Annotated in this window: 42 protein-coding genes and 1 tRNA gene (2 of these 43 running past the window's edge); 23 read left to right on the top strand and 20 right to left on the bottom strand. The window is 49.1% G+C overall.

The annotated features are described in order from the left end of the window. Both LKI20_RS09680 and LKI20_RS09675 read left to right on the top strand, forming a co-directional pair. Positions 1–89: the final stretch of a CE1758 family FMN-dependent luciferase-like monooxygenase gene (locus LKI20_RS09680; protein ID WP_291773218.1), read on the top strand. It extends 1,171 nt beyond the left edge of the window; 89 of the gene's 1,260 nt are visible here — the last part of the coding sequence; its start codon lies off the left edge, out of view; it ends in the stop codon at positions 87–89. 25 nt (positions 90–114) lie between these two features. Further along, positions 115–834 (top strand): CE1759 family FMN reductase, encoded by a 720-nt coding sequence (locus LKI20_RS09675; protein ID WP_291773216.1) that lies wholly within the window; start codon positions 115–117, stop codon positions 832–834. Between the two features lie 93 nt (positions 835–927). Here the strand turns inward: LKI20_RS09675 and LKI20_RS09670 are convergent, their stop codons facing one another. From LKI20_RS09670 to LKI20_RS09660, 3 genes are all read right to left on the bottom strand, one after another. Beyond that, positions 928–2,352 (bottom strand): MFS transporter, encoded by a 1,425-nt coding sequence (locus tag LKI20_RS09670; protein WP_291773213.1) that lies wholly within the window; start codon positions 2,350–2,352, stop codon positions 928–930. A gap of 136 nt (positions 2,353–2,488) precedes the next feature. After that, the gene (locus tag LKI20_RS09665) at positions 2,489–2,962 is read right to left on the bottom strand and encodes a DUF1801 domain-containing protein (protein WP_291773212.1); all 474 of its coding nucleotides are present in this window, start codon (positions 2,960–2,962) and stop codon (positions 2,489–2,491) included. A 51-nt stretch (positions 2,963–3,013) separates the two neighbouring features. Further along, positions 3,014–4,426, bottom strand: a complete 1,413-nt coding sequence (locus LKI20_RS09660) for an Nramp family divalent metal transporter (protein WP_291773210.1) — start codon at positions 4,424–4,426, stop codon at positions 3,014–3,016. Between the two features lie 82 nt (positions 4,427–4,508). On the opposite strand from LKI20_RS09660, the gene LKI20_RS09655 reads away from it, so the two are divergent. Then, complete coding sequence (locus LKI20_RS09655; RefSeq protein WP_291773208.1) at positions 4,509–5,309, top strand: metal-dependent transcriptional regulator; 801 nt, start codon at positions 4,509–4,511, stop codon at positions 5,307–5,309. 67 nt (positions 5,310–5,376) lie between these two features. On the opposite strand, the gene LKI20_RS09650 is transcribed toward LKI20_RS09655, so the two are convergent. The 7 genes from LKI20_RS09650 to ptsP all read right to left on the bottom strand — a co-directional run bounded on the left by LKI20_RS09650 (position 5,377) and on the right by ptsP (position 13,356). Then, positions 5,377–6,288 carry a putative RNA methyltransferase gene (locus LKI20_RS09650; protein ID WP_291773206.1) on the bottom strand — a complete coding sequence of 304 codons (912 nt, stop codon included), beginning with the start codon at positions 6,286–6,288 and terminating at the stop codon, positions 5,377–5,379. Positions 6,289–6,372: 84 nt separating this feature from the next. After that, a complete protein-coding gene (locus LKI20_RS09645; RefSeq protein ID WP_291773180.1) occupies positions 6,373–7,578 on the bottom strand; it encodes an ATP-binding cassette domain-containing protein in 1,206 nt (401 codons plus the stop codon). Continuing rightward, a complete protein-coding gene (locus LKI20_RS09640; protein ID WP_291773178.1) occupies positions 7,575–8,897 on the bottom strand; it encodes an ABC transporter permease in 1,323 nt (440 codons plus the stop codon). The genes LKI20_RS09645 and LKI20_RS09640 overlap by 4 nt, the downstream gene beginning before the upstream one ends. A gap of 374 nt (positions 8,898–9,271) precedes the next feature. Further along, positions 9,272–10,792 (bottom strand): PTS ascorbate transporter subunit IIC, encoded by a 1,521-nt coding sequence (locus LKI20_RS09635; protein WP_291773176.1) that lies wholly within the window; start codon positions 10,790–10,792, stop codon positions 9,272–9,274. A gap of 74 nt (positions 10,793–10,866) precedes the next feature. Beyond that, on the bottom strand, positions 10,867–11,139 hold the full coding sequence (locus LKI20_RS09630) for a PTS sugar transporter subunit IIB (RefSeq protein ID WP_291773174.1): 273 nt from the start codon (positions 11,137–11,139) through the stop codon (positions 10,867–10,869). A gap of 49 nt (positions 11,140–11,188) precedes the next feature. Next, positions 11,189–11,638, bottom strand: coding sequence for a PTS sugar transporter subunit IIA (locus LKI20_RS09625; RefSeq protein WP_291773172.1), 450 nt, complete (start codon positions 11,636–11,638; stop codon positions 11,189–11,191). A gap of 68 nt (positions 11,639–11,706) precedes the next feature. Next, a complete protein-coding gene (ptsP, locus tag LKI20_RS09620; protein WP_291773536.1) occupies positions 11,707–13,356 on the bottom strand; it encodes a phosphoenolpyruvate--protein phosphotransferase in 1,650 nt (549 codons plus the stop codon). 239 nt (positions 13,357–13,595) lie between these two features. Here ptsP and LKI20_RS09615 point away from each other — a divergent pair, with 239 nt between their 5' ends. From LKI20_RS09615 to LKI20_RS09605, 3 genes are all read left to right on the top strand, one after another. Beyond that, positions 13,596–13,865 carry an HPr family phosphocarrier protein gene (locus tag LKI20_RS09615; RefSeq protein WP_291773170.1) on the top strand — a complete coding sequence of 90 codons (270 nt, stop codon included), beginning with the start codon at positions 13,596–13,598 and terminating at the stop codon, positions 13,863–13,865. A gap of 71 nt (positions 13,866–13,936) precedes the next feature. Further along, on the top strand, positions 13,937–14,974 hold the full coding sequence (locus tag LKI20_RS09610) for a LacI family DNA-binding transcriptional regulator (protein WP_291773168.1): 1,038 nt from the start codon (positions 13,937–13,939) through the stop codon (positions 14,972–14,974). A 60-nt stretch (positions 14,975–15,034) separates the two neighbouring features. Beyond that, positions 15,035–15,553 (top strand): DUF523 domain-containing protein, encoded by a 519-nt coding sequence (locus LKI20_RS09605; RefSeq protein ID WP_291773165.1) that lies wholly within the window; start codon positions 15,035–15,037, stop codon positions 15,551–15,553. 64 nt (positions 15,554–15,617) lie between these two features. Here LKI20_RS09605 and LKI20_RS09600 read toward each other — a convergent pair whose 3' ends face one another. The 3 genes from LKI20_RS09600 to LKI20_RS09590 form a co-directional block, all read right to left on the bottom strand. Then, positions 15,618–16,649: a zinc-binding alcohol dehydrogenase family protein gene (locus LKI20_RS09600; RefSeq protein WP_291773163.1), complete on the bottom strand. Its 1,032-nt coding sequence runs from the start codon at positions 16,647–16,649 to the stop codon at positions 15,618–15,620. A gap of 108 nt (positions 16,650–16,757) precedes the next feature. Next, positions 16,758–17,144 carry a winged helix-turn-helix transcriptional regulator gene (locus tag LKI20_RS09595; protein ID WP_291773161.1) on the bottom strand — a complete coding sequence of 129 codons (387 nt, stop codon included), beginning with the start codon at positions 17,142–17,144 and terminating at the stop codon, positions 16,758–16,760. A 103-nt stretch (positions 17,145–17,247) separates the two neighbouring features. Beyond that, the gene (locus LKI20_RS09590) at positions 17,248–18,891 is read right to left on the bottom strand and encodes a flavodoxin domain-containing protein (RefSeq protein WP_291773159.1); all 1,644 of its coding nucleotides are present in this window, start codon (positions 18,889–18,891) and stop codon (positions 17,248–17,250) included. Between the two features lie 808 nt (positions 18,892–19,699). Here LKI20_RS09590 and LKI20_RS09585 point away from each other — a divergent pair. Next, on the top strand, positions 19,700–20,950 hold the full coding sequence (locus LKI20_RS09585; protein WP_291773158.1) for an MFS transporter: 1,251 nt from the start codon (positions 19,700–19,702) through the stop codon (positions 20,948–20,950). Positions 20,951–20,976: 26 nt separating this feature from the next. Then, positions 20,977–23,292, top strand: coding sequence for a TIM-barrel domain-containing protein (locus LKI20_RS09580; RefSeq protein ID WP_291773156.1), 2,316 nt, complete (start codon positions 20,977–20,979; stop codon positions 23,290–23,292). Between the two features lie 575 nt (positions 23,293–23,867). On the opposite strand, the gene LKI20_RS09575 is transcribed toward LKI20_RS09580, so the two are convergent. Together LKI20_RS09575 and LKI20_RS09570 are read right to left on the bottom strand one after the other, a co-directional pair. Beyond that, positions 23,868–23,952, bottom strand: a tRNA-Ser gene (locus tag LKI20_RS09575). A 136-nt stretch (positions 23,953–24,088) separates the two neighbouring features. Continuing rightward, positions 24,089–24,907: a glutamate ABC transporter substrate-binding protein gene (locus LKI20_RS09570; RefSeq protein ID WP_291773533.1), complete on the bottom strand. Its 819-nt coding sequence runs from the start codon at positions 24,905–24,907 to the stop codon at positions 24,089–24,091. Between the two features lie 364 nt (positions 24,908–25,271). Between LKI20_RS09570 and LKI20_RS09565 the strand changes: the two genes are divergently transcribed. Next, a complete protein-coding gene (locus LKI20_RS09565) occupies positions 25,272–26,522 on the top strand; it encodes a pyridoxal phosphate-dependent aminotransferase (protein WP_291773154.1) in 1,251 nt (416 codons plus the stop codon). A 136-nt stretch (positions 26,523–26,658) separates the two neighbouring features. Next, positions 26,659–27,543, top strand: coding sequence for a MurR/RpiR family transcriptional regulator (locus tag LKI20_RS09560; protein ID WP_291773152.1), 885 nt, complete (start codon positions 26,659–26,661; stop codon positions 27,541–27,543). A 150-nt stretch (positions 27,544–27,693) separates the two neighbouring features. Here LKI20_RS09560 and LKI20_RS09555 read toward each other — a convergent pair whose 3' ends face one another. Next, a complete protein-coding gene (locus LKI20_RS09555; RefSeq protein WP_291773150.1) occupies positions 27,694–28,779 on the bottom strand; it encodes a glycerol dehydrogenase in 1,086 nt (361 codons plus the stop codon). A 412-nt stretch (positions 28,780–29,191) separates the two neighbouring features. On the opposite strand from LKI20_RS09555, the gene LKI20_RS09550 reads away from it, so the two are divergent. The 9 genes from LKI20_RS09550 (at position 29,192) to LKI20_RS09510 (ending at position 46,035) form a co-directional block, all read left to right on the top strand. Next, entirely contained in the window at positions 29,192–34,483 is a 5,292-nt protein-coding gene (locus LKI20_RS09550) for a metallophosphoesterase (RefSeq protein WP_291773148.1), read from the top strand. Positions 34,484–34,720: 237 nt separating this feature from the next. Then, entirely contained in the window at positions 34,721–35,965 is a 1,245-nt protein-coding gene (locus LKI20_RS09545; protein WP_291773146.1) for a UDP binding domain-containing protein, read from the top strand. 114 nt (positions 35,966–36,079) lie between these two features. Beyond that, entirely contained in the window at positions 36,080–37,057 is a 978-nt protein-coding gene (locus LKI20_RS09540) for a glycosyltransferase family 2 protein (protein ID WP_291773144.1), read from the top strand. 109 nt (positions 37,058–37,166) lie between these two features. Next, the gene (locus LKI20_RS09535; protein WP_291773142.1) at positions 37,167–39,365 is read left to right on the top strand and encodes a DUF7657 domain-containing protein; all 2,199 of its coding nucleotides are present in this window, start codon (positions 37,167–37,169) and stop codon (positions 39,363–39,365) included. 73 nt (positions 39,366–39,438) lie between these two features. Then, positions 39,439–40,065, top strand: coding sequence for a hypothetical protein (locus LKI20_RS09530; protein ID WP_291773140.1), 627 nt, complete (start codon positions 39,439–39,441; stop codon positions 40,063–40,065). Positions 40,066–40,166: 101 nt separating this feature from the next. Then, positions 40,167–42,392, top strand: a complete 2,226-nt coding sequence (locus LKI20_RS09525; RefSeq protein ID WP_291773138.1) for an RICIN domain-containing protein — start codon at positions 40,167–40,169, stop codon at positions 42,390–42,392. 61 nt (positions 42,393–42,453) lie between these two features. After that, on the top strand, positions 42,454–43,497 hold the full coding sequence (locus LKI20_RS09520) for a glycosyltransferase (protein WP_291773136.1): 1,044 nt from the start codon (positions 42,454–42,456) through the stop codon (positions 43,495–43,497). A 16-nt stretch (positions 43,498–43,513) separates the two neighbouring features. Next, positions 43,514–44,965, top strand: coding sequence for an oligosaccharide flippase family protein (locus LKI20_RS09515; protein WP_291773134.1), 1,452 nt, complete (start codon positions 43,514–43,516; stop codon positions 44,963–44,965). Beyond that, positions 44,962–46,035, top strand: coding sequence for a glycosyltransferase family 2 protein (locus LKI20_RS09510; RefSeq protein WP_291773132.1), 1,074 nt, complete (start codon positions 44,962–44,964; stop codon positions 46,033–46,035). Before LKI20_RS09515 ends, LKI20_RS09510 begins: the two co-directional genes overlap by 4 nt. A gap of 35 nt (positions 46,036–46,070) precedes the next feature. Here the strand turns inward: LKI20_RS09510 and LKI20_RS09505 are convergent, their stop codons facing one another. Then, positions 46,071–48,662, bottom strand: coding sequence for an ArnT family glycosyltransferase (locus LKI20_RS09505; protein WP_291773130.1), 2,592 nt, complete (start codon positions 48,660–48,662; stop codon positions 46,071–46,073). A gap of 241 nt (positions 48,663–48,903) precedes the next feature. On the opposite strand from LKI20_RS09505, the gene LKI20_RS09500 reads away from it, so the two are divergent. The 4 genes from LKI20_RS09500 to LKI20_RS09485 all read left to right on the top strand — a co-directional run bounded on the left by LKI20_RS09500 (position 48,904) and on the right by LKI20_RS09485 (position 54,846). Further along, entirely contained in the window at positions 48,904–50,802 is a 1,899-nt protein-coding gene (locus tag LKI20_RS09500; RefSeq protein ID WP_291773129.1) for a hypothetical protein, read from the top strand. A 34-nt stretch (positions 50,803–50,836) separates the two neighbouring features. Beyond that, positions 50,837–51,856 carry a dTDP-glucose 4,6-dehydratase gene (gene rfbB / locus LKI20_RS09495; RefSeq protein ID WP_291773127.1) on the top strand — a complete coding sequence of 340 codons (1,020 nt, stop codon included), beginning with the start codon at positions 50,837–50,839 and terminating at the stop codon, positions 51,854–51,856. Positions 51,857–51,983: 127 nt separating this feature from the next. Then, complete coding sequence (locus tag LKI20_RS09490; protein ID WP_291773125.1) at positions 51,984–53,426, top strand: sugar nucleotide-binding protein; 1,443 nt, start codon at positions 51,984–51,986, stop codon at positions 53,424–53,426. A 46-nt stretch (positions 53,427–53,472) separates the two neighbouring features. Next, a complete protein-coding gene (locus LKI20_RS09485; RefSeq protein ID WP_291773123.1) occupies positions 53,473–54,846 on the top strand; it encodes a DUF2142 domain-containing protein in 1,374 nt (457 codons plus the stop codon). A 1-nt stretch (position 54,847) separates the two neighbouring features. On the opposite strand, the gene LKI20_RS09480 is transcribed toward LKI20_RS09485, so the two are convergent. The 3 genes from LKI20_RS09480 to LKI20_RS09470 form a co-directional block, all read right to left on the bottom strand. Then, positions 54,848–56,032, bottom strand: a complete 1,185-nt coding sequence (locus LKI20_RS09480) for a glycosyltransferase (protein ID WP_291773121.1) — start codon at positions 56,030–56,032, stop codon at positions 54,848–54,850. Then, positions 56,029–56,949: an NAD-dependent epimerase/dehydratase family protein gene (locus tag LKI20_RS09475; protein ID WP_291773119.1), complete on the bottom strand. Its 921-nt coding sequence runs from the start codon at positions 56,947–56,949 to the stop codon at positions 56,029–56,031. The genes LKI20_RS09480 and LKI20_RS09475 overlap by 4 nt, the downstream gene beginning before the upstream one ends. A 92-nt stretch (positions 56,950–57,041) precedes the next feature. Further along, positions 57,042–57,671: the 3' portion of a glycosyltransferase family 2 protein gene (locus tag LKI20_RS09470; protein ID WP_291773117.1), read on the bottom strand. Its footprint extends 399 nt past the window's final position; the window shows 630 of its 1,029 coding nt (coding positions 400–1,029); its start codon lies off the right edge, out of view; it ends in the stop codon at positions 57,042–57,044.

The following is a 57,671-nucleotide window of genomic DNA, read 5'->3' as shown; positions in this document are numbered from 1 at the left end:
AAGAAAATCGGGGGGACAATGTGACTGGAACTAGCCCCTACACAGATTCTGATCCAGCTCAACGTGTTGAGCTACCTAAGATGTATTAATAATATCGAGAAAGACCCCATGAATATGGCAGAAAACAGGAGACGTCAGATCACCGTAGTGAGTGCTGGTGTTGGAGAACCTTCAACTACCACTAAACTCGCCGAAGGTATTGCTGAGAAAACGGCCAATGTGCTTCACAATAGTGCTCTTATCGCGCAGGTTAATATTATTGAGCTGAAGAATTTAGCCAAAGATATAGCCGTGGCCTCAGTAAGTTGGCAGATATCACAGGAGCTGCAGACTGCTCTAGATATTGTTACTCATAGCGATGCTGTAGTTGCTGCCAGTCCGGTTTTCAAAGCCTCGTACTCAGGCTTGTTCAAAAGTTTTTGGGATGTCGCTGCACAAGATGCTGTGCTCGGAATGCCTATCGCGCTAGTCGCTACGGGTGGTAGCGAGCGACATGCTCTGGTTCCAGATACCTCTATGCGTTCCTTATTCGCCTTTATGCGGGCGGTAATCGTACCCACAGGGCTTATGGCAGCGACTGTTGATTGGGGTTCTGAAGGTCTGATGCAACGACAAACTCGCGTTGCTGCGGAGTTAGCAAGTTTGGTACGAACAGACGTCAGAAATACGTTATTAGGAGCAGTTGGCAACCGTTACACTCGTAGCGCAGTCGACTTGAGTGTTGACCCGCAGCAGAGCGTTGCCGATGATGATCACACTGATACCAACGCTATAGCTTCACCTATGTTGAATTTTGATAGTGAGCTCATGAAGTTGGCCGCAGGCGGACGCTGAAGTCCAAGCTTGCCGAATGATCTCTAAGAGCCTTGGTGAGCTCTTGCTATGGTGCCTCAGAACATTACTGAAGTGGCACCATAGCTGTGATTCCTAAGCAGAGACTTCAATATTTTCAATTCCAGAATTTGGTGTTTGTTTTGATATCCGCGCTGCCACAATGGTGCATAACAAGCCACAAGCAGCAAGAACGGATAACAGCAGAAAGTCACTCTGCCCACCGCTTCGAACGGCTTCAGCAGTATTCGGATTATGTAATTGTGCATGTGTGATTACTGCTGATAGAGCAGCTGTGCCAAATGAGCCTGCGAATTGTTGAAGCGTGTTGAATAAAGCGTTCACGTCACCTTTTTCATGAGGTGCCACATGCTTTGCTGCGTCTGACATGGTGTTGCCGAAACTAAAGTTAAAGCCAAAGCGCACAAACACGTAAAGACACATGAGACTAACAGCAGTTAGGGAGTGCGTAAACCACCACAGCAGCAATGAACCGACAAGCATTGAGGCATTGCCAAGTACAAGTGGAAGGGTGGCCCCTCGGCGGTCATAAATACGTCCTGCTATAGGAGAGACGAAGGAGCCAATTAATGATCCTGGCAGCACAATCAGGCCTGCGCTAAGTGCATCCATATGCATGGCATTTTGCACAAAGATTGGGATCAAGAAGGACATGCCAATATTAGTAAATTGCAGGAGGAAGAAGTTACCAGCTCGTAGGCCTAGGAAGGGTTTCGCCAAAAGTCGAAAATCGAGGATTCTCCTATTGCTGTGACAGATATGCCAGATGAACAGCGCAAGACTGCAGATAGAAACTGATACAGCAATCCATAGGCCATAGTCACTGAACGTTGCTGATCCAAGCTTGTTACATACTTCAATCAAGCTGTACATCACCACAGCCAATGTGATGAAGCCATATAGATCAAAACGTTTACCTAAAGATTTGACTGGCAAAGTGATGGTTAGCATCCCCAATACTAAAGAAGCCAGAATGATGGGAAGTATGAACCAGAAAATCATTCTCCAAGAAAGTATATGGGTCAGTACGCCGCCATAAGAGGGTCCAAGAGCAGGAGCGAATGAGGTAACCATACTGGCGATACCGACATATGCTCCTAACTGGTGAAAAGGTATAGTCTCAAACACGATGTGGAACATCAAAGGAGTTGAAATACCTGTCGCTATAGCCTGCAACAGGCGTCCGGCCATCAGCGGCATGAAGGAAGGTGCTAATGCGCAGACCAAAGTACCGATGGCACAGGCGCTCGCCGCAATAATAAATAGTGTACGAGGCTTAAAGCGTTGTATCAGGTATGAGGCAGTGCTCATCATAAAAGTCACCGTTAGCAAATATCCGGATGTTAACCATTGGATGGTGCTTAAAGGTTGACCCATTTCAGCTATGAGAGTTGGGAATGCAACAGTAAGCGAAGTCTCGGTCAAAATTCCGATAAAAGTCAATGCGCCTACCGCTGTGATAGCCAACTTAGTATTGCCTGAAACTGCTTTAGTGCTCATAAACAGTCTTTTCCCCCTGTGTTTTGGTGGTCTGGTGTTTGTCGTTTCCAGTACGGCAACACGAGAAGAGGGAAGAAGGGGAGGAGCGACGTAATCGCATTATGCCCGTCTAACATCGCTGACGGGCACCAGTAATCTAACCTTCATTCTCAAGTTTGCGTACCGCGTTGGCGATTGTACGCCTGATGAGCGATTCAGTCTGAGAATTGATGGAGGTGATGGCATATGCAACGGGCCAAATATCTCCGTCATCGAGGTTGGCAGTATCTTCAAAGCCAAGAGTCGCATAACGCATATGAAATTTTCCTGCTGGAAGCAGATGTATGACTACTTTGCCATTTTTGGTGAATGCCGGCATCCCATACCAAAGTTTGGTTTTTAGCTCAGGGTCAACCTCTGCGGCTATACGAACAATGCTCTGTGCAATACTTCTATCACTGTCATCGAGTTTGGCAATGGCATTAGACACGTCTTGAGCTTCTAAAGCTTCACGTTCCTGCTTAGAAATTCGTTTTTTGCTTTGTCGTATTTCGCGTGCGCGGTCTTTGACTGCTTGCTGTTCTTCTGCACTGAGCGTTGATTCGGTATGTTCTTGCTCTGGAGTTGTCATGATATCCCCCGATGGTCGTTTTGCAGACCGTGCGGAGCGCCGTCTGCGGTATTACTTCAAGTATTGCAGTAATTGTCCGACGTCCTGGATTACTAGCTGCAGATTCAGCCCTGTAAGAATAATCACCACAAGCCACGCTATGGTTGCCATCCACCATGAATTCGCGTATTCCTTACCCATAATTTTCTTTGAGGAGGTAAACCACACCAGAGGGACCATCGAAATAGGTAAGGCAATGCAGAGAAATACTTGCGAGTAGACTAACAGGCTGTCCAAAGACGACTCTTTGCCGCCAAAGAGAATGGTGCAAATCAGCACAGGAATAATTGAGATTACACGGGTGACCAAGCGGCGAAGCCACATTGGTATGCGCATGCGAATAAAGCCTTCCATCACGATCTGGCCGGTGAGTGTACCAGTGATAGTCGAATTCTGTCCGGAGGCGAGAAGTGCAACCGCGAACAGTGTGCTCAGTGCACCGCTGGCTACTGGGCCTGCAATAGATTCGTTGCCTAATGCGTTATAAAGAGCGGTAAAAGTGTCGAGCCCATCGCCATGTCCGAAGAAGAGCGCGGCGCCGAGTATCAGCAGCAGGCAGTTTACTAAGAATGCTGCTGTTAACTGAATATTTGAGTCCCACGTTGCAAAGCGCAATGCATGCTTCACCTGAGAGTCATCGTTACGGTCAAATTTTCTGGTCTGCACGATTGAGGAGTGCAAGTAGAGGTTATGAGGCATAACGGTGGCACCCACAATGCCTAAAGCCATGGTGAGTTGGCCATTGCCGAATATTTCAGGACTGGGAATGAATCCCTTCATCACGCCTGCCATATCGGGTTGCGCAAGGGTAACTTCATAAATGAATACTGCCATGATGACCAGGATGAGGGATACCACAATTGCTTCAATGCGGCGGAAGCCAATTTGCATCAATAGCAGCAGAATGAGTACATCGAAAACCGTTAGAGCGACACCGAGAACGAGGGGTATACCAAATAGCAGGTTGAGCGCAATGGCACCGCCAATAACTTCAGCCACATCAGTTGCCATAACTGCAAGCTCAGTGCAAATCCAAAGTGTAACGCCGAGTTTTCGACCGGTATGCTTTCTTGTGGCTTGAGCTAAATCAAGACCGGTTACAATTCCTAATTTTGCCGACATATACTGCAACATCATTGCTATTAAGCTTGATAGCAAAATCACCGACATGAGCAGATAGCCATATTGTGCGCCGCCGCCAATAGAGGTGATCCAATTGCCTGGATCCATATACCCCACCGCAACTAAGGCGCCAGGACCTGAGAAGGCTAGTAAATTCTTCCAGAAACTTGAGGATTGCTTGGGGATACTGATAGTGCTGTTGATTTCCTCAAGTGACAACCCATTAGCTGTTTCGACGAGTCCGTGATGTCGGGTTGTCACCCCCTCGCTGATATCTGACACTGCCTCTGCCTTCACTCTCATGAATCCCCGATTCAAGTGCTCTTACTAAAAGTATTGAGCCCTCGAACAATTATCTTGTACGCCTAGAAGTATAGAGCGTGAAATGTTTCGTGTCATCACTTTTGTGGTGAATTTCAGTAATCAGATTGGTGAACGCTTCCCCTACAGCAATAGATACGCTGCTTTGAATACACTGGAGCTTATGACTTTTCAAAGCCTCTCGTCTAATACACAGGATTACCTCAAAGTAATTTGGGATCTTCAGGAATGGACGCATGAGCCGATTCAGCCTGCAGCGATTGCCAAAAAGACCGGCATGAAACCATCGACTGTTTCTGGGGCTTTGGGCCGGTTGGTAACCAACGGTCTGGTGCAGCACGCGCCATATGGTGCGGTTACGCTAACTGAACGCGGTGAACGATATGCACTTAAAATGGTTCGTCGGCATCGCTTATTGGAATTATTTCTTGTGGATGCTTTGGGTTATCACTGGGATGAAGTGCATGATGAAGCAGACTCATTGGAACATGCTGTATCAGATATGATGATTGACCGGATCGACGCTACCCTTGGTCACCCGAGCAAAGATCCACATGGAGATCCCATTCCTAGCGAAGTTGGTGACATACGTGAGGTCAACAGCGAACCGCTTTCTGATGTTAAGCAAGGCTCTGTAGTGCGTATTGAGCGTGTGAATGATGAAGATCCTGAGCTACTGCGGTATTTGGAGAATGAAGGTTTCGGCATTGGTAAAGCAGTGCGAATCAAAGCAATGGCCAGATACGCTGATTCAGTGAGTTTTAGTTTGGTTGGCGAGGTTGAAGAAGCTGCACCAATTGCCCTCGGTTTGCAGGCTGCGAGGCAAATCCGAGTGGTGCCTATTACACAGGGTAGTACTGAGTAACACTCACCGGTAGTTCGTTGTGGTAGACAATTACTAAGACTGAAAGTGCTATTCCTGCTGTTTGGTTTTATCTGGTGGCGACTATTACATCAGCTTCGACTGTAATAGCGTCAATCGTGCTGAGATCAAGGTCATCATGGTTAATGTGGAACATGACTGGTGTCATCGCCATGAAATCTTTGAGTAGGGCACTATCAACGGCTGTCGTAGCACTCACTCTGGTGGTGCTGACGATATGCATATGTTCATTGATGCCTGATAACACTTGTTGATTGGAATACTGCGAGTCTCCGCGCAAGCCAGCTTTGACGATGGCATTACGTAACTCCATCACATGATGCGGCCCTGGAATGATTTTGATAAGCCTGCCGCTAGGGCGTAAAATCCGATCGAATTCAGCATAGTTGGCAGGTGAAAATACGTTGGTAATGCAATCTACGGTGTGATCTAGAAGGGGAATACGCGCGAGATCTGATACCACCCATTCAATATCGCCCCCGCCAATGGCAGCTAATGAGATTGCATCTTTAGAGAGGTCAATGGCAATGAGATTCGTTGAGAGGGTTTGTGACGTATGCTGTTGCTCTTCGCTGCTTAGCAAACGCCGGATGTAATAGCCCTCTCCACAGCCCGCATCCACAACTCTTGAGCTCTGCTCTTGCGGTTCATGAGAAGTTTGCGCTGAGAACTTATGCGAGGAAGACAACGCTGTGCGCACAGCATCACAATAAGCTTCTGCTACATGCTCGTACATACCTGCCGAGAAAACAGCAGAGCGGTGTTCAAAGAAGTTCCGGTCATATAAATTGCTATTCCCATTTTCGCCGCGGAGTAGTGAAACTAAACCTTTAGCGGAAATATTAAAGGTGTGGCGATTAACACACTGCAAGCTGGCCTGAACGAGTTCTAGAGCCTCATGACAAATTGGGCAACGGTAGAGTAGGGTGCGATGATCGAATTTGGTGATGCTTCGTCTCACCGGTACCTCACTCTCAGTTTCGTTTCGTATTACATAGTTTGGCTGATTACGGTCATTAATCGCAAACCGTAATCAGCCAATTCATCAGACTTCGTATATCATCTCACCGTATTGCGCAATATCATCATCTGAGGTCACCACGATAACGCAGCGTTTATTCTCTTGAGTAAGGCCTTCCAACAGTTTCATAATGGTAATTGCCTCTTGATGTTCCAAACCGGCAGTGGGCTCGTCAAGAATGATTACTGTTGCATCGCAACATAACGTTCTAGCTATTTCAGCTCTACGTCTATCAATAAGCTGTATCTTTGCCACAGGAATGTCAATTTGGTCCTCAGGGAAGTTAACTCGACGTAGCTGCTCGTTGGCAATAACAGGCATAGGCTTGAGAAAATTACGTCCAGAGGCCTGCATGGTGAGTATAAGGTTATCCAAGGCACTGAGCTCGTCGCGTGTGGAGCACTGCTGGAACATGATGCCTACAAGATGCCCACGGTACTCTGACGCTTCCAACTCGAGTAGATTCTTGCCGTGGAATTCAACAGTTCCTGCTGTAGGTAGTAATAAACCACTGAGCAGACCCATAGTGGCCATTCGAGCATCTTCAGAGTCGACCAACACGGTTTGGATGCTACTGGCGTAGAAGGGCCAATTGACATTATCTAAGACGGCGTATCGGTTTTTCTTCGGGAAATAGCTGGCATTTTGCAGCGACAGAATAGGGTACTGATCAATTTTCAATTTGCTCTTGCGATGTATCTCAGCGTTAATACGCGAAGATACATGCATCAATGGGTCTTTCGTATCACTGAGATGTTCAGATTCTGCTGGTTGCTGGGTCTTTGCCGGCTGATTAGCTTTCGTCGAGGTGGCATCTGAGCTAGTGTCGCTCGCAGCTGGCAAGGGCTCCTTGTCTAACGCTGCATCAGCGACGTGGTTATCTTCGCTCTCAGTCGGGGAGTGCTCATCAGAGAGCTTTGCTTCATTGTTCTCGACGATGGTTGCGGACGTTGAATCCGATGAGTGATCAGCACTGGTATCGTCGTCTTGCGCAGCTTCTTCTTCGTCATCATCGTCGAATACGATGGTAAAACTTACTGAAGGGGCACTCTCTTCTTGTTGAATGTCGTCGACATCTGCATCATTCTTTGCTGAGTCGATATTTGCTGATGTCTCGTGCTCATCTTTCGACTGATCGCTCATATCTAGGTCCTTCTGTGACAGAGAGCTGTTTGGTGTGGAAGACGCTATTTCCTCAGATTCTGGTACGGATTTCGCTTTCCTGCTCATGCCTGTGCCTCCTGTCGTGGCAGCAATAAGTTGCGCTTTCTAAATATCGTGATGCGTGTTATTGCAGCGATGATGCACAGGGCACAAAGACCTGCGGCCACCGATATGAGTATTTTCCACACGCCAAGGTCTGGGGTTGATTCGGCAATACTATGGGCGGGAATCCAACGTGCTACCAGTAGGTTGAGTGCGTAGCCTCCGCCCAGCCCAACGAGCAAGCTTGGAATCACTACTATGAACATTTCTATGATAAAACGCCAAGAAATTCTCACTTTGCCTACGCCTAAGGTCATAAGCATGCCAATTTCTTGTTTCCGGTGGCTCAAAGTAAAGAACCCACATGCTAGAAGTATCACTGCCCCTAGAATCGCTAAGGTGAGCATGGTGTAGCGTGCCCACTTTGCGGTCTGTGTGAGAGGCTCAACTGTCTCGTTATACTGTTGCAAGCTTTCAGAAACCAGATCGTAATTCTTGCTCAGTCCGGCCTTGCGCACATTCTTCGTGAAGGTCTTGAAATCCTTTGGCGTGCTGAAACCGAAAACCATATTGAGACTGTGACCTGCTGTACCAGGGGTTGTTTCGGAATCCAAACCCATGCTCATGAAGGTGTAGTAACTCGTGTATATAGCGTTATCGGGGTTATCTGCATCGGCTGAAGAAGACTTGGCGGTAGTGGCATTCTTATAGATACCTGAAATCGTCAACTTATGCGTTTTGCTCGAAGTTTTCATATCGGCAACAGTGATGCTATCGCCCACTTTGAGATTGTTCTTCTTGGCGAGAGCCTGCGAGATTAATACAGTGTTGCTCGCTGTGCTTTCCGAGTAGCTGACAGCTTTCCCTGATGTCAAAGTGAAGGAGCCGTTTGCTGCTTTCTTTGCAGATGCTGCTGATGAGAAACCAACTACCGAGAGAGCCCCACGTCCTTTACCGACAGCGGTATCAGAGGATGTACCTGAGTTACCAGACACTGCTTTAAGGTTCCCGCTGGCCGAGATATCTGCGGATTCATTGTAATCGGCGCTGAACTGGACAACGGCTGCCTGCGCATAGGTAATGTAATCTTCCCAGCCCAAAGTGTATTTGGACCAGTCAATGGTTTTACCCTCATTTGCTTTGATAACTTTTGCTCGGTTGAGCTTGAATATGGCTGTGACGTCTTGAGAATCGTAACTTGTTGTCGTCGCAATATTCTCTGCTTTGAGTATGGAGAGGCCTGTTAACGACACCACCGAAACGATGACAATCGTCAATGCCGCCAGAGTGGAACGCCCTTTATGGCGGCTTATCGTTGCCCATGCTTCTTTCAGAACGAACATACCGTGTCTTCTCCATCATTCATGCGCTTTGTATCGCACGCGTCTGTACGTGTTTACAAGAGCAGCTGTTGGTTGGTAGTCATCCCGAATCACTTTGGGGCAACACCGACCACTATCGTCTCACCTTTGACTATGAGGGTGTCAAGTGTGAGTTATCTTGTCTGATTCTTCAATAATGATGCTAGCAAGCTGAATATTTCCTGATTGTGCGGTTTGCAAAGCCATAATTAGTGCTCTCAAAGCTATTTGTGGTGTGCAAATGAGCTCGTTTTATGAGACGCAACTTCTTCTTGTCTTACTGAGGGTATGAAGCAACAACAGGGGCCACGTATATAACGTGGCCCCTGTGTAGTCAGCATTCTCGTAAGGAGAACTTATGCTTTAGTAGTAGCTGATTTCTGAGCATTTTTGCGAGCAGCTTTTTCTGCCTTCTCTGCTGCTTTGATCTCATCGATAAAAGCAGTGTGCTCCTTAGCTGGCATCCAGCCTTTGTCAACAACTTTAACTTGCCAAACCCAAGCACCAGCAAGCAACACGGCTGCAAAGATTATTAAGCCAATTGCACCGCCAACTGTACCGAGGTGAGCGATATTGCCAACAATGGTACCGAACCAGCCAAAGTCTGCATCGCCGAATGTTGAATTAGCGATACCGAAGCTGCCCATAACGGTCATCAGAGCTGCTGGAAGGAAGGTAATCAGCATGCCGTTGATGAAACCACCAACCACAGAACCGATACGACCACCAGTTGCATTACCGAATACACCAGCACCACCACCATCGAAGAAGTGAGGAACCATGCCTGGCAGGATTAGGGCGATTCCCCAAACCGGTCCAAGCCAGACGGCGATGATGACGAGTGCCACCAGACCGCCCGCGAAGGAAGATAGGAAGCCGATAAGCGATGCATTTGCTCCGAATGGGAACACAATCGGGACATCTAGAGCTGGCTTAGCGCCAGGAACTACCTTATTAGCAATACCCTGGAAGGCAGGAACCAATTCACCAAGGATGATGCGCACGCCGTAGAGGATAATGCTTACACCGATGCCGAACTGCAATGCCTGAGCGAATGCAGCCATGAAGAAGGCTCCGTAATTAGCAGGGTGTGATGGGAAGATTGCAAAAGCTGTTTTGGCAGGCAAGACTATGGCACCCCAGATTGAGAACACCAAGTACAGCACAATCATTAACACAGTGGTTGAGACCATTGAGTCACGAAGGAAGTTCAGTCCCTTCGGGAAATTGATGTCTTCAGTGGAACGTGATTTTTTGCCAACCTTAGCGCCGACAGCGCCAGAGACAATATAACCAAGTGTATTGAAATGTCCTATTGCCAGCTTGTCATTTCCTGTAACTCTGTTCATGAAAGGCTGCGCGAAAGCAGGCAGTACAACCATGACAACACCCATCAGGGCTGCTCCGACCAAGATGACGAGAAGTTGATTGTCGGATCCTAAACCTACAGATAGCACTACTGCCAGCAGAGTTGACATGAAGACCATATGGTGGCCGGTTAGGAACACGTACTTCAGTGGTGTGAAGCGTGCAAAGAGCAGCATGATGAGGAAGCTGAGCACGATGATGTAGGCGGAAGTTGCACCATACTGGCTAGAAGCTTGTGCCGTGATGACTTCGTTAGTGGGTACCACGCCCTGAGCGCCGGTAGATTTCAGAACCAGCTCTCCAAATGGTGACAGTGCTGCAGTAACAACTGTCGCTCCTGCACCGAGGATGAGATAGCCCATTGCCGCTTTGAGTCCACCTGAGATAACCTGCCCTGCGCTACGTTTGAGCGCGATGAGGCCAATAACGGCTACAATGCCGATCAGGTAGGCAGGGACATTAAGAATTTCTTGGCTGATAAAGTCCAGCACCTGTATGATTACATTCATTTCTTTCTCTTTTCAGATGTGGTCTGGTTAAAGATTTGAGTTGTGACGAGCAGTGTCAGTACCTGTGCTGAGTACTAATCGACATACTTCTCAAGGACGTCTTTGACTTCTTGCTGATCCATGAAGTTCTCAATGGTTTCAACAGGAACATCAACGCCTTCAAGTTCTGCTGCGAGTTGAGGTGAGGTAAGTACCAGATCGCTCTGGTTTGCAGTGCCCTTAGCGCTCCCTGCATCTGATGTGGTGACATTGACATCGAGATCCATGTCAGCAGCTACTTGTTCAACATTGATTTTGAGTAGCACAGAGGTGCCGATACCATTGCCGCATACGCATAGGATGTTCATTCTTTTCTCTTTTCTCTGGTGGTGATTTACAAGGCTGGGACAGGGTGTCTCAGCTGTTGAGGATTGTTCTGATCGCCTCGGGGGATTGAGCGTTGTTGAGCTCATCCTTCGTGGCGGGATTAGATAATGACTTGGCTATTGCAGACATCACTTGGAGATGTTCTTCCTCGTTTTTTCCGGCAAGGCCGATCACTAGGGATACGGGGTCGTTCGCTTTATTGCCAAATGGAACGGGAGTGCTCAGTCTCACCCAACTCAGACCGGTATGGAGCACGGCTGCAGATGGGCGTGAATGAGCCAATGCTAGGCCTGGCGCGATAACGATGTAGGGGCCCATTTTCTCTACAGTGTCAATCATCTCTTGTGTATAAGCCGAAGTAGTAAATCCTGAGTCTTCAAGTCCTTTTCCTGCCAAACGTATGGCATCTTTCCAATCTTGAGCGCTCTGGTCGAGTACAAATGAAGTATCGGGTAAAAACTCTTGGATAGTTGCGGTCATTGAGATACCTCCCAAGGTATGAGTAGTTATTGCTGAGTGATGTCCGCTGATATAGGTACTGCCGTTAATCAGCCGCGCTTCGGCGGGTAGAAATCTCCTGCCAAAGCACGTTGAGCGAGAGATTGAGCTTCTTCGCTAGTGTGCGCTGCGAGATTTGCCCTAACATCGTCTAGGGCAAATGGAGTCATCGATAGTGATGTGACACCCAATCCAAAGAGTACGAGTGCCAAATCTGGGTCCGCAGCCGCTTCGCCACAAACGCCAACAGGCATATGGTGTTTCTTACCGGCATCTGCAATCAACTTGATGGCTCGCAAAACCGCCGGATGCCAAGCAGTTTGATACGCGCTAACGGATGCAAGCGTTCTGTCTGCTGCAAGAGTGTACTGGGTAAGATCGTTGGTACCGATACTTACGAAATCACTCACTTGCGCTACTTCGTCAGCCATAAGTGCAATGGACGGTACTTCGGCCATAGCTCCAACATGAGAGAGGCCTTTCTCTTTGCCGAGTTTAACAAAATACTCTGCCTCATGTTCATCAGCAACCATTGGTGCCATAACCCAAAGGTCTGCGTCAGTTTCTTTATCTGCTTGTGCTAGAGCTTCTAGTTGGTCCTCGAGAATTTGCTTATGAGTTCGTAGGGTGCGCAAGCCTCTGAGGCCAAGAGCTGGATTGGGCTCATTTTCTGGGGTGAGGAATTCCAAGGGTTTATCGGCACCAGCATCGAGCATGCGGATGACGACTTTCTTTCCAGAGAAATGGCTGAGTAATTCCACGTATGCTTTGCTTTGCTCCTCAACAGAAGGTGAGGTAGCTGAAGACATGAACATGAATTCTGTGCGGAACAGGCCTACTCCCTCAGCTCCATATTCCAATGCTGCTGTGGCATCTTGTGGTTTGGCAACATTTGCCAACAGTGCTATAGGGACGCCATCTTTGGTGGCACCGGCTTTGCCTCGTAGGAGTTTCGCACGTTGTGCATGCTGCTTGAGGTGTTCAGCTTCTTGCAAATCCTCATCGCTGGGGTCAACATTCACTACACCCCGCGCTGCATTCACGATTACATTTGAGCCGTTTGACAGGGTGGCTGCTTCCTGAGCGCCTACAACGGCTACGATGCCTCGCGATCTTGCCAAAATCGCTGTATGGCTTGTTGGGCTCCCTTGGACAGTAATAATTCCTAGGGTTTTGCTCATATCAAGAGCTGCTGTGTCAGCAGGTGATAGGTCTTCAGCCAGCAGCACGAATGGCTCGTCGCTCTGAGGAATGCCAGGCATTGGCGCACCTAGGAGTAAAGCAATTGCCCGCTGCCCAACGTCATGCAAATCGCTTGCTCGTTCTGCCATGTAGCCACCGAGAGCACTCAACTTGTCTTCGAATTCATTGAATCCTTCATACACTGCGCGTTCAGTAGTTTTACCTTGTTTCAAGACTGCGCTGATGGACTGTTTAAGTGCAGGGTCCACCGCCATTTGTGAGAGCGCAATAAGAATCGGTGCTGCGTCGCGTGTCTGCGCGTCCTGTTGTGCATCTTCAGCACGTTTGCTCAGATCGTCACTGACTTGATTCAATACCTGCTGTACGTCATGTTCGGCTTGGTCATATTCAATGTCGGAAGATCTGTTGCTATCAGCAGGAGCCTGCAATGCTGGCTCCATGCGAAGGATGTGTCCCACAGCGATTCCACGTCCAATTCCCGTACCAATGATGTTCATGCGAATCCCCTCTTTGTCAGCAAATGTCTCTCTCGCAGCTGCTGCGCTGCGCTCAGCCCAATGCCCCATGCTTCATGTAGCTGTGTTGATGATGTGCCGCTCCAAAGGTCACTTCAATGTATCTTTGAAACGCTGTAATTACTATGGTAAACGATTTCTGAAAAACGTCAATCCGGAGTATCGTATATGGCGTGTGCATACAAGATGCGCACTTTAATTTCCGGTACAAGGGAGTATTTATGGCAACTGCAACACGAACAGTGCAAATTGAAGATCCAGTGGGAATTCATGCGCGTCCTGCTTCTGCTTTTGCTCAAGCTGTAGCGGCAAGTGGCTGCACGGTGACCATCTCCAAGAAGCCTGGCACCCCTGGGGTGGATGCTGCGAGTGTGTTGATGGTGATGAGCTTGGGTATCCAGCAACACGACAACGTCGAGATTGTTGTTGAGGGCGATGACGCTGAGACTGTCGCTGATGGTTTGGTAAAAACCCTTTTGGCTGCTGAATAGGTATTAAGCTGTATATGCCGTCATCAATCGATGCGGTTGATACATCGGCTAGGTGAAATTCGGGGTGTGCTATGTCGCAAAAAACGCTGACTAGCGAGGCTTCAATCTCGAATGTTGCCGCTTTGGCGGGTGTCTCAACCGCAACGGTGTCAAGGGTGCTATCGGGAAGACGAAAGAAAGACGACGATCTTAGCCGAAGAGTTAAGCGTGCTGCTGAGAAGCTCAATTATTCAGTGAATTATGCAGCCAGTGCATTGCGTAGTGATGTTACCAATACAATTGCGGTGATTGTCCCTGAATTGTGCGCTTCAATGTACTCGGGACTGGTTCAGGCAATTGAGCCGGTGATCAATGGGCAAGGTAAACAACTGCTCCTCGGCCTTGGGAAAGATACTCAAGAGCAGCAGCAACGATTGCGTGCAGTGGTATCTCGTCGCGTTGACGGCATACTTGTGGTGCCGGTTCAAACAGAAGCAGTGGCAGATCTTCTCGATGAGATTGCCGAACATACGCCTGTGGTGCAGTTGTTCTCACAGTCGTATTCAAATCAGTTGGATTGGGTTGGGACGAGTAGTAGCCTCGTCATGCAGACGATTGCTGAGCATTTGAACGCAGTTGGTGCACATTCTGTGGCATATTTTGGTAGTCCCACCGATTCAGTTGATGGTATGGATTTGTTCACTGCCTTTCATATGCAAATGACTGTTTCCGGTTTATCAACTCGGACCGAGTGGATCCGTTTTGGTACTGGCGGTATGGACTATGGTTTTCAAGAAGCCAAGAAGATATTTACTGAAGGTGCGCAGTATCCGGAATCCATTATTTGCGCTGACGATATGACAGCGCTTGGCATTCTTGCTGCTTGTCGCACCTGCGAGATCAGCATACCGGAGCAAATTAAGTTGGTGGTGTTGAAAGATTCAGAGTTGTGCGGAGAAAGTGGTTTAGGCAAACCTTCTTTTACTGCTGTGAATATGCCTTGGACACCTATTGCTGAACAGGCTATGAATCTCATAGCAAAGGAGCATGAGAGTAAAGCTTGGTTGCCTACTCATACTGAGATTGAATCCCAGCTCATTCTTAGGGAGTCGTCAATTGCCTCTTCATAGTGGTTTTGAGTCTTCATTGCATGGCACGATAGTTCTGTAAATCACATCAATGTTGGGGGAATGCAAGTGATACTAGTGAGTTCCTGCCTTGCGGGTTTTGCAGTGCGTTATGATGGCGCGGATGCGCGAAATGATATTGCACAGTGGCTCGTTGAGCGTGGACAGGCTATATCCGCATGTCCAGAGATTCTCGGAGGTTTTGCAATCCCGCGTCCGCCAGCAGAAATTGCTCATAACAATAGCTTCACTAAGACTCACCGAAGAGTTCTTGAAATCGGCGGTAACGATGTTACCGACGCATACGAAGCAGGAGCTCAGAGAGCTTTACGTATTGTTAAACGTCATCACATCTCGGTCGCCTTTCTCAAAGATCGGAGCCCATCGTGCGGGGTAGAGGTGATATATGATGGCAGTTTCTCTGGGGTGAAGATACCTGGCATGGGTGTGACAGCGCAATTGTTCGCTGCGAATGGGGTAACGGTATATCCTGACACTGCCTTGAGTGTTGAAGCGGTATTGCCATACGTGGACGAAGATCTACATACTGAGTTACGCAAATCTTTCCGCACTTCGCGGTAGGGCAAGTGACCGTCATTGCAGTGCAGAAATACCGGTCACTCATTCTCGTGTCACGACGTGTGCGTTATCTGGTAATGGTCACTTTGCCATTCATGTGTCCTGATTCAACCATGCGATGTGCCTGCCGTAGTGTGTTTGCATTAATTGGTGACAAATGCTGAGTCATAGTGCTCAATAGCAGTCCTTCATCTGCAAGCTTGGCTAAATTTTCGAGAATGTTATGTTGACGAGCGAGATCGTGGGCATGGTGTTTTGCTCGGGCGAACATAAATTCCCAATGCCACGAGAGTGCTTTATCTTTGAGCGCGTACCAATCCAGGTGGTGCTCATCGTCGATTGCCACAATCTCACCGAATGGCCGCATAACTTCAACTAGTAACGGTATGTAAGCTTTGCTATAAGCACTGAAGGCATAATCCACGCCATCGGGCGCGAGAGTATGGATGTGCTGCGCTAAATCGGGACTGTGATAATCGACAACTGAATCAGCGCCTAGATTAGCTGCCCACTCTTTTGATTGAGGTCTCGAAGCCAAAGCGATAACGGTCAGATTGGTCAGATGCTTTGCTAGTTGAATAATCATTGATCCGACTCCGCCGGCAGCTCCGATTACCAGTAGCGTTCCTGAGCTATCGTGTTGGAGCTTCAGTTTGTCAAATAGAGCTTCCCAAGCGGTAAGTCCTGTTAGAGGGAGAGCAGCTGCTGAGGCATCATCCCAATGAGTAGGAGCATGCGCGACGAGCCGCTCATCTACCAGCTCATACTGAGCATACGAGCCAGGTCGCGTGATATCGCCCGCGTACCAGACTCTTTCGCCGCGGTGGAAGGTGCTGACCTTAGGCCCGACTTCTGCAATATCGCCAATGGCATCCCAACCCAAGATAACTTCATCGCCACTGCTCAAGCCAGCACGAACTTTTGTATCAACCGGATTGACTGAAATTGCATTCACTCGTACCAGTAGATCGGTACCAGAAGGATGACTAGGTGCGGTAATAGTGGCATCTACTAAAGATTCTGCTTGCTCTATGCTTCCGCCTGTGCGAGCGACAACCGCAGCCATGCTGCTTGGTAATGGGTCGGTGTGATTGGTCATATCGGTTCCTTTCATGTGATTGCACAGTATGTGATACCTCCACGGTCACTGGCATCATATGACTGGATGGGTGCTTACCCACAAGGGAGTCAAGGAACCTTGAAGTAACTATGCTGCGGTCTCAGAACGTTGCTCAATAGTGGCAGATTTCAAAGCAAGAGCTTGAGCATAATGCGATTCAGCCCAAAGTCGTACTTCTCGTAATGGTGCGACTGCGCTGATACCTTCTTCGGTAAGTGAATATTCTACGCGCGCAGGAACCTCGGCATATACCCGTCTGCTAATCAGCCCAGCATCTTCTAATCGTCGTAAGTTTGCTGAAAGAACTTTCGCTGATACTCCGTTGATGTGCCGTTGTAATTCTCCAAATCGCATGGCACCAGTTTGCAATGATTCGATGAGTAGCACCGACCATTTGCCGGATACCACATCCAGTAGTGCGCGGCATGGGCACTCTTTGGCATACACGTTTCCCCGAGAAATTTCATTGTTCATCGCAACCTCTGATGTTATAGTGCTTACCTTTAGAAAGTAACTATCACTACGATATCTCGACTCTTGTATGATGCTGTTCGAGAAATGTTTGCAGGGATTATTTTTAGTACTGCAGGCGTTTTGAAGCTTTCAAATTGTTGATGAACGAAGAAAGCTCTACTTCGTCAAGGCCTGAATGTGTTGCTATGACTTGTCTCAGTGCCATCTCGATAGAGGCAACGGCTTGCCTACCATGGCCACAGAGATATATGTATGCACCTGCATTGATCCACTCCCACAGTGTATTGCCTCGATCGAGAATAATATCTTGGACATGATGATGCTCAGCGTCGAAGCGTGACCATGCAACATCCAACTCTGAAATGAGACCAGAGTTCACATAATCTTGTAGATCATGGTGATATAGATAATCTTCCTTAGGATTTCTATTGCCGAGAATCAGCCAGTTTCGTCCATATGATTCATGGTTGAGCGAACGTTCTTGCAAGAAAGCTCGATACGGCGCTATGGCTGACCCTAGGGCGACCATGACAATTGCTGAACTCTGATCCTGTGGCAATCTAAAACGTTCATTTGATACCACTGCAAATTCGAGATGTGTTCCTATTGCTGATTGTGTAAGCATCCTAGAGCATTCGCCGATTTGTGGTTGCTTATTTGCTACATATTCAACTTCAGTGACTGTTAAATCCAGTAATGCATGGGAAAGTGCTTGTGCATTAGAAATTGAGTACATACGTCTACATGGCGAGGTGAACACTGCTAGTAGAGATTCGGGAGTAAGCGCTTGGCTTTGCGCAGGATAATCGTGGAACAATTCGTATGGGGTATGGCATTGTGCATACTCACGCAACTGACCTTCATCGTTGATGATTGCGAGTAGTTCAATATTCCCGAATTGCTCAGCGTAGCGCCGCATGAGTGCTGCAGTAGTACGAGTGATATCGCGCGAATATTTCAACGTCCTCGCAAGCTCGTGCCAAGCGTCATCATCGAGATTTAACGGTATGTTATCGAGAAAACGTTTCACGGTCTCATCAGTGTTGACATAAGTGATTGCTAATAAATCACCTGCTTCGTAATGCACCTCTTCGGGGAGTTGCAGACGAATACGATAGACGTGTTTGTGTGATTGTGGCGAGGTTAGTGTTTCGCGCTCAACCAGGGTTGCGATGTGTGAGGGATCTCGAAGCCGCTCGCTCGTATGAATGCCTCTATCGTTGTTGATTCCTGTGGTGGTGTTGGCCAATATGGATGCGTTGTTATGATGTTCCAATTCGTGCTGCACTACGGCACGGATAGAGATAATCCAGCGAGCCGCTTCATCTTCATAATCAAAGTCACATTCACCATGCTGCAGAAGTTTTTTGGCACCGAGTTGCTCAAAGCGAGCGTCAAATTGACGTGCCATGAGATTGAAATTCTCGGCATATGCACTGTCACCAAGGCCTAGCACAGCATACGACACACCCTTCAGATTGCAGTTGTGTTTAGCGCCGACTACAGCATCATAGAGATCTTCCGCACCGTAGGGCGGCTCTCCTTCGCCTTGAGTGGAGGTAATCATGAGAAGAATGTCTTCGCTCTCAAGCTCATCCAAGTTGTAGTCATAGGCTTCAACCAAACGAAGACTCTCGCATATGGGGGTAATAGCAGCTTGTAAGTGTTCTCCGACTTCCAATGAATTTCCAGTTTCTGAAGCTACCAATATTGTGATATGGCGGTCGTCAGCGACGATGTTCCCCATGATGCTACCTTCCCTGAACGTGCGCGTTACCCGAAGCAACGTGGTTCTTTGCAGCGTCTATTACACGCAGATGTGACCGCAATAATCAAGACTTGACATTGTTGCATTTAGTGCTTGCTCATATGTTGAAGGCGCAGAATCCGGAGCATTCAAGCGCTTTATTGATAAAGCACAATACTGTCGTGGAAAGAAACGCTGTGGTTGCAAGCGATTTGTGTAGTTCGCCATCGTGTCATACAGTGTGGTGCAACACGGGACGCACGGAAGCGCTTACCGCGTTACATGCAAGATGAAAGTGGTGTATGGTCTACTGCGCGTAATTGACGTGTGACTGTGCACGATTCTTCTGGCTTATGACAAGGAGGTGATGGCTGCGATGACCGTAATGGGTTTTATGAATGATTGTGCATTATGTGCGGTTCAGTTGCGTCATCACACAGAACGCCTCGTTGGGCGTTATCCCTCTATGTAGTGCTCTGTTCTTTACTGTTGAAAACGTGTGTGGTGCATATCTTTGCAAGAGACACGCTCAATGTAGTGCCTGATTTGACTCCAACTATTTGCATAGCTGAGAGTGGCATTCACACTTTACCGTTTTCACAATTCTCTAGTACTCCTTGATGTTTTTTAGTGCTGATAATCGCATGCCGTATAGCCGATTGTGGTGCGAAAAGTTATAAGGATGTCTACGAGCATATCCACCCGAAGTGGATATGCGTTCGAATGATGCCGTTGTGCCTTAGCGACAGCGGTTCACACGCACCGACTAGTGCTCGGTGCATCCATACAAGAACAAAAGAGTATTGCTATGAAAGCATCCGCAGATGTGACACGGACTCATGCCTCGAACGGCATGTCGTCAACATCACCTTCACTAAAAACCAATTCGATATTATTTAAGTTCACCATTCTGAGCATTTCGCTTATTCTGGTGACTGGAACCTCAATCTCGCCAGCCTTGCCGTATATGGCTAAAACTCTTGGCGTCCATTCAGACTCGTCAATCAACCTTTTAGCCACTGTGCCTCAGGTGTTTGTCCTAATTTTTCTCTTATTATCACCTTCAATATCCAAGGCTATAGGTATCAAAAGAGCTATTATTCTGGGGCTTTGCTGCATCGCAGTTTCGGGAATTGGACCTATACTCTCTAACAGTTACTGGCTTATTCTCGTTTCGAGAATGCTGCTCGGTGCTGGTATGGGTATGTTTAATTCACTAGCTATCACCATTATCAATAGATTTTATGAGGGTGAAGAAGAATCCAGAATGTTGGGGTATCGAGGTGCCTGCGAACAGGTTGGTGCTACGGTGGCTACGCTTCTGGTGGGATTTCTGCTGAGCTTCGGTTGGCATAGTGCATTCCTGATTTATATGTTGGCGATTCCCATTGCCGTGTTGTTTTGGAAAGTTATTCCACAGCTACCTGAACCTGAAGAGAGCAATGCGCAGACTTCTGATAAGAGTAAGTCTCCCAAGAAGGTCAGCTTTGCCACATATTTCACACCAGGTACGATTGCGCTGTTCCTTTTGGTGTTTGTCATCGTGATGGTGAATATCCTGGTGCTGCTACAAATCCCCAGATTGGCTATAGCTCAGCACATCATGAGCGCACAGGACTCGAGTATCGCAGTTTCTTTGGCGACGTTGGGCGGTTTTCTGGGAGGCGTGGCTTTTGGCCGTGTTTACGGGAAGCTGCATGGCTATACCTTGCCAGCATTCCTCATCTTGTACGTAATTGGATTGATGATCCTGTACTTTGCCACCAATAGTGCGATGTTGATTGCTGGCAGTCTCGTAGCTGGATTCTGCGCAGCCACCACGATTTGCGGCTTCAATATGATCGTGATGCTGGTGCCAACACAAGCTCAGGCTGGCGCTAATACTCTGTTGCTGGTGGGATGCAATATTGGTTCGTTCTTGTCAACATATGGCATTGCTCTTTCACAGCGGGTTATGGGCAATACTGCTGGTGCTCCCATTGCTTTCTTCGCAATAGTATTAGCTGCCATAGCAGTTATTAGCACCGTTATCGTCAGAAAAACAACAGTCAAATTCTAAGAAAAGGTCTTGAAAGGGTGAGTGGTATGAACAATATTGTGCAAGGAAGCAACTACAGATTTACGTTGCTTACAGAGCGTTTAATTCGTTTGGAATACTCTTCTAGCGGTCAATTCGAGGATAGAAAAACACAGCTGGTAGCTAACAGAGAATTCGATCCGGTTGACTATGACGTTCAACAGGGCAGAAATGGCCACGAGATCGAGATTGAGACCAAGTTTTTTCATCTGTATTACGACGGCGGTCAGTTTGCTGCAAGCAATTTGCACATTGATGCTAAATACCAGTACACGCTCCACGACAGTCGTTGGTATTTCGGTGAGCATGTCAGTGGGAATCTCGGCGGTACCAACGCGACTCTGGATCTGGTTGACGGTGCCACGCCGATTGACGATGGCATCATGAGCCGTGATGGATATGCCTTTTTGGATGACAAGGATTCTTTTGCCATTGAGGACAATCATTTTGTTCATCGTCAGCAGGAAGAAGCAGACGGCTACTTCTTTGCCTATGGTCGAAACTATCGTGAAGAACTCTCCGATTACTATCGCTTGAGTGGCAAGACTCCACTCATACCCCGATATGCACTGGGGAACTGGTGGAGCAGATATTACCGTTATACGCAGCACGAATATCTCGATCTTATGGACAAGTTCGATTGTGAAAAGGTACCGATTAGTGTTGCGATGATTGATATGGATTGGCATCGAACAGATGATGTTCCAGCTCGTTTCGGTAGTACTTGGACTGGATATACGTGGAATCGTAAGCTTTTCCCTGATCCTTGGCGTTTCCTTCAGGAACTGCGCAAACAGCATAGGCATGTCTCACTCAATACGCACCCAGCAGGTGGCATCAGAGCATTTGAGGATTCCTACCCTGCTGTTGCGAAGGCTCTTGGTCTTGATACTGAAAAAGAGGAGCCTGCAATTTTTGATTTGGACGATCCTCAATTTAGAAAAGCGTATTTCGATGATGTTCATCACCCGATGGAAAAAGAGGGTGTTGATTTCTGGTGGTTGGATTGGCAACAAGGGTCTAGCCGCAGCAAAGACAAAGTCGAGCCGCTCTGGAATCTGAATCATTATCATTTTCTTGATAATGAGCGTTCGCATGATGGTGAAGGGCTAATTCTGTCGCGCTTTGCAGGTCCTGGCTCTCATCGCTATCCCGTTGGATTCTCCGGCGACACGGTCATTACCTGGGATTCGTTGAATTTTCAACCGTATTTCACTTCAACAGCCACAAACATCGGGTATACGTGGTGGAGCCATGATATTGGCGGACACATCTGGGGGAGCTTCGATCCTGCACTGTCTTTACGTTGGCTGCAGCTCGGAGTATTCAGCCCGATTAATAGATTGCATAGCTCTGATAACCCATTCTCTGGCAAAGAGCCGTGGAAATATCGTCAAGACGTTCGTGAATACATGGATGAATACTTACGGTTGCGCAACAGATTGGTGCCATATCTCGACAGCGCGAATATACGCACTCACTGCGAAGACCGCGCACTCATTGAGCCGTTGTACTATCGCTATCCTGATAATGAAGAAAGTTACCTGTACAAGAATCAGTACTTCTTTGGCAGCGAGTTGATGGTTGCTCCTATTACCACGCCACAAGATAAGAAACTTAACGTTGGATTCGTGGATGCCTGGATGCCCGAAGGCCAGTGGATGGATATCTTCACCGACTTGATTTATCAAGGAGATCGCGAAGATGTTGACCGTACTATGGTGTCGAGCACTAATTTGGATGGCCAATTTACAACTGGTGAGACCGCAATTCGTTTGGGACGAACGCTTGAGAATATTCCAGTTTTCGCCAAACTCGGTGCAATTGTGCCGATGACGGCGGATCCTATGCAGAATGCTGACGTCCTTCCAGAGCGCCTTGATATTCATGTGTATGGTAATAAAGACAATGACTATGTCATGTATGAGCATCTTAACCGGAGTATTGCATCGACGAAGATCAGCATTCGTGGTGGCATTGTCCATGTGGAATCAGAGGATCCAGACGGCATTATTCCTGAGGGACGGCGTCTGCATTTCAAGCTGCATGCTTTCTCTCTCGACGGTACTGGTGAGTTCACCTTGGCTAATGGGCAGACTTTCGAAGGGAAGCCCGAGAATGATGATCGTCAGCAAAGTAGAGCACGAGAGCAGTTGTTGCAACAGCTGCAGGGTGCTGAAATTCCGTATGAGGAAAAACGCGGGGTGCTCAAAAAAATCGATGATGATCTCACTTCGCCGGTCAATTTGGTGACTTACGCGCAGACCATCACTAATGTGAATCTACGATCAATCGTGGTTGAGTATGCTTCGCTGATCGGCTAGGTGTGTAGCTCAAGAAGATTGCTAACCAGAAATATTGTTGTTTGCATCTGTATTTGTAGCTGGCACTGGGATGTTCGGCAGGTGGATAGGTCAAGAAATCTCTTGACCTATCCACTTTCGTTTGTGCTGTTACTTCGCGAAGTTACACATTTCACGTATAAAACATGTGCATATTGGAAGTTATCCACGAAATTTGACCCGGCTGCTGTTATGGATGGATCTGCCATTTCCACGGAATTGAGTGGGGCAATGATGGAGCAGCATGTGTGCCAGCAGCTCATCGCGCAGCAGTTTATGCCATGCTATTGAGCCAGAGAGAATAATCAGACAGAGGCAGATTTTGTTATCGAGGCACAGAATACTGCGATACCCATAAAGGTTGAATCCGAGTTGAATCTGAAAGTCAAAAATTTGAAAAGTGCGGTCGAGAGATTCGGACTGCAACATTCAATCCGAGGCTTATGGATCATAAAGTATACCCACGGGTAATACATTGGGTAATACATGTTTGGGTTAATTGTAGGTAAAGCAAAACCCCTGAATCGTTGGAATCTCAACAAAACAAGGGTCATCTGCGGAGGATACGAGATTCGAACTCGTGAGGCTGTTACACCAACACGCTTTCCAAGCGTGCGCCATAGACCACTAGGCGAATCCTCCATGCACAAGGCTCAGTTGGAAGCGTGAGCATCCATGCCGCGAATCATGCAACCTGAATAAGATACCACGAGTCGGGGATGAATGCTCAATATTTCGGCGTGTGTAGGGAATCTATATTGATTTATCGATTCGTTGATTAGTTGAGTGAGGTTTTGAAATCATACGTTGAGCTAGCTGCATCGAATACTGTTGGTGGATTGTATGTGGAATTTGGAGTGTACCCTGTGCCTTTTGTGGCTTCATTGAGAGCTTTCTTCCACGAACCATCATCAACCATCTTTTTTAAGGCTGCATTGACCTTCGTTACCGTCGCAGTCTTACCTTTGGGAATCCCCACTCCGTAGCGCTCCTGAGTGAAGGGTTTACCTACAACTTTCAGTTGACCATCACCCTTCGCTGCAGCAAGACCGGCGAGAATGATGTCATCGGTAGTTACTGCATCAACGGTTCCTGAAATGAGTGCCGTGGTGCACTCAGCGAACCCGCTTTGTTCCATGAGCTGCACCTTCTGCGCGTAATGATCTTTGATAACCTGCGCCGATGTTGAGCCTGTGACGGAACATAGCTTTTTCCCGTCTAGAGAGTCGGGGCCAGTGATTGATGTATCAGTAGATCGAATCAGTAAATCCTGTCCAGCTACGAAGTATGGTCCGCCAAAATCCACCACCTTTTTACGATCATCGGTGATTGAGTATGTTGCAAACACCAGGTCAACGTCGCCATTTTCGAGCAATGTTTCTCGCTGTTTCGAGGGTGCTTCTTTCCAAACGATTTCGTCTGCGGAATATCCAAGTTCTTTTGCCACATATTTCGCCACGCTCACATCAAAGCCTGTGTAGGTGTTGCCATTCTTGTATCCAAGACCAGGTTGGTCGAATTTGATGCCGATGTTAATGGTGTGGGCGGATGCAGTATTTGTGGACGTGCTTGCGCAACCAGCTAACGGTGTCAGCATAAGTGCAGCTGCTGCTGCAGCAATAAATTTGATGCTTCTCTTCAATGTTGTCTCCCATTTTCCGGTTAATGCGACCGCCTTATGCGGTTGGAATGTTCGGCGTAGCAGCGTGTGAACTATAAGGTTTTCGAAACCACGTGCAGGACTTATTTCCACAATTGCTGATGCGCCAACTATCAAAAAGTATAAAAATGAAATGTAAATAATGCATTAATGAATTTTAATGAATAAAAATGAATGCAAATTGGTGTATCGTATCGACTAGATGCATCGTGTTAGGAGTCGCAACCTGAGTATTTGGAATCGTCAACATCCTGATATGAAGCATTGTTTACGACGGCACAGCGAGGGTAAGGATTCAACGATGGTTGCAAAATCGGCAACACTAGTAATGAACGAAATGATGCAACATGCCGTAGCGCAAGGGCGTTCAGTCATCAATCTAGGTTTCGGGGAAGCAGGTTTACCAGTGATGCCTGAACTGCGGAAAATCTTGTCTGCGGATTCGGCAAGAAATGCATACCCTGCCGTCCAAGGTTCCTATGCTGTCCGTAATGCTCTTTCTGGATATTTCACTAGGCGTGGGATACCTGCTGATGCAGACCATTGTTTAATGGCTCCCGGTAGCAAGGCTTTGCTTTTCGCATTGTTGCAAGCTTTGAAAGGCGATGTCGTGTTGTCTCGACCTTCCTGGGTGACCTATGCAGCTCAAAGTCACATGCTCAATAAACATTGTGTTTGGGTTGATGCTCCTGAAAGCGCTGGTGGAGTACCAGACCCTAAGTTGCTAGTTTCAGCACTTGACAGTGCTCGTCGTGCTGGCCAAAATCCCACCACTTTGTTGCTCACTTCACCAGATAACCCGAGTGGAACCGTGGCAGGAAGAACTGTCATTGAGCAGCTGGTGCACATTGCCAAAGAACAAAATCTGGCCATAATCTCGGATGAAATCTATCGCGATCTTGCATACGATCAAGTCAATTTCGTTAGCCCCGCACAGCTTGCCCCAGAGAGAACATTTGTGACTACTGGACTATCCAAATCAATGGCGCTCGGGGGATGGCGAATTGGCGCTGCTCTCTTTCCGCAAAATGCTTGGGGCGATGCAGTAATGCAGGAGGTAATTGGTACCGCATCTGAGATTTGGTCAGGCATGCCGATATTTCTGGAACCAGTGGCCGAGTATTGCTTTAGTGAACCATCCGACGTTTTGCAGTGGGTAAATGAAAGCAGACAGCTACACCAGCGGGTTTCGAATGAAATTCACCACATTATGGTTGATGCAGGGGCATCTTGTAGAAAACCTTCGGGGGCTTTTTATATCTATCCAACATTTCACGATTCTGAATTCGCCCATCGCCTAGGCGTCTCGGAAGATGAGTCCCTCAGCCATGAGCTCTTCGAACGTTTCGGTATTGCAGTGCTACCAGGAAGTGCATTTGGTGACCTCCCACAACGGATGGGCCTTCGTGTTGTGACCTCAATGATGTACGGAACAGATGATGAATCTCGTATGGAAACCATGAGGATGGCCGATCCTCTGCAAGCACCTAGTGTTAAAGACGGGCTCGAACGCGTCCACGAAGTGTTCGCTGGCGTACCATCTAATAGATGAAGCAGAAGGCAACACTGATACACCAAACGCACAGTGAGCAATCTACTGTGAGTTCAGATGTTTCTCCCAACTGCCCTCTAACGATCAGCAGACTAAGGGGCCTAAGAATGCGAGCGGGAAATTGACAGCGGATGTGTTGGAATCGTTTGAAAAACGTCTGCGCAGTTTGTCCTTAACACCGTCGCAACAGGCGCTCGCGTCAGTGGTATTGGATAATCCAGAGCGCGTTGCTATGTCAACAATTCATGTGTTGGCAGCAGACCTGGGTATCAATGAGTCCACTATTTCGCGTTTTGCCTTAGCGTTGGAACTTAAAGGATATTCAGAGCTCAGAAGTGTGTGCAGAGCTTTGGCTAGTAATCACTCTGGAATGTTATGGCGTTTTACGCATGGCGATAGCGCTCTGTCCGCTGGCACTCCTGATCGAGATAGTAATGCGGCACGTATGTCTCAACGTGAAGTGTTGGCTGCCCAAGACAGTTCCGCTATCACCACCAGTTTTGCAAGAATCGACGAACAATTATGGGATAACGTGGTCTCGCTTCTCAGCGGCGCTGAACATGTATCGGTGATGGGTTTGAGGCAATCCCAGTCTGTGGCCTCAATGTTGGTATATCTCTTGGGACTGGTTCGTTCCGACGTTGAGGATCTAACGGTGGGCGGAGCATCACATATTGATGCTCTGCGAAATCTTGCTTCATCGGATTGTGTTGTGGCTATTGCGACACGACCTTGCAGTAAAGATACAGTCAGAGTAGCCGAATGGTCCCGGAAACATGGTGTGCCGGTGATTGCTATAACTGACGAAGTTTTAGGTCCGTTAACCGAGTTTGCCGATTACACACTGCTAGCGAGTACTGACAGTGAAGCTGTTCTTTCATCAATGACAGCTTTAGTGTCGATAGTGCAAGCTTTGACCAACGATGTTGCTGTGGCGGATATTGACAGCACTCGTCAACATCTGGAACAGCAAGAAGATTTATTGAACTTTTTCGACGTGTATGCCAAGAAGAACATGTAACGCACTGTTGCTGCTAAGGGTGGATTTCGGTCTGCTGTGTAGCTAGTCATGAGATTTCGCAAAGATGCTTTGCACTAGCCACACAGCAGCGGTCGATCAACGATATATCTGTAATATCCGTAAAATCGAATATCTGTTAGTAGAACAGAATTACAACGTCCGGCCGAGCTCATCGGCTGCTCGCAGTGCGGAGGCAACATCGGCAGGAGTTACTTCGAAGGGCATATTGCCCATGGTGTCATCCTTGTCGCAGGCCAGCTGTCCCACTTGCAGCAAATCCTCATCGCTAGCATCTGCAACACCGATATCTTCCAGAGATACAGGCAGTCCAACCTCTCGGAAGAAGGCGTAGACTTCACGCAATTCCTCGATATCGCTGTTTTCGAGAACCATCTGTGCGAGTGTGCCGTATGCAACTTTTTCTCCATGCAACATAGAGTGAGTGCCATCCAGCGCTGTGAGCCCATTATGTATTGCGTGCGCTGCAGCTAAACCGCTGCTTTCAAAACCTAAGCCACTGAGCAGTGTATTAGCTTCGATGATGTTCTCTAGCGCAGCAGTCCTCACCCCTTTGCGTACAGCAGCTACGGCTTTCACTCCGTCTGCTAGTAGGGTATCGTGGCATAGCTGAGCTAAGGCGAACGCAGCATTAGTCGCGTGTCCACCGGCCATTGTGAGCGCAGAGGATTGCACGCAAGCCGCCGCTTCATAATATGTGGCGAAGGCGTCACCTAAACCAGAAACCAAAAATCTTACAGGTGCTTTGGCAATAAGCTCTGTGTCCATAATGACTGCCTCGGGGTTTTTGGGCAGTGGTAGATAGTGGTCGAAAGTGCCGTCGGCGGTGTACACCACTGAAAGACGCGAGCATGGTGCATCTGAGGATGCGGCTGTCGGCACGATGATCACCGGTTTGCCTGCGAAATGGGCAGAAGCTTTAGCGGTGTCTAGAGTTTTTCCACCGCCAATGCCAATAAGAGTGTCGTAGTCATCGGACTGGTCGCGGTGCTTGTCGATTTCTTCGACGGAGCATTCTCCGCCGAATACCTCGATACGGTAGTTGGTCCCTGCTTCTTCAAAACTTGACACGATGGTGTCGTGGTAGTGCTCGTCGATGAATGGATCAACGAGTAAATATGCTCCTGTGCTACCAATACCTTTATATTCCTTATCAAGAGATGAGAGTGCATTCTCTTGTTGTATATAACTTCCTGGTGAGCAAAGTACTTTTCGCATGGGTGATTCTCCTTCGAATCGCTGGTGTGCTGAGGGCGGCTATGGCCGTTTCTTGGTGATGAGGCCCCAACCCTAGTTTCAAGTATAACTTGCGTTTCAAGTGATTCTGAGAGATCGATGACTGTGCATGGAGTGAAAGATTTCATGGTTGTTTCGAAGTTTATCTCGACGTGCAGGGCATGAACAGTGTGATATGCAAGGCTTAAAACCTTAGAAACACTAAGCATTCATCAGTGAAGTGTAGATGAATGCAGCATGAAGATACACCAACACTGGATGAAATCTCTGCCGCTGCTGACGTGTGATTATTTCACTTCTCATAGTGTGAATTCGGTTCAATGGGCGCAGTCCTCGACGAGTGGAGTATCACCTTGCGCCAAAGGGAGTTTTGCAGAGACGCGAAGGGAATGACATGAAAACGAAGCTGGGAAGATTCATGAGTCGTATGGCAGCAGTGCTGCTTGCGACAAGCATGAGCGTCGCAGTTGGCTTGGTATCCACTCAGGCACAGGCTGCCACGGCGAGTGGTGCGAGCATTACAGGGGCAATGCCAGTGGTTATTACCGAGCTGGCTGTGAAAACGAGTAATGGCTCGTATACCGGCAGTGACGGCAGCAGCGTATCCGTCAATATCGGTGAATATATTGAGCTGAGCAATGTCAGTTCCAAAGCGGTGAATATCAGTGATTTGAGTCTGCAATACAATAACGTGGACTGGACGCCAGAAGCTTTCGACAATGCGGCGCAAGATTCGACTAAAGATGCACAAATACCTGCACATGGGACTGTTGTTCTTTGGGATAACTACGCTTTCGCAAATATGGAAGGCATTAGCCCGCGTTTGACCACGGCAGAGGATTTCGGCAATTTCTGGCAGAGTAAAGCTCAAAATATGCCACAACTGACCATGGGAACAAATCTGTTCACCATCTCTAAAGGTGCAGGAATGGCTAATAGTTCGGCGAGGAGTTTGGTTCTCACACAAAAATCCACACAAGCTACCAATACGGTGAGCTATGCCAGCAGCGGCGCGACTGATACCACGCTTAACTACACCTATGATGCTCAGGGCGTGGGAACTCTGTCGAGTGGCAATGTTGCTAGCCCTGGAAGTGTGCTTAGCGGTCAGCTTCCAGAGAGTTGGCCTCAAGCGGAAAGTCGCACAGTTACAGTCACAGATGCATCGATATCGCAAGATAATCTGAGAGATGACCAAGCCATCAATGTGAAAGCCAAAGTGAGCTCTTCCGACGGTTTGACAAATATTGCTTCGGTGCGTCTCTTTACTAAAACTAATGTGGATACAGACTTTAGCGATTCCACATTCGATGGTATGCAGGTCGGTGATGTATGGTCCTTTACTATTCCTGCTGGGACACTCACTGGAAAAACGAGTGTGGATTATGAGTTCGTGGCAACCGATCTGGATGGAGTTCGTACCATTGGTTCTGGTGCATCAATCACACTGACACCACAAGAACAGAATACTTATGGGAAAGCAACAGTTCCTCTAGCTATCACCGAAATTATGCCGGATACAAAAAACGTCGGTGGTTCTGATGGTTTCGAGTTCATTGAGGTCACTAACATATCAGAGAAGCAAATCGACTTCTCCAATAATTACACGCTGTATTATAGCTACCCAGATCAAGGGGATTCGGGTGATGTTGAGTGGCCAGCTCAGCAGAGTAATATCACCATTCCTGCTGGTAAGTCTGTAGTGTTCTGGATTGAGAATGGTCCTAACGACACTCTTACTGATGCTGACTTCAACCAGGCATTTGGGCTTAGTGGTGATCAGTCACTCACCATGGGCGCGAATCTCTTTGAGATAAAATCCGCTGGAATGGCAAACAACTCTGCTCGTGCTATCAAAATTCAAACCAAGACGAAAACCTTGGTGTCGAGCGCAAGTTATCCAGTGAACGCCTCAAAAAATCTGACTGGGGATACGCATTCACTGCAATATGTATATTCTGCTGGTGAGAACGAAACGAAAATCGTCAGAAGTGACCAGGCACCAACGCCGGGATCTGTGCAGAGCGACGATATTCGTGCGACGTCATATGCTTTCCCCTCGGCAACTCAAGTTCCAAGCGTGGTGGACACTACCCCCACCAGTTTCAGCTCCGATCAGGATGTGAAATACTCTTTTGAAGTTACATCGTCTTTGGCGATTAACAGGGTCACCTTATACACCAGACATAAGGGTGAAAGTGATGTTGTTGCTCACAATCTCACTAAAACCGCTGGTAGCGATGTATACAGTTACACAGAAAACAAGATTGACCTAGTTAAAGTACAAGCTATCGAATACTACCTCGAGGTTTCAGATGGCATCAATCCTGTACAGAACAGTGGTCAGAAAACTATCACCAGTAGCGATTACACAGATTCAGCTGTGCGTTTGAACGTTAAGGATGGTCAGTTCCTACGTGGCAAAGTGACACTCAGAGGTACCGGAACCGACAGTAACGATATGCCTGCACTCGCAGTTGATGGCACAGCAGTCGAATCTTCACAAACAACAGACTCGCTGGAATCAGAGCCCTATATCGCAGCAGAAATCACGCAGACTGACATTTTCTTCTTCAACTCTTTCACTACGAAAACGACCATCACTGGTACTCCTACTGAGGATGATTGGAAAGACAATGTGATAGGGAGTTTTGACGATGGCACCTACGGTGACACTCAAACTGTCTCATTCCCAGTTCCTCTTGAACAGATTCATGACAATACCCTTTCGTTGTATTTGAATGCTGGTACTAAATCGAGTGCCACCGACATTCTGGATGCTGCGGGAACCGTGAATTCAGAAAATGCAGATAACTATTTAGCGTCGAATATTCGTTTGGTTCTTCCTGACGGTACTCATGTGAAAGCCAGTAAGGCTGTAGCTGCTGTGAGTCCAGGAACTGAGGGAACGATTAGCGAGAAAGATGTTACCGATGAAGTGGGTAATGCCACGAATCAGCTGAAAATAGGGGACTCCGCTGGTCAATATGAATATATTCGGCTTGACTTTACCATCGACTCCAAGTCAGTGACATCCAAACAATATGTGTGGAACACTACGCAGCAAAGTGATGGGGAGCACACTGTCACCGCACAATCGCAGAGTGGTAGCGCTACCTCTAAGGTCATCGTTGATAACACCAAACCCACTATCGAACCTGAACTCACTGCCCAAGGTGGAGATGGAAATGTGCTACGGGGAAGCGTGGTCATCAACGCTACCGCGAAGGATGCAACATCGGGAATCCCTGCGACAGGGGAGTCAGGTGCTCTAAGCGCAACATTGAGCGATGGTGATGGTGAAGCAACCAGCATCACGCTGCCGTATGACACATCGTCTGCAAAGCTTTCCGCTGGTTTGCATACCGTAACTTTCAATGTCACAGACAACGCTGGTAACCAGACCACCAAGAAAGTCACATTTACCACATATGCCGAAAATCCTTCGATACTTTCGCTAGATAGTACAGCAGGCACGAAGAAACTTGATCCAACGCTTAGCGTCACTGCAAAGGGAAATTCGGGCGATAAGTTGAATGTGGCATTCTATGCAGGTGAGGAATATAAGCCAAGTAATCAGCAGCAGGTAAGTGTCACCACGGGGACTACCAAACAGTCTGGTTTGGCACAGGATGCATCTTCAGAATCGCTTGCTGAGAGTGACGCTGCGAAACTGGATGCGGCTGGAGATGGGAAGGTTATAGAAACGACTGCTACAGATAGTGGCTTCCCATATCAATCCTTCACGGTGACTGTTCCCTCTCAGTATGAGCAGGATGCGAATGCTGCGATCACGCTGCGTTGGAGTGGGAGCGCACAAGCTGGTGCTGATATCTACGCTTTCGTTAAAAACACCAGCACTGGTGCGTGGGATCAAGTGTCCAGAGTGAGTGCCGACAGCGAAGGTAATGCCAGTATTTCGCAACGCGTGGCAAACACGGATCATGTCGCTGACGGCAAGATGTCAGTCGTCGTACAGAATGGAGCAGGTTTCGCGGCGGGGAATCTGAGTGAAAATGACACAGAAGACACCAATCCTGACGGTCTGCAAAGTCCTGTTTCTGATTCCACTTCCACAATAAACGGTGCTGATGGCAATCCAGTGGTCACCATGAATGATGATGCGATTTCGCAGGATGACACTGCACGCAGCGATTATGACTTCACCTTCGCTTGGGAATCTGATACTCAGTATTACAACGCGAACTATGACAATGATGGTTACTACCAACATCAGTCAAATATCCACGATTGGTTGTTGAAAACTAAGAATGCCATGAACATTCAATATCTTTTCCACACTGGGGATATCGTTGATAACGCTGAGATTCCAGAGCAGTGGGAACGGGCTGATGAACAGTACAAGAAGTTGGATGACGCCAAGTTCCCTTATGGTGTGCTCGCTGGAAATCACGATGTGGATCACAAAAGCGAAGACTACGTCAATTATTCCAAGCATTTCGGTGCAAGCCGATATTCATCGAACCCTTGGTATGGCGGAAGCTTTGAGGATAACCGCGGTCACTATGACCTGATTTCTGCAGGTGGCATTGACTTTATAGTCGTGTCAGTTGGTTGGGGTGTTGAGGATGATGAAATCAACTGGATGAATCAGGTATTAGCGCAGTACCCTGATCGTGTAGCAATCCTGAACTTCCATGAGTATCTGCTCGCTTCTGGTGGTCTTGGGCTCATCCCTCAAGATATATACAAACGCGTTGTGGTTCCGAACGACAATGTGAAGATGGTGTTCTCCGGTCATTATCACAGTGCACAAAAGACGGTGTCACGAATCGACTCCGATGGGGACGGCAAAACTGATCGCAATGTGCTGAATCTGCTCTTCGACTATCAGGCTATGGACGAGGGTGGTATGGGCTTCCTGAGACTAATGCATGTGAATACGAAGAATGCCACAATGGAAGTGAGAACATACTCGCCTTCCATTCAGAAATATGGTTCACAAACTGTAGCCTCTTCGAGTTTCAAACCTTCGTATGAGCAATTTACCGTGGATTTGACAGAGCTGGGCATTCAACCGCAAACAGCGGAAACTTCACAAAAGCGTCTGTCAACCGATGCTTTTGCAGCAGATCTGCAAAGCAGCGCGTTAATCGGCACAAACGAAGCTATATCTGCGAAAGGCAGTGCGGCGCAACAGCGCAGTGGTTTGGTGAGAGGCTTGAGCTCAGAAAACAAGACTCTTGTCGAAGACGCTGAAGATGCTGCTACAGCAACAGTAACGTGGAAAGATGCACTAGCAGGAACACACGGGTGGTATGCGGTGGTGACTAATCAGTTTGGAGGCTCGACTACTACACGGGTGTCATACGTTTCTGCGACCGGTAAGAGTTCATCATCAGATAATGATGGCAGTGGCCAAGATAATGGTTCGAACGGTGATAATGATGGTGGTGGTAGCAATGGTCAGAGTGGAGCTGGATCGGATACTGGGCACTCTGGTGGCACTACTCAGCATGGTAGTGGTAGTGGTAGTGGTAGTGACAGCGCAGCTAAAGGTAACGCTACAGATTCGGATTCCAAACCCCTTGCAACACAGAAGACAAATATATTGCAAGAGCGCCTGGCAAAGACTGGAACGAATTCACTACTTATCGTAGCTGCCATAGTGCTCTTAGCATTATGCGGAGTTGGGCTGCGCTGGTTTAAGGCGGTTAACAAGTAGACAAGTAAACAAGCTGCAAGTTGTAGCTACACAAGAGGGTCATGTTCGTTGGTGATACAAACCAATGTTGAACATGGCCCTCATTGTAGATGTTGCACAAAACTTAGCGGTAACTTGTATCTAATTACCATCACCTGAGTATTGTGGCGGGTAGAGCAAAGAGCAGGTCGGTTATTAGGTGATAGTAGAACATACTGGGCCAAAAACCGACAACACAACAACGGACAGGACGGATTAATGAAGATCGCGGTTGCTGGTACAGGATATGTCGGGTTATCGGTAGCATTGCTGCTGGCGCAACACAATGATGTGCACGCTTTAGATATCATCCCCGAAAAGGTTGAAATGCTCAATAATGGGAAAAGTCCCATTGTAGATACAGAGATTACAGCTTTCCTTGACGACGACAAATCAGGGAAACGGCCCCTCGGTTTTACGGCCACGCTGAATCCAAAAGAAGCTTACGAAGGTGCAGATTTTGCTGTGGTTGCGACCCCGACCAATTATGATTCGCAGCAAAATTACTTTGATACTTCTAGTGTGGAAGCAGCAATCAGTGCTATTCGCGAAGTAAATCCGACAGCTTGGATCATTATCAAGTCCACCATTCCTGTTGGATACACTGAGCATTTACGCACTCGTCTTGGTGACGAGCGTTTACTCTTTTCGCCGGAGTTCTTACGTGAGGGTCATGCACTCTACGACAATTTGCATCCATCGCGTATTGTGCTTGGTGCTCCGACTGACAACCAACAAGCCGTTACAGCGGCACATACTTTTGTTGATTTATTGGCACAGGGAGCTGACCCTGCTGAGTCCTCGCGTCATAATGATGATGGTAGCCAGGGTATCCCGGAACTTGTCGTGGGTACTACTGAGGCTGAAGCAATCAAGCTTTTTGCTAACACGTATTTAGCGTTGCGAGTCGCATATTTCAATGAACTTGATACTTATGCCGAAAGTCGCGGGCTTTCAACACGAGAAATCATTAACGGTGTCTGCCTTGATCCGCGTATCCGGTCAGATTACAATAATCCCAGTTTCGGATACGGTGGTTACTGCCTACCTAAAGACACTAAACAGTTGCTTGCTAATTACTCCGAAGTACCGCAGAATCTCATTTCTGCAATCGTAGATGCTAATCGCACTCGTAAAGACTTCATTGCTACCGAGATTGAAGAGCGCATCCAAGGTATTGAGAATCCGGTTGTTGGCGTGTATCGGTTGACGATGAAATCAGGGTCAGATAATTTCCGTCAATCTGCAATTCAAGGTGTTATGAAGCGGGTCAAGGCGCGAGGTGTGACGGTTCTCGTGTATGAACCGACAATGAAAGACGATGAGTTCTTTGGTAGTGAGGTCACCAAAGATCTTGAAGACTTCAAGCGCCGAAGCAATGTGATTGTAGCCAACCGTTGGAATACAGATCTGGCTGGTGCAGAAGAAAAGATATATACCAGGGATTTGTTCAAGAGGGACTGAGGAGGTTCCTGGTGTGGCTGTGCACCTACTGAATTGTCGTTATCATGGTGGATGTTGTTGGAATAGAGAGAGAAAGCTGCGTAGCTGATTTTGAATGCGGTAGGGAGATAGTGGATGAGTGTTGTGCAGGGTGAATCGCCTGACCAATATGTGAGTAAGGAGTCAGAGGTATCGGATGTTGCAGTGCTTATCCCCTGCTTTAACGAAGCGATAACGATAGAGAAAGTCGTCAGGGATTTCAGAAGAGCGTTACCGCTCGCAACGGTCTATGTCTACGATAATAATTCATCCGACGATACAGCCCAGATCGCCGCGGATGCCGGTGCGGTTGTGCGAAGTGAACCACGACAAGGCAAAGGCAATGTGGTACGTTCCATGTTCAACGAAATTGACGCTGACGCTTACATCATGGTGGATGGTGATGATACCTATCCGGCTGAAAGCGCACCTGAAATGGTGAAAAAAATCATCGGTGGTTATGACATGGTCGTCGGCGACCGATTGAGTTCCACATATTTCGAAGAAAACAAACGCGCTTTTCATGGTTTTGGCAACAAATTGGTGAGATGGACCATCAATGCAATGTTCCACTCCGATGTGCGGGACATCATGACCGGTTACCGAGCCTTCTCTCGGCAGTTTGTGAAGACCTACCCCTGTCTCTCCAAGGGTTTTGAGATTGAGACCGAAATGACGATACATTCTTTGGATAAGAATGTGCGGATTTATGAGTTGCCTGTGCAATATCGGGACCGGCCCGAAGGCTCAGAAAGCAAACTCGATACCTTCGGTGATGGTATTAAGGTGCTTTCGACCATTTTCCATATGATTCGTGAATACAAGCCGCTTCCTTTCTTCGGTATTCTGGGTGTGATTTTCGGTATTTGGGGTTTTGGCATATTCCTTCCCGTAGTGTTTGAATTCTGGAGAAGCGGTTTGGTCCTGCGCTTTCCGACCCTGATCGTGTCCGTGCTGCTAATGCTCCTCGGTATCCTGATGGTGGTCACCGGCATTATTTTGGATGTGCTTGCTGAACAGGACAGGAAGCGTTTCATTGTCGATAGCAATATGTTCATGCAATTCCGCAATTAGGATGAAGTCCGGCCTGACGTTGGAAGCTACGAGTGTGGCCACGCTTCGGTGGTGATTTCTCACAGGGGAGCTAGGGGAGTCGATGCACGCCTATAGAAGACGACACAATATGGTTGTGGTTGAGCGTTACTTGAAACCGCTGTTGCTTGCCGTATGCACAGCCTTAGGCGCAAGTGCCATCGTCCTTATCTATCCTGCGGCTTCGAAATATTTGTTTCAGACCGAGCTTGCCGACACCCAGTCCCTGTACATCGTTGCGATCAGGTGGATTCTGGCCGCCCCGGTGTGTGCGTTGGTTTTTTCCTGGTGGATCTTCGGCTGGCATAAGGTGAACGACTGCTTGCATCGCAGACGCTTTCTCATAGGTGCATTGATTATCGCGCTATTCGTGATTCTCAACATCAACAATTCATCGCTGGGATACTGGGATGCGATACTTGGGAAGTCTGCGGGCAACGGATTGGTATTCGGTACTCCTCGATCCATCAGAAGTGATGAATTCATCGTCAACACGCCCTTGGCTTTCTCCCAGCGTTATAACAATTACGCCTATTTCTCCACGCTGTTTGGGAATCGGGCCACAGACATGTTCATCATCAAGGACGCTCCTGTCTGGACCGCAGCAGAGATATTCAGACCATTCCACTGGGGCTACCTCTTGTTGGGCAGCGAACGCGGTCTGGCGTTCTACTCCTCTGCGCGGCTTGTCGTGCTATTCCTAGTCTCTTATCAGTTCTTTCTTCTGATCACAAAGTCTGGCGGGCAACAGAACGAACTTGGAGAATCGCAATCTGTTCAGGAGCATAGAGGGCTGTCGCTCATAGGTGCGGCGTTGGTGGCATGCGCCCCTATTGTTCAGTGGTGGTATGCGGTTAACGGCTTGGTTGAAATGATCATCGCCGCTTTCCTTTCAGTGCTGCTGTTCTCGCTGTATCTGCGGACCCACCAGGAGTGGAAACGCTTCGCATTGGGTTTGGGCATCATGTTGTGCGCAGGCATGTTCATACTCACTCTTTATCCGGCCTGGCAGATCCCGCTGATCTTTATTCTTCTGATATTGGTGGTCTGGCTCATCGTCACCCATTGGGGGACGACCGTCATGAGACCGTGGGATTGGGCGAGTGTCGTAGTGACAGTGCTTATCTTCTCAGCTCTGATGCTGACTGTGCTGCGTTCATCCTTGCCGACCATTCAGGCAACGATGAATACCGTATACCCGGGAAGCCGTGAATCGAATGGAGGTGGCGGTCAGCTGTCCTGGCTGTTTTCCACCATGTCCGGTTTGGCCTTCCCCTTCAGAGAGTTTGTCGCGACAGCCCATGCCTCCGGTGGGAATTCGACCGAGGCATCGTCATTTGTCACGTTCTTCCCTCTTGGCATCGTGCTTGCAGGTATCAATCTGGTGAAAGGTAAGGGCAAAGACATACTGGCAATGCTCTTGCTGGTGATCATCGCCTTCCTCGGACTCTATATATTCATAGGCTTTCCGCCATCAATCGCAGCCGTCACGGGCATGTCCCACACCACGGTTCGCCGTGCTCTGGTCATGTTCGAGCTGGCCAACGTGATACTCCTGATTCGCGCGGTTTCTCATATGGAATTCGGCGCACGCGACTATGTGCTGTATGGGCTGGTCACGGTCATATGTCTATTGCAGGCCTTTGGGGCTTTCTTCGCGTACAAGGCCTATCTGGGATACATCTCCCTTGCGGTGCTGGTCGTCTTCTCGCTCGTCACGGCAGGCGCGCTGATCACGAGGTTCAAAGTACTTGCACGGATATGCACACTGTTCTCAGTCGCATTACTGGTGCTGTCGGGAATATCGGTCAATCCTATTCAGTATTCGGCAAGTCCCTTGACAGGGCAGCCCGCTATCGAACAGGTTGAATCAATACAGCGAGGCACGCCGGGCCAGTGGATCGTGGTAGGAGGGCAGAGCAGTTTGCTGGCACAGCTGATGGTTGCGAATGGGATTCCAACGAGCAACGCATTATCCGTCACACCAAATATGCAGATGTGGAAGATCCTCGATAAGAACGGTTCCTATGCGCAGGAATACAATCGGTATGCATATATGAACGTGATGCTCGTTGACAGGGCCCTTCAGCAGGATGAAAAAATGCTGACGGTCACCGTTCCCGATCGAATCGATGCCGTGCTGAATCTGGAGCAACTCCACCGGATCGGTGTACGGTACATATTAGCCGCAGGAGATATAGAGCACATCACATATGAGCATTTCAGTGTTCGTAAGATCGGCAGTACCATTTCAGGATTGACGTCTTATGAGATCGTCGAAGGACGATAATACTAATGTGAGAGTCTCTGGATGTGAGGATGGTCTGCTTCTTTCATGGAAAGTCTTAGGATAGGTTGTTGCTATGAGCGGTAAACGAAAAAAAGTAGTGATGATCGTCACGGTTGTGATCGTAGGGCTGTTGCTCGTTGCATTCTTTATTTGGGGCGAACTTTCATGGAGCGCGCACCAATCGGAGATAACGGCGAGCACTCAGGATCAATCGTCGACTTCGCAGAGCACCTCCCAGCAGACGGCAGCATCATCCACAGCTGTTGACACAGGGAAGAGCGTTTTCTCGGATGCCACTGTCGAGGCTTCCTCCGGCGCCAGCAGCAGTCGGGATGTGAATGATCCCGGCGATGGAGTCGCCAGGGATACCACCAGTCAGGCGAAAAGCACCGATTCCCAAGGTCGTGTCGTCGCTGAGGTGCAACTCACCTGGTGGGATGCGGGCGGTACCGGTATTTCGGTGAACGGGGCCGTCAACAATATCGTCGAGAGCGGAGGCACCTGTACGCTTACGGCGGTTAAGAACCCGGTAACCAGGATCGTCATGCATGCGTCGCAGGTCAATGCGACAACGACTGCCTGCGGCGAACTGAGCATACCAAGCAGCCAACTTGGATCGGGCGATTGGGTTATTACCCTTTCCTACAGCTCAAAGACCGCTTATGGTGTTTCATCTCCTCAGACAGTGCATATAAGCTAGACCTACAGGTCTTGAGCTTTTCACTGCTGTATGCAGCGGGGACCGTGTCGGAATCATAGGCGGCATCGAGAGATGCTGAGGGGCTATGGGAGGATCAAGCATTGCCATCACGCCAGTTACGTTCAGTCGGAACGGATATCGCCATAGTCCTGGTCGCCGTGGGGCTGCTGTTGTCTACCTGTCTGGCGATGTCCCAAGAGGCCTCAGCATCGGTAAGCGCTCAGAACTTCAACGCTGGTTACATTATTTCGGACTCGAAATTCTATGATTTCAATGCCATGACGGCCGCTGAAGTCCAGACCTTTCTGAACCAGCAGGTTCCCACATGCCACCCGGAATATGATTCCGCACCATCGACGATTGTCTGTTTGAAGAACTACAAGACAGTTACCTCCACCAAGGCGAAAGACTCGTATTGCCTTGGATACTCGGGTAATCAAACGCAAACGGCCGCTCAGATAATCGATGGTGTCGCACGCAGTTGTGGTGTCAGCCAAGAGGTGCTTATCGTGCTGCTGCAAAAAGAAAATGGGCTCGTTACGCATACGTGGCCAAGCCCATGGCGGTATAAAACCGCAATGGGATTCGGATGCCCGGATACGGCAGCATGCGACAGCCAGTACTATGGCTTCTTCAATCAGGTATACAACGCTGCACGGCAGTATAAGTTGTACAAAGCGAATCCCTCCAGTTACCAGTACAGGGTCGGTACGAACTCCATCTATTGGAATCCGAAAGTCTCATGTGGAAGCTCGACGGTGGTGATCAAGAACCAAGCGACTGCAGGTCTGTATAACTACACTCCATACAGACCTAATCAGGCCGCACTCAGTGCTGGATATGGTGAGGGAAACAGCTGTTCGTCTTATGGAAATAGGAACTTCTTCCTGTACTACGGCAACTGGTTCGGAGACCCCACGGCAGAAGCCGGACCCATTCTGCCGAATCTGACATTGGTGAACCTGCGCAACGGGCGATATTACGTCAATTCCGCATTGGCTTACACGTCCAGCCTGGATGTTCCTGGCGCGAGCAAAACTAACGGTACCAAGATCCAGCTATACAGCGGCAACCAGTCCGTGGCTCAGCAGTTTGATTTCTACCGGCAGTCCGATGGCAGCTATGAAATCGTGAATGCCAACTCAGGCATGGTGCTCGACGTTCCGGGGGCTTCGACGACGGCGGGAACCGCTATTCGGCAATACACCAGAAATGGTTCGAAGGCTCAGCACTGGTTCATCAGGCAGGCGTCCGGGGGTGCATACTATCTTCAATCCGCACTTGGCAATCTGGCGTTGAGCCTGAACAATTCATCTTCAGCGAATGGGACGGCATTGAACATCGATACTCCCTCCGGCTCGTCTACCCAACAATTCGCCCTTGCATCAGTAGCTTCACTGCCTGTGAATGTTCCCACACAGATAGCCACCGCCTTGAACAAGGACCTCGTCGTTGATATAGCCGGTGCTTCAACCAGCAATGGGGCGGCGATCCGTCTGTACGCCAAGAACGGAACTGCGGCACAACGTTTCCAATTCAGCCAGATCGCGAACGGTGTCTACGAAATCATGAATGTCAACTCACGGAAGATGGTTGAAATTCCGGGAGGTGCCACGGTGAACGGCACGGCATTGCAACAATACCAATCAAATGCTACGCAGGCTCAGCGTTGGTTGCTGCGTGTTGCGGGCAACGGCATGTTGTCCTTCTATAACCTGAATTCAGGGAAGTTCATAGAGATATCATCCGGTATCGCAACATCTTCCAAAGCGCTCACCATCTACACAGGGAACGGTTCTTCTGCTCAGCAGTGGTCCGTTGAGAAGTCCGCCGTTCAACCAACCGCTTCGCCACAGCCTTCATCAAGTTCTTCCTCACAGCAGAGCGACGTCATCTCCGACGGTGTCTATTCCATCGCTACGTCCAATGAGAACAACGCTGTGGTGGAGATTGCCGGGGGAAACCAGCAGAACGGCGTAAGAACAAGTTTGTACCAGACGAACGGGAGCAAGGCCCAGCAATGGAGGATCGTCAATAAAGGCCAAGGATATGTCAGTATTCAGAACGTGAATTCGAGTAAGATGCTCGACGTGGCAGGTGCACAGATTTTCCAAGGTGCCGTTGTAGATCAGTATGCCGCTAACGGGTCCAAGGCACAGCTTTGGAAAGTGACAAAAAAATCAGACGGCACGATGACCATCAAGTCTGCTGTGAATGAATCGTATGTGTTGGATGCGCATGCGGGGCAAACTTCCAATGGGACGCTTGTCGCCCTGTATGCTTCGAACGGTACCAAAGCACAACAATGGGTATTGACGAAACAATGAGAGATCGCGTTGCCTGTAGTGCCGGTTTCGATGTGTCCAGCTAGCTGGAGGAAGCAGTGATATGAATTGCACGATCAGTTTTGTTATGCCGGTGTACAACGCTGAGGCGGTGTTGTCAGCCACTCTCGACAGCATCGTCAGACAGGATGACGGTAGCTTTGAAATCATCTGCGTCGATGATGGCTCCACCGATGACAGTGGTGACATACTGCATCACTACGCTTCGGAGCATCCCTTCATCCATGTGATTTCGCAGAACAATCAGGGCATCACTGCGGCTCGCAATGCAGCACTGCCGCATGCAAGGGGAACGTGGATTTGTTTTATCGATAATGATGATATTCTTGCCGCGCAAGCCGTCAGGACGATTCATGAATACGCCGATGAGAGCTGCGATATCGTGTATTTCGATTATGAGCGCTTCTCAGATAATGCACCGAATCAGGAGGGCAATGAGGTCAGGGATTCTGAGGTCCTTCACGCCAACGATATCCTTAAACTGCAATCCGACTGCATCAACCGATTCCGTGATAACCATCCACTGATACCCCACTCGGTATTGCCGACTCCATGGGCGAAGGTGTACAGACGCGAGTTTTTGCAGCGATACGGACTTACCTTCCGCAATGAGGTCACCCATGAAGAAGATGTGGTGTTCAACTTTGAGGTCCTTGCGCATGTCCGCAAGGCCATGAGGATCGCTTACACCCTGTATTACTACCGCTGGTCGGTCAAATCAGAGAGTCATCGCTACCGTCCGCAGATCAGTGAGAATGTGGAGCACACGCTTAATGCGTATGAGGATATCATCGGGCGGCTCTATCCCGATCGGAAGGATATCGCCGAGCTCTATCAATACCGAGTGCTGTGGGAGTTGTTGTACTGCGTGTATCTCGGCCCGATGCATATACACAATCCGCGTTCGTATCGTCAAAGGAGAGCGGATTTCCAAGAGCTATTGAGACGGGAACGATTCAAAAGCGCTCTACGAAATGTTTCGACCTTCCGGTTTGAGCCACTACAATCAGTGCTCTCGACACTGATCAAGATGCGTCAGTTTTGGCTGCTGAACATCATTGGCAAGGTAGTCTACAACATTCGATAACCAGACGTTTGGGGGCGTGCGCTTGAAACGAGGGCTCGTACTGAATCTCATCAGTAACGTACTGTTCTTTTTGTGCGGTTACGTGGTGCACTTCTTCCTGGGAAACACACTCCCTGCGGCGGAGTATGGAGTTGTCGGGACCATCATGACGGTTCTGGACTTTGAATACATGTTTTTGTCGAATGGTGCCAGACAATCAATAGCCAAGGAAATATCGTTGCAACGATTTGATATCCGAGACATCATCATGAAGAGTCTTGGATTCCAGATGATGGTGATTGCGGTGTTTTTCATCATCAACTTCGTGGGCGCACCGCTATTCGGCCATGTGCTCAACGACTCTTCTCTGGATTTCTATTTCAAAGTCGCAGCTTTCCTGATACCTGCAAATGGTCTTTTTGTGCTGCTGTTGGGGATCAATGATGGATTGCACAGATTCAGTACCGGTGCAATCATAAATACCGTCTATCCCATTGCGAAACTCTGTGTCATACCGTTGATAATTTTCTGGTTTCAGCATGATCCTGTGCTTGGAATGGAAATCGGCTATCTAGCGGCACTGGTGGTATCGATTGTCTTGGGTCTGGTGTTGCTGATTCCAGCCAGAGATCGTCTGCGCGAACGGCGCAGCGAGAAGATTGCTTTCTCCAGCGTGTGCAAAAATACATTGAGTTTCTCCTTCTTTTTTATCATGGTCTCGTTGGTGCTGAGCATCGATACACTCGTGGTCAAATCGGTGGTCGAACCAGCCTCAATGGCGGGTTTTTACACAGGAGCGGTGAATCTCGGAAAGATACCGTACTATTTGGTTTCCGCATTCTGCACGATTATTCTCCCGGTGGTGGCTAAAAGCGTGGGGGCCGGTGATCGGGACGGTGCGCTCTACAGGGTCAAGGAATTCATAACACTGATCGCCACATTCATTCTGCCGATTCCTGTGCTGATATCGGCTTCGAGCAGGCCATTGCTGCAGGCCTTTTATCATGAAGAGTACGGCATCGCTGGAACGGCGTTGGCATGTTTGGCATTTTCAAGTTTCTTCATGGGTATGACGGTGCTGCTCAACATGGTGTTCTCGTCGTTTTCATCCGGCCATTTTTCCGATCTGCTATCGGTCGCTTCGCTGGTCGTCGTCATCCCGCTGTTCATAGTCTCGGCGAAATTCGGCGGTATCTCAGCCATCGCGATCGCAAGCGTGGCGAGTACTTTCGTGACGATGGGCATCTCATATTTCACGGTCATTTCGCGAACGGGGAATATCATCACCAGAAAAGCCTGGATAACCATCAGCGCAAATGCAATCCTGTGGGTTCTACTCAAAATCTTCTTCACGGTCTTCCATATTCACGGTCTGTTCTTGACAGCTGGAGTGTACGCCATCGTGTATCTCTGCTATTTGGGGATTCTGTTCGCATGCCATGTATTGGTAATTCCGAATACGCTCTTTCATGCTAGGAAGGCATCGTGAAGAATATTGCCAGCCATACGCAAATCGAGCGTTCAAATGCTGGCTCGCCTGTGGTGAGCATCATAGTACCGGTCTACAACTCGAAGAGATATCTTCGCTTCTGCGTGGATTCCTTGATTGGGCAGAGTTACCGGGAACTTCAGATCATTCTCGTCGACGATGGATCGACCGATGGCTCCGAAGCTATCTGTGACGAATACGCGAAACAGGATAATCGCGTTGTCGTCATTCATCAGAGTAACGCAGGTATCGCCGCAGCTCAGAACGCCGGGTTGGATGCCTGCAATGGAGAATTCATCGCCTTCTGCGACAACGATGATCTGATGCATCGGCAGAACATTGAACATCTGCTTGATGCCATACAACGCAGCAAAGCTGATATGTCCAAGGGCAGGTGGAAGCAGATCGGTGTATCGCAGATACCGGCCACAATAGAGGAATCCCAGCAGCACATAGCCGAGGGTGCTTGTACATTAATCGAAGATCCACTCGTCGCATACGAAAGCGTATTCTGCAAGACTTTGCGTGTGTTGGGGGGTAAGGGCACGGAGGCCCGATACTTCAACGAGGCGAACTGGTGCCGTTTATACCGGCGAGCAGTATGGCAGGGTCTGCGGTTCACTCCAGGACATTATGCCCAGGATATTCGTATGGCAGGTCCTTTGTACTCCAGAATGCGAAGTGTGGTCGACGTTGATAGTGTCCTGTACTTTTGGCTCCAGGAGCCGGATTCGGTGACGCATTCGAAACGGAATATGGAATTCTGGCATGACAATGTGGTTGCAGCAGCCGCCAATTTCGAATTTTGTCTAAGGATGAAGATCACTCCGTACAGGAACTATTTTGGTTTGACGAGCAGTGTTCGAGATGAAATCAGGAAAGTCAGACGCGTATCCGCAAAATCAGAAGCATTTGAGCGGCAGTCCTCCTTGTTGAACAGTGACCTGCTGCTGCAGCGTTCCCTGCTGGCCCGGATCCCCGCGCATAAGAAGTGCTTGTGCTGGGGGATGTCGGTGCTTAGGCGTGCCGAGAACATCCTCTACGATCTGGTGGTGCATAGCAAGCATTGAGGCAATGGCGCTGTCTCAATGCTCACGCGACGGGGTCACTGTACGAAGTACAGAATGCTATCGGCATTGTAAAGAACCGAATAGATGAAGCCGTCGAACACCAGTAACACGATGAAGCAACTCACCAGGAATACACCTGCCTCGCTTAGAATCAGCTTCTCCTTCGACGGGTTCCTTGGGCTCTGTCCGCGTGTCTCATCCAACGATCCGTCCAAAGCCAATCGCTTCTCGCGAGTTGTTTTGACAATGAAGGTCCGACAAATGATCCACATTATCGCTAATGCAAATATCGAGATGGCACATAGGTAGTAGCGGCTGGAATACCCTCCGAATCTTCCCGCATTCAGTACGCTGCTGTATACGCTTCTGACCTGCACGACAAAAGCGGAGAGCACACCTACAAGGCCGCAGAGTATGAATCCCTTGGATCTGCTCCTGCTTCTGACAACGAAGAGGATGAACGGCAGTAGGAGGATCAGCACCACCCCCAAACGGTCAATGCTGTACAGTGGGCTCTCCATATTTCGTGGTACAGCTGTTCCTCCGGCCAAATTGAACCATGTATTCATGAAATTTTTCACATAGCTGGTAACAAAATCCCAAATACCCATTTGATCTCGTTCGAGTATAGGTGTGTACGCAGTGGAGCGAATGTATTCCTTGTAGGCCAAGGAGGAGGATCCTGGTTGAATGGTATGGAATCGTCGCCAGATGCTGAAGAAATATGCGACAGGGATCAGATATAACGGGAGGGTCGTCAGGAAGGAAGGGCGGATAAAAGGTTTGACGCTGCGTTCTTTCCATAAGGTGTATGCAACAACGAGTACGGCAGAAACGCCAACGATCACACCGGCAGTCAATTTTGTAAGAAGGCTGCCGCCAACGCCCAAGGCAATCAGCACATAGGTAAGGAAGTTGTATCGTCTCTCGTAGAAGCGAACGATTCCGAATACGAAGATCGAGACGGTCAGGAGAGCGAGTGTGTCATTGCTGATGCCTGACATCACATAGATCATATTTGGTGGACTGATAATCAGCAGACCGAATAGGAGTTGGAGGAGTGGGATCTTAGGGAGCCGCGTGAAACCAATATAAAAAATCAAAGTGATGCCGAGTAGCCCTATACACAGTGATTTCAAACGGAGTGTATTTAAATCGAAATGCACTACGCCATTGTTCTCGGAAAAACTACCGATGATCTTCATAATTTGGTAGTACAGCGGCGGATGTCCCAAATAGTTGAAGCCTTCGGACTGTGACAGGGTGATTGTTCCGGAATCCCCGTTCACGCCGTATACACGCATTTGTGAGAAGTCAGGTATCAGGGCGGAACTGTGCTTGAGGTAGGCAATATACGAGATATGCGCCAGCTCGTCCGGGAAACCCCCGACATATCTGATGAAGACTTTGAACTGGGCAAAACAGTAAACCAGCAAGGCTGAATAATTTACCAGGATGAGTGGAACTCGCGCCTTTTTCCACCGTGGTCGGAGACTGAGTAGGTTAATGATCAGCAGGGAACCGAAAATCAAGATTATATACAGTATGGCATGTTGGTATTCGAACCCTTGATATCCCGGAATCACGTTGAGAACTATGTTGCCGGTTCTTGCAAGCCCTGTTGTTTGCGCACCGGTGCTGAAGTCCGATCGGTTGGTATCCGGATACCCTTGGAAATGCAGGGCGGTCTGAGAAGACGTGGCTGTTTTCTCAATCGTTATGGATAGGGGTGCCCCTGTGTACGGCACAGTGATGGGAATGGTGAGCTGAGTAAGATCATCATTCAGCATCGAGGGGGAGGCAAGTCCTTTGAAAAGTGTCGTGCCATCGTTGATTTGGGCGATGGTGATGATGTACTGGTCGGTGAAGGTCTCGGAATCGTTGTATACGTCGTGGTATTGGGAATTGCCGGTATCGAAGCGGTTGATATCAGGGTCCAATGAGACCGGAAGTGTCACTTTGTTGATGTCATCCGTCGGTGTGATCTTCTGCTGGATCGTGAATGCTTCATTTTGGTCGATCTCAAAAGCCGCACTTGTGGACACCTGGGATTGACGTGTAAGGGGTTGTTTTATAAAAAGAACATTCGCGCAGAACCCTACGATAACCAGTGCGATGACGGTAGAGGCAAGAAAATACTTGCGTGGCATGCTTCTTAAACAAGTGAGTCTCAGTAGGAGGACCAGATAGAGTAACACCAAGGCGGCCAGCAGAATCAATTTCATTTCGGAACGGAGGCGAGCTTCATTCTGAATCTGTTTGAGCTGAGTGGTGCTCAGAGTGTACGTTGTGTATCCGGAAGCAGTCTGAGAGCTGAGCTGATTCTCATCAATCGTAGTGACTGTGTACAGTGTACGGTCATTGAGCCTCACTTGAGTTTCGAATTTCCGTATGGTGGTGCTTCCACTGTGCACACGAATCTGTAACGAGTCTGAGTCCAGATTCAACGGGTCCACTCGGATCAATGCTTCTGCGTCCGGGTTGAACGTAACGGCAGCCTGTTGGGTGGATGATCCTTTATATCCTGGATTTTGATCAAAAATGAAAGTCACTTCGTCGCCCACCGAGGCATTGGGGGATAACGAGAGGCTGTAGAAAAGATTCATAGGTGCTGGTTGATATATCATCAGTAAGCCCAGGAGCAGCGCAAAGCATATATGCAATGTCAGCAGTATGTGCGCTTTCACAAACGTCAAGCCAGTACTCAAAGGCAGTTTCATGATGCTCTTCCATCCGGGGATTCCTATTCTGCACCCCACAGTCTACAGGTAGGCTTTGGCAGCATCGAACTCTACTATGACTGTGATTTCTGCTATTCTCTTGCACATTGATGTTTTGGGGGAGACACCAGTATCAGCTTGATGTAAAGTGATTCGACTCAGCTTCACTGAGCCGCTGGACTTAACAGGTTCAGAGAGTGGTTTTGTCAAGGCTTATTCGAAGGGACTGTGTGGATTGCGCATCGGGAGAATAGATACCAGCACGGATAATTCGGCTGTTACACGTGGCGTTGGGACATTCCTGTGCATATGCTGCATTGGTGCCCTGACGGGCTTCCGATTGATGATGAGCCTCACCTTGCATATGTGGTATGCACCGAGTCAGGTGGTTGATGATCGCCTGCTCATGAGTCAGGCTCTCACGGAATACTACGCAAACGATAATAGTAATACCCTGGCAAAGAACCAAGGTTATGGGTATTGGATCCGTTTTTTCTCTAAACTCGGCATGAATGCGGACGTGGCTCAGTTTTGTATGTGGCTGGTTGCATCCATAATCGTCGGTTTCGCGATTTGGAGGCTATTCGGAAACAAGATTTTCGCATTGTTCGCATACGTGTTCGTGCTGTGGAACCCGATTGCCTTCGACGTTTGGCTCGGAACGAGACTGTATCGGAACTCTTTGTTTCCGCCACTCATATTTATCGTTTTGGGATTGATGGTGCTCTGGTTAACGTTTCTTACCCCTCTTGAAACACGGCGAATCACTGACCTCGCATCTCCCCGCCACGCTGGCAGCTCGGCCATTCACCAAAGCTTAGAACGCAGATCCGCATGGAGCGTGCTCATCTACATGGCGATTGGGATTGCATTGGGATTGTTTTCCGCAGAACTCTTCCTGCTCAAAGAGGACTCGCTCTGGTTGGTACCGATTTTTCTATTCGTCATACTATACAAATATTTTCTGCTGTTCCGTCGGCATATGGAGATGGGACTGCGCATGATATTGGTCATCGTATCGGTTTTGCCCATCGGTGTATTCGCCTCCGGTGTGTCCATCAACTCATCAGTCAATGAGCGGCACTTTGGTGTAGCGCTGTTGAATACGCGCACACAGGGAGAACTGGCGGGCTTTGTGAACCGGATCTACAAGATCGACGATGCTCATCAAACGACAACAATCTGGGCTCCTGAATCTTCACTGGCGAAGGCCGTGAGTTGTTCGCCGACCTTACAAGCCCACCCCGATTTGGTTGAGGCGCTCTGGCATAAAGGATTCACAGCGCCCGATATCGCCCAACGTCCCCTCAAAGGTGACTTCCTAACGTGGCAGATTCGTATCGCTATTGACCAATCCGTTGGTTGGAGCGATGAGCATACCGTCCAGAAGCTTTTTACGAATGTGAATCGAGATCTGGATAGGGCGTTTGCAGAAGGAAGACTTGCAACAACAGATAAATATTTCCTATTTCCCAGTATGGGGCCCCGGTATCCACATGAGATACAGGCCCTGATCAGACCCACTCTCAAGGTTTTTTCGTGGAACTTCTATCCAAGGTCCGTCTATAAAGTCAGTGATGGTACCAATAGTCCAGAACTGACGCAGGAGAATATCCGTGGCCTTGAGAAAATTCATGTGGATATCAATGATCCCAATCCGCAGAGATTCCCCTTCTTCAGTTTCGGTGATGCCCAGGGCGTCGCCACCTTTGTGCGCCGTCTATATGTTGTTCTTAACGTCGTTCTTCTTGCATTATTCGCGGGTGCCTGCTTGTTGTCCTTGATCCGAGTGATTACCAGAAAGAAATCGCATATCTGTTATCTGGTGTTGGGGTTGATGCTGGTCATGTATGCAATGGTGTATTGCTTCTCGATCGTGTGGTTCACCCAGTTCATCAATAATGACCATGTGACTTTCTTCTATGCGACGGGTTCCACGATTCCTTTGGTCACTATCGGTCTCTTCCTGGCGATTGGAAGTCTGTTGAAGAATCTGCGAACAGGAGCTGAGGAGAGGAGTCTTAGCGATACTCGTCGACCGTCTTGAACGATTCTCCTCTTCAAACGCTAGGATAGGGTCTATGACTGAAGCATTCTCACCGAAGAATATTATCGTGACTGGCGGCGCTGGTTTCATCGGATCGAATTTCGTGCATTATGTGGTGGATCATCACCCTGAAACGCATGTGACTGTTCTGGATGCGCTCACCTATGCCGGCAACCTTGACAACCTCAAGGGTATTCCCGAAGACCGGCTGACATTTGTGCACGGCAATATATGTGATGCCGAACTGTTGGATGAGCTGGTCCCCGGACACGATGCGATAATCCATTATGCCGCTGAATCGCATAACGACAATTCGATCGCTGACCCCGAACCATTCCTCCGCACCAACGTCGAGGGCACGTTCTGTCTGTTGGAGGCGGTACGGAAATACGGGATCCGATACCATCACATCAGCACCGATGAGGTCTATGGCGACCTGGCTTTGGATGATCCGGCCCGGTTCACCGAGGATACGTCCTATCACCCATCGAGCCCCTACTCATCGACCAAGGCGGCCTCCGATTTGCTGGTGCGGGCTTGGACACGAACCTATGGCCTGCAAACCACACTGTCGAACTGCAGCAATAACTATGGCCCTTACCAGCATGTGGAGAAGTTCATCCCACGTCAGATCACCAATATCCTTTCCGGGATCCGTCCCAAGCTGTATGGGGATGGTCTGAACGTCCGCGACTGGATCCACACGGATGATCACTCTTCGGCGGTTTGGACGATTCTGACCAAGGGGCGCATCGGCGAGACCTATCTGATCGGTGCCGATGGTGAGAAGAACAACATCGATGTACTCAAATTGATTCTTACGCATATGGGCCAGGACGAGGATGCATTTGACCATGTGAAGGATCGTCCCGGACATGACAGGCGTTACGCCATAGACTCCACCAAGTTGCGTCGCGAACTCGGCTGGCAGCCGGAACATACCAATTTCCAATCAGGTCTCGATAAGACGATCGCGTGGTACACACAGCACCAGGAATGGTGGGAGCAGACCAAAGCCGCCACAGAGGCAAGATACAAGTCCCAGGGGCAATGAGCGGTGGATGCGGGCGGATTAGCCGCACCCTGCCGTGTCCGTTCCGGCGCTTCCCGTGGGCTTCAGAGCGGTCGCTTGTCTGATAAGCAATAAGAACGATGGTGTGTATGTTGGTGAAAGGGAATTCATGGAATTCGAAAAAGAGTTGAAGGTCACAGAAACGAACATCCCGGGCTTGCTGGTGTTCGAGCTTCCTGTGCATGGTGATAACCGCGGTTGGTTCAAGGAGAATTGGCAGCGCGAGAAACTGACGGCTCTCGGTCTTCCTGATTTCGGTCCCGTTCAGAACAACATCAGTTTCAACACCAAGCGTGGCGTCACACGCGGCATCCATGCGGAGCCTTGGGATAAGTACATCTCAATCGCCACCGGGGAGATCTTCGGGGCCTGGGTCGACCTGCGGCCCGGCAGAACATTCGGTGAGGTATTCACCACTAGGCTTGACCCCTCCCGCGCGATATTCGTCCCCCGAGGTGTGGGAAACAGCTTCCAGACACTGGTCGATGGAACCGCATACACCTATCTGGTCAACGCGCATTGGAGTCTTGAACAGAAGAAGACCTACACCTTCGTGAATCTTTCCGATCCCGAACTCAATATCCAGTGGCCGATTCCGCTGGAAGAGGCCGAGCGCAGCGAAGCCGACCTGCATCATCCGATGCTCAAGGATGCCAAGCCGATGGGGCCGCGACGCACCTTGGTGACGGGATCGAACGGCCAACTGGGCCATGCGATTCGCGCCTACGCGCAGGAACATCATCTCGAGGGATTCGAATACACGGATATCGACACCTTCGATTTCTCTGATCCGAAGGCATACGACCGTTTCGACTGGGCCTTGTACGGCACGATCATCAATGCCGGAGCCTATACTGCGGTGGATAAGGCGGAGACACCGGGGGGTCGTGCGGTGGCCTGGAAGGCCAATGCGCAAGGTCCGGCCTTGCTGGCCAAGGTGGCTCAGGAGCACAAGATAACCTTGGTGCATATTTCGAGTGACTATGTCTTCGACGGCACGCGTGAGGAGCACACTGAAACGGAGCCCTTTGCACCCGAGAGCGTGTACGGGCAGTCCAAGACCGCGGGCGACATCGCGGTGGCCAATGTGCCACGCCACTATATCGTGCGTTCCAGTTGGGTGATCGGCGAAGGCCATAACTTCGTGAAGACGATGATTATGCTGGCTAAAAAAGTCACCGAGGATGACGGTTCGATAACCGTGGTCGATGATCAGCATGGACGTCTCACCTTCACCAGAGATATGGCGGAGGCGATATTCCACCTTCTGGATAGCCAAGCAGCCTATGGAAGCTACAATCTCACCGGATCGGGCCGAATTGCATCATGGCATGAGATCGCGCAGGAGGTGTTCTCCCTTACCGGTGCGGATAAGGACCGGGTCAAGCCGGTGAGCACCGAGGAATATATGAGGAATGCCTCCGGTCCAGTCGCACCGCGCCCTGTTCACAGTGCCTTGGACCTGCACAAGATCGCTTCGAGCGGTTATGCTCCTGCAGACTGGGAGCGGTCGCTCTCGGCATATGTTGAAGGGGAGCTGAACAATTCCTGACCTTTATTCGACCGCTTTGCCTGGAACGCAACGTCCAACTGATGCTGTGATTCATCGCAAGGGTGATCTGCGAAATGAGTACAAGAAGTCTTGGATACTGCTGCTATGTTTTGCAATGCTGTGCATCATCCAGGCTTCATGGTTTCTCATCAGGACGGGACCACTTACCATCCCGGATCCGGATATGCATGCGACCGCTGCATACGCTCTCGCCACCGGTCAATCACTGAATGCCACTCGGACAGAGCTGGATGATTTCGGTAATCCGGGCAAGGTCCAAACCATAAGGGGCGAATCCGGGTATCTTTACCTTGAAGGGAGGAAGGGCGTTCTTGTAGACAATGCCCTCTTATTGTCATTGAGCGGGGACCCGTACAGGACGCAACAGCGTGCAAGCGGCGCAGATGGCACAAAGATCGTCAGCGTCCCCAGTGAACAGCATCCCAATAGATCAAACCAGTATTTCCCTCTGCTCTATGCTCCGCAGGCCGTGGGGATCCGCGTCGGTCTATGGCTTAATACTTCGCCGTATACTGGATGGCAGTTGTCGCGGATCGGCAATCTCATGTCTTTTGTCGTGCTCTGGGGATTCGCGATTCTCTTGATTCCGCGCGGCAAGTTGTTTCTTACACTGATCGGCAGTCTTCCAACAACGGTTTTCCTCGCGTCGAGTCTTATGGTTGATGCCATGGTCTGTGCTCTATGTGCATGTTTCGTCGCATTATTGGCAAGATGCGCCCATAGGCATCGTCCTCTGACGTACGCGCAGATGGCCTGGATCATCATGCTCAGTTGGCTTGTCCTGTGCTCGAAGATTGTATATGCACCGATGCTGCTGGTAACCCTGATAATGCCTCGGTCGGTTCTATCAGGCAAGCGCAAGCTGGCGATCGTCGCTGCATGGGGAGCAGGGGCGCTGCTAATCTTTGTTCCTTGGTATCTGCGTTTCAGTGGAACATTGGCACTTACGAACGTCGCCGATAATATTAGCTTTATCCGCACACACTTGGGAATTACCATGTCTGCGGTTTTCAGGACCTTTCGGCATTTGCCGGTAAGTCTCTCCCAAAGTGCGAGCATCGAACTGTTCCTCGTGTTCAATGTGTGGCTACTCACGATGCTGACGGTCGTAGTGAGAGAACATGACTCCATCTCAAGGGGATACTGGATCGGTCGGAATAGGTATCTATTGCTTTCGGTAGGCTCGATAACGGCATCCTTGGTGTGCATGATGCTGTTTCTTGCGATCACGTGGAATGACATGTCGACGCTTGGTACAGCCCACCTGGAAGGTTTCCAAGAGCGCTACCTTATTCCACTGATGCCGGTGGCCGCCTTCGGCCTGATACGGGACAAACCCTCGATAAGGGATTGTGCATGTCACGTGCCTGACCTGATTAAGGACCGGCTCACGATTTGAGTTATCGCTTCCTGTGATCAGCGATAACCGTATCGATGATGCTGCGGTATTGCTTGCCTATCGTGACAAAGTCGAACATCTTGGCACGTTCTGCGGATCTGGAAGAGAATTGTTGCTGCAAGTGCTCGTCGCCAAGAATGGTCCCAATCGCATCATGAAGCTGTGCAACGTCTTTTGCTCTGGTGAGAAAACCGTTTTCACCATCGGCGACCGCTTCGGCGATTCCGGCGATGTCTGAAGCCACAATCGGAGCACCGGACGCCATGGCTTCGAGAATAGCAACAGGAAGACCATCCTTATCTCCGTCGGATGCGATTACCGATGGAGCGACGAAGACATCGCAACTCGCATAGAGCGATTTCAGCTCCTGCTTATTCTTCGGACCAAGGAATGAGTAATCCAGATGGAGTGTATCCGCCAGCTTCTCCAAAGTGCCGCGATCGGGCCCGTCCCCCACGATGAGGAGCTTGGCATTGATTCCCTGCATCGCTTCGAGCAGGTATCGTGCCCCCTTCTTCTCCACTAGCCGGGCGACGAAGAGCACAATCGGTTTGTTGACCTGAGCACGCAGTTCCGCGTCTCGCGAGGAAGGACTGAAGAAGGTCAAATCAACGCCCATCGGGATGACGGCAGTATCTGCAGTATCGGAAAATTGCGTTTGCAATACGGTACGCAAATCCTTGGAGACGACTGTGAGCGCCCCGGCATGGCTGATCACTCGTTGTTTCAGCTGCTTCACAGGGGTGAAGTTCAGTGATGTCACGTCGCCACCAAGTCCGGTGAGGACATATGGTTTGGAGAGGGCAAAAGCCTGCGTGATCCCTTGGGGGATGATCCAATTCACCAGAATGGCATCGCATGATTTCATCTCATGACGCAGTGCGACATATTGCGAAACGAAGAAGAACGGGACCAGCAGCGCTCTGCTCTTCTTCTCCTTGATCCTGGGAACGATCGCTCCAGGATAAGCCAGTGTTTGTAAGGACTTGATCGGAAAATAGGAAAACCGTTTTACGGTGATGCCTTCCATCGTCTCCTGGCTCAAAGCGCCCGGCGCGGCAGGGACAAGCACCGTGACGTCATAGTACTCTTTCAGCTGCATGCAGAGGTCATAAATGAACTTGGGCTCGGTATCGTCCTTCCACCGAGGGAATGTGGAGGCTGTTACCAGAAGACGCTGTTTCACTGTTGCCCATCCTTGAAGTAGTGGTACGTTCGGTCGATACCCTCGTGAAGGGATATGTATGAGTCGAGTGTGGAGATGGCATTCAGTTTCTCGATGTTGAGCACCGAATACGGCACGTCAACCGCACGGGACTGCTCTCTCACCAGATGCAGGGTTTCGGGGATCGCAGTGTCGATGGCTTTGATTACCTGCGCAACGGAGACGCCTTTTCCTGTTCCCACGTTATAGACGTCGTTCTTGTTGCCGTGATCGAGAATGTCAAGCACGGCATGAACCGCATCATCGATGAAAATGAAGTCGCGGACTACTGACCCATCTCCAAAGACATGGATCTCCTTGCCCGAGAGTGCCTGATACACAAGTTTTGTGATGAGGCCTAATGGCCCGAATGGATTCTGTCCCGGGCCGTATGGATTTGACATCCTGACAATTTGATAGTTTGTCTCTGTGCTGTGCGTAATCATTTGGAGTGTCTGCTCAATCATGATTTTTTGCAGGCCGTAGGTGTTGATCGGCGCAGGGATGTCATGCTCGCTGCTATTGACGGCACCATTGTCACCGTATACCGTGCCTCCGCTGGAAAGGAACAGTATATTCTTCACATGCTCCGCGACGGCGCTTTCGAATAATTCCGATGAAGGAATGACATTTGAGGTGATTTCATCCTGGATGCGCTTCTCCGTACCGGGCACAGAGGTGCTGATCAGGTGCACAATCGTATTCGCGCCGCGGAGCAATGAACGGAAGTCGTAGCCTGACGCGAAATTCCCCTGTACATAGGTGATGCCCTGATCGAAGTGGACGTTCTTCGGATCCGCTCTGTCAAAAACGGTGATGTTGACATTGGCGTTGGCCTGCAATGATTCGATGAGATGTTGGCCGATAAAGCCGATACCCCCTAGAATTACGACATTCATCGTGAACAGCCTTTCATTTCTCCCGATCGAAGACAGAGCTCGGTATTAGCTTACGCTGCGTCGAACTCAGCGCTTTGTCAGCCATTGAACCGCTAATTTTGGTCAACCGCGGATTGTGCACTGTACCTCAGTGCGTCGAATTTCTCAGCCGTGTCCTCCTGAGCCCAGGTATCGCGCAATGGCTTGGAATACATGATCTCCTTGGTTCTCTCGAGCTGATCCTCGACGAGTTTGCGTTGTATCCGTTGAACCTCGGAGATGATGAGCAGTGCCAAGGAAATAACGGCACAGATAAGCAGTGCTATGCCCGCCAGCAAGGACTGAATATGTCCTGAACTCTGACCGGCAGACAGAAAATAGAGGAATCGTACGAATGGGAAGAGACCGAGAACGCCGAAAATCAGCGTTCCCCACATGAATATCGTGTGGGCTTTAAACATCAGAAAACTACGTACGATGGCGCCACCAGATTTGGCCATATGCTCAAAAATATTAGTGAACAGGCGAGATTCGCGGGTCTTGGGATTGGTCGTAATCGAGTAGCTCGTAATCGCGATGCGCTTGTTTCCGGCTTGGATGATGGTTTCCATACAGTAGCTAAATTCAGTGACGATGTTGAGTTGGATCAATGCTTTGCGTGAATATGCTCGAAAACCACTTGCTGCATCCGGAATATTGGTGCCTGCCGCTTTATTCACCACCCATGAACCGAACCTTTGCAT

Origin of the sequence: Bifidobacterium sp. (genome assembly GCF_022647885.1) — a bacterium.
Lineage (GTDB): Bacteria > Actinomycetota > Actinomycetes > Actinomycetales > Bifidobacteriaceae > Bombiscardovia.
This window is presented reverse-complemented; position numbering and strand designations above follow the sequence as displayed.

Excerpts from the sequence above, each read along its gene's own strand:
- LKI20_RS09675 (WP_291773216.1), top strand. The coding sequence starts at position 115 with ATGGCAGAAAACAGGAGACGTCAGATCACCGTAGTGAGTGCTGGTGTT.
- LKI20_RS09670 (WP_291773213.1), bottom strand. The coding sequence starts at position 2,352 with ATGAGCACTAAAGCAGTTTCAGGCAATACTAAGTTGGCTATCACAGCG.
- LKI20_RS09665 (WP_291773212.1), bottom strand. The coding sequence starts at position 2,962 with ATGACAACTCCAGAGCAAGAACATACCGAATCAACGCTCAGTGCAGAA.
- LKI20_RS09660 (WP_291773210.1), bottom strand. The coding sequence starts at position 4,426 with ATGAGAGTGAAGGCAGAGGCAGTGTCAGATATCAGCGAGGGGGTGACA.
- LKI20_RS09655 (WP_291773208.1), top strand. The coding sequence starts at position 4,509 with ATGTTTCGTGTCATCACTTTTGTGGTGAATTTCAGTAATCAGATTGGT.
- LKI20_RS09645 (WP_291773180.1), bottom strand. The coding sequence starts at position 7,578 with ATGAGCAGGAAAGCGAAATCCGTACCAGAATCTGAGGAAATAGCGTCT.
- LKI20_RS09640 (WP_291773178.1), bottom strand. The coding sequence starts at position 8,897 with ATGTTCGTTCTGAAAGAAGCATGGGCAACGATAAGCCGCCATAAAGGG.
- LKI20_RS09635 (WP_291773176.1), bottom strand. The coding sequence starts at position 10,792 with ATGAATGTAATCATACAGGTGCTGGACTTTATCAGCCAAGAAATTCTT.
- LKI20_RS09630 (WP_291773174.1), bottom strand. The coding sequence starts at position 11,139 with ATGAACATCCTATGCGTATGCGGCAATGGTATCGGCACCTCTGTGCTA.
- LKI20_RS09625 (WP_291773172.1), bottom strand. The coding sequence starts at position 11,638 with ATGACCGCAACTATCCAAGAGTTTTTACCCGATACTTCATTTGTACTC.
- ptsP (WP_291773536.1), bottom strand. The coding sequence starts at position 13,356 with ATGAACATCATTGGTACGGGAATTGGACGTGGAATCGCTGTGGGACAC.
- LKI20_RS09615 (WP_291773170.1), top strand. The coding sequence starts at position 13,596 with ATGGCAACTGCAACACGAACAGTGCAAATTGAAGATCCAGTGGGAATT.
- LKI20_RS09610 (WP_291773168.1), top strand. The coding sequence starts at position 13,937 with ATGTCGCAAAAAACGCTGACTAGCGAGGCTTCAATCTCGAATGTTGCC.
- LKI20_RS09605 (WP_291773165.1), top strand. The coding sequence starts at position 15,035 with ATGCAAGTGATACTAGTGAGTTCCTGCCTTGCGGGTTTTGCAGTGCGT.
- LKI20_RS09600 (WP_291773163.1), bottom strand. The coding sequence starts at position 16,649 with ATGACCAATCACACCGACCCATTACCAAGCAGCATGGCTGCGGTTGTC.
- LKI20_RS09595 (WP_291773161.1), bottom strand. The coding sequence starts at position 17,144 with ATGAACAATGAAATTTCTCGGGGAAACGTGTATGCCAAAGAGTGCCCA.
- LKI20_RS09590 (WP_291773159.1), bottom strand. The coding sequence starts at position 18,891 with ATGGGGAACATCGTCGCTGACGACCGCCATATCACAATATTGGTAGCT.
- LKI20_RS09585 (WP_291773158.1), top strand. The coding sequence starts at position 19,700 with ATGAAAGCATCCGCAGATGTGACACGGACTCATGCCTCGAACGGCATG.
- LKI20_RS09580 (WP_291773156.1), top strand. The coding sequence starts at position 20,977 with ATGAACAATATTGTGCAAGGAAGCAACTACAGATTTACGTTGCTTACA.
- LKI20_RS09570 (WP_291773533.1), bottom strand. The coding sequence starts at position 24,907 with ATGCTGACACCGTTAGCTGGTTGCGCAAGCACGTCCACAAATACTGCA.
- LKI20_RS09565 (WP_291773154.1), top strand. The coding sequence starts at position 25,272 with ATGGTTGCAAAATCGGCAACACTAGTAATGAACGAAATGATGCAACAT.
- LKI20_RS09555 (WP_291773150.1), bottom strand. The coding sequence starts at position 28,779 with ATGCGAAAAGTACTTTGCTCACCAGGAAGTTATATACAACAAGAGAAT.
- LKI20_RS09550 (WP_291773148.1), top strand. The coding sequence starts at position 29,192 with ATGAAAACGAAGCTGGGAAGATTCATGAGTCGTATGGCAGCAGTGCTG.
- LKI20_RS09545 (WP_291773146.1), top strand. The coding sequence starts at position 34,721 with ATGAAGATCGCGGTTGCTGGTACAGGATATGTCGGGTTATCGGTAGCA.
- LKI20_RS09540 (WP_291773144.1), top strand. The coding sequence starts at position 36,080 with ATGAGTGTTGTGCAGGGTGAATCGCCTGACCAATATGTGAGTAAGGAG.
- LKI20_RS09535 (WP_291773142.1), top strand. The coding sequence starts at position 37,167 with ATGGTTGTGGTTGAGCGTTACTTGAAACCGCTGTTGCTTGCCGTATGC.
- LKI20_RS09530 (WP_291773140.1), top strand. The coding sequence starts at position 39,439 with ATGAGCGGTAAACGAAAAAAAGTAGTGATGATCGTCACGGTTGTGATC.
- LKI20_RS09520 (WP_291773136.1), top strand. The coding sequence starts at position 42,454 with ATGAATTGCACGATCAGTTTTGTTATGCCGGTGTACAACGCTGAGGCG.
- LKI20_RS09505 (WP_291773130.1), bottom strand. The coding sequence starts at position 48,662 with ATGATATATCAACCAGCACCTATGAATCTTTTCTACAGCCTCTCGTTA.
- rfbB (WP_291773127.1), top strand. The coding sequence starts at position 50,837 with ATGACTGAAGCATTCTCACCGAAGAATATTATCGTGACTGGCGGCGCT.
- LKI20_RS09490 (WP_291773125.1), top strand. The coding sequence starts at position 51,984 with ATGGAATTCGAAAAAGAGTTGAAGGTCACAGAAACGAACATCCCGGGC.
- LKI20_RS09475 (WP_291773119.1), bottom strand. The coding sequence starts at position 56,949 with ATGAATGTCGTAATTCTAGGGGGTATCGGCTTTATCGGCCAACATCTC.